This is a genomic window from Bradyrhizobium sp. SSBR45G (assembly GCF_030159255.1).
Classification (GTDB): domain Bacteria; phylum Pseudomonadota; class Alphaproteobacteria; order Rhizobiales; family Xanthobacteraceae; genus Bradyrhizobium.
The window spans coordinates 1-56,208 of the sequence record NZ_BSCT01000019.1; the positions used below are offsets into that span (position 1 = coordinate 1).

Consider the following 56,208-nt stretch of genomic DNA (forward strand, 5'->3'; position numbering starts at 1 on the left):
CATGAAACGCGGCGCAAACCTCTTAGCCCGAGGCGAAGTGTGAATCCGGTAGCCCGCAAGGGGGAGGGGAGCTCACTGCCGTCGTGATGGGCAGCTCGGCTCCCACTTCGGATGGCTGAGTTCATTGCGCCCGAGAAGAGGTGAGACTGTCGAACGCATTGGATGATTGGAGAGCAATGCGTTCCCACCGCACCCTCGGCCTCGACGGCTTTTCGCGCGGCTGGGTCGCGGTGGCGATCGAGGGCGATGCGCGTAGCATCAGTTTCCCGGCCGACATCTCCACTGCGCTCGCGGCGCCCTTCGCCCGCGCCGCCATCGACATCCCCATCGGCATGACCGACGACGGGGACCGCGCCTGCGACCAGCTCGCGCGCGACCAACTCGCACCGCACCGCTCCCGCGTCTTCACCGGCGCGCGGCGCTGGCTGTGGGAGGACTACACCGATCCCGACGAAGCGAACAAAGAAGCCTCGCGGCGTGGGCAATCTCGCGCCTCGCGCCAGCTCTGGCACCTCGGCCGCAAGATCATGGAGGTCGACGCCTTCGTGCGTGCCCATCGTGACGGCGACATCCGCGAGGCCCATCCCGAGCTGGTGTTCTTGCGTCTCAACGGCGCGCCGCTGCCGTCGAAGAAGACGGAGGAGGGGGCTGCACTGCGCCGCAAGCTGTTAGTTGCCGCGGGCTTCGCCGTCATCGACGACTGGCTGACCCGTGCCCGGATCGGCACCGGCGCCAAGCCCGACGACGTGCTCGATGCCTGCGCGGTGGCGCTCGCCGCCCGCGACTGCGCCGGGAGTGTCCCTGAGGGTAAGCCGCCGCGCGATGCGCACGGCGTGGCAATGCAGATCTGGTTTTGAGCGGTGGGCGCGACTGCTGCCTCACTCTCCGCCGTCATTCCGGGGCGACGCGCGCAGCGCGGCGAGCCCGGAATCCATCGGGCCGCGTGATCTGCCGCGACATGGATTCCGGGCTCGTGCTGCGCACGCCCCGGAATGACGGAGGACAGATCCGGCGCATCGGTCAGACGGAGGATCGGGGCGGACGTCGATCGGACCGTATTCCGAAAAAAATAAATCACTTGCCATTTTTCGGAAATAGTGATTTCCTCTCGCCATCCCGCCTCATGCAGAGGGGCGTAGCGCGCGATCGTCACGACACGCGAGGCGGGGAGGCGATGGCCGCGAGAGATCGCAGCATGCTCTCACGAGTGTGCGGACGAACGGTCTGTTGCGGACGTGAAATCGCGTGGTCCTGGCGCCCCGATGCTGGCGCCAAGCTTTCGGGTGACGATGATCCCGAGGGCGACGGTGGCTAACGAGCCGGACACTGGGGAGATCGCGTATAAGCGTGAAGACCATCGCGCAGGGAAGGCCGGGCGTTTTCCGGCTGCACCTGTGGTACCTGCCGCCTGCATTTTTCTCAGCAGGCGGGCCGCAGGCGCCAGTCGGCGCCTGGCCTTCCCTGCGCCCTCTGCATTTGAAGAGGGGCATGTCGATGCATCACTCGGGCGTTGACCGCCGCGAGACTGTGAACGCGTGTCCATGCTGTTTGAGATGTGAAGCGGATAAAGCGCGATGCGCGCAACAAGCTCGCTGTCGTCCCGGGCAAGCCGCGAGCGCGCGACAGCGCGATCGTGGCGCCGACCCGGGATCCATACGCCGCGGCGGTCGTGATGCGGAAGGTGGCAACGACGTGTCTGCCTCAAACCGCTCCCTGGGAGTATGGGTCCCTGCGTTCGCAGGGACGACAGCGGTGTGTGGAGAGGCAGCGAGGCCGCGCAGGGTGGGCAAAGCGGCCGCCCCGCAGGGCGGTCGGGTGCCCACCGTCGGTCGGCGCACTGCGCAGCGAATGGTGGGCACGGCGCGCGAGAGAGGTCGCCATGATCCGGCGGCGGGGCGCGCCTTTGCCCACCCTACAAGGTCAGCCCCGGGCGCCTGTGAACGGGAAGCTGCCCATGAAGCCGATGCCCATTTCGCCGGCGATGGTGTCGCCGGAGACCTTGCCCTTGAAGTCCAGCGTCAGCGGCATCGGGTTGGTGATGGAGACCTTCCAGGAGACCTCGTCGCCATTGACGGCGCCGTCGAAGATCTCGGCGGAATCGCCTTCCGCGGCCTGGGTGCCGGTCAGCGTGGCGCCGGAGCTCTTCAGGCTCAGGCTGGCGCTGCGCTCGCCCATCGGCGTGTTCAAGGTCAGATTCCAGTTGCCGTCCACTGCCATCGATCGTTCTCCTGGCGTTGCCATCCCGGGCCCCGAAGCACACTTCGAAGAAGCCTCGGGGCGCCCCTATAGCGCATCTCTGCTGATAAGCCCAATCCGGCGATCGGTTGCGTCAGGCCCGGGCCGCGCGCATGCGGCTTGCGATGACCAGACGGAAGGCGATGAACTGCAGGGCAAAGGCCGCGACCTTGGCGCCGGCGGCGAGAGCCATGTAGATCGCCCAGAGCTTGATGTCGCCGGTCATCGCCACCGCGATGGTGCCGAGGCCGAGCGCGAACATCAGGGCCGCCCAGGCGTAGCCGGCCACGGTGACGTATTCGGGGATGGTCTCCGACACGATGGCCGGCACGTAGCGCAGCATCCAGCCGCGCTTGAGCATGATGGCGCCGATCGCGAAATGGCCGATCGCGGGCTTGGCGAACATGAAGCGGGGGTCGTTGGTCAGCAACGTCACGCTGCCGAGCACGATGACCAGGGCAATGCTGGCATAGGCCATGAAGCCGAGGGTCTGGCCCTTGATGCGGGCCCAGATCACCTGCACCACGGCCACGGCGATCGCGGTGGCGGTGGCCAGCACGACGTCATCGGTGGCGATGTACAGGATGAAGAAAACGGCGGCAGACAGGAAGTCGGCAGTCAGTTTGGTAAACACGTCCTTCACGCACATCTCCCTGGGGCCCACCCCGTCACGAATCCTGGCCGGACATTGCGGCTGCAGTCTGTGCGGCGATGTCTTTTGTCTTACGATACTCAGGATACCAGCGCGTGAAATAAAGTGCACTGTTGCGGGCGGCAAAGGCAATGGCGAGGCCGGTCCAATAGGGCAGGCCGGGAACATAGAGCGTCATCAGGTTGCCGACCATCATCAGCAGCGTCGAGGCGGCCCAGGCACCCGTGATCACGTAATTTGCGCGCAAAAAGCCGGGCATCGCCGCCGTTTCCGGCGGAACGACCTCGAGCGCATATTGCAGGGTGAACGGGTTGCGCAGTAGCATCGAGCCGAGCGACAGCGCGAAAATGCCGCAGTCCACCGCGAGCCGCACCGCAGAGGCGCTCATCGCGGGATCGATGAGCTGGAGGTAGGCCGCTACGCCGGCGAACACGATCGCCGAGCCGAGGCCGAGGATCTTGATCGATCGCCCCTGGATGACATCCAGCGCAACCACCGCCAGGCACAGCGCGGCAGCCACGGTCAGACTGAGCGTGGCGGAGATCACCACCATCAGCGCAGCGTAGACGCCATAGGGCGCGAGGATGAGGAAGATTGTCATCGGCGGCTCCTCCCGAGCCAATCTTTACACTGCCAAGATCAGTACGGGGTGGATCAGGCCGGGTCAAGCTGAATCTTGACAGTGTCAAAATATCGTGAGGAGGCGCATTTAAGGTCGTTTTGTCAATGAGTTGTGTTTTCGGCGCCCACCCAATTGCCGTGGAAGCCGTCGGGCACGCGGTGGCCGAGATGGACCAGCGCGACCGGCCCGCTGCCGATGTCGGTCGCGTTGAAGACCGCGAGGTCGGAGGTGTTGGTCGACGCGCGCCAGACCACGGTCAGCAGCCAGCCGTCGCCCTCAGCGGCCTCCGGGCTGCGCGGCACGAACACCGGCTCGGACAGGCTGTCGCCGTCCGGCAGCAGCCAGGTCGCGCGGCGCCTGCCGGCGCCGTCGACATGGGCGAGGCCGGAGAGCGCGCCGAACAGCGGGCCGTCCGGATTGGCACAGGCGTACCAGCCATGCTGGCTCGCAAGCCCGGCAAGGCGGTCGTCGATGCGGGGGAATTCGCCGGTGAGGTCGTCGAGATAGGTTTGCGAGAAGCGGTCGGTATTCCCCGCGAGATCGAAGCTCCAGCGGCACAGCCGCGCGCGCGACTTCGCCGGATCGGTCGGGCGGCCGTCGGGATACGGAAACAGCGGCGCTTCCTCGAACTGCATGACGTCGGCGATGATGCGGCCGCCGTCGTCCCAGGCGTTCATGATGTGGAAGACGTAGCAGGCGTCACCGCGAAACCAGACGATGTCCTTGATGTCGCCGCTCCGCTTCATCACACCGACATAGGCGCCCTTGTCCGGCTCCCACGCATAAGGCGGCTGGCCGGACATCGCGCGCTGCATGCTGCCGGTGAGCGGCAGGATTGGAAACAGGACGTGGTTCGCGGTGACGATGAAGTCATGCACCATGCTGGCATAGGGCGCCTCGAAGCGGTTGAGGCGCGTCAGTTTGCCGGCGGCATCGATGGTGCCGTAGGACAGCGCCGGCGTCAGCGGCCCTGCCGCGTTGTAGCCGAAGAACAGCAATTCGCCGGTGACCGGATCGGTCTTCGGATGCGCCGTGAAGGCGCCGCGCAGGCGGCCGCCGAAATCCTGATAGCCTGTTGTCTCCAGTGTGCCCGGCTCGATCTCGGTCGGCAGATGCGCCTCCTCGAGCGCGAGCAGGCGGCCGGCATGGGCGATGATGTTGGTGTTGGCGACGCCGCCATCGGTGATGTCGGCGGGCGCGTCCGCCAGCTTGCGGCCGAAGCCGCCGAACAGCGCGCGTCCGGCGCGGCGCTCGGCCTCGAATTTCGGCGTGCGGATCCAGCGGTTGCGATAGGACGCGCGGCCGTTCTCGAGATGAAACGCGTGCAGCATGCCGTCGCCGACGAACCAGTGCGCGCCGGGCGATTCGAACTGCGGGTTGGGGCCGTTGCGATAGAGCGTGCCGTTCAATTCGCGCGGCAGCTCGCCGGTGATCGTGAGGAACGGCGCGTCGCATTCGAATGGGATCGGCGCGAGGTTGCTGCGCTCCCTGCGGTTTCCCCGGGCGGTCGTCGGCGAGGCGTCGCTCATGGCCGTTCCTCCATTTTATCTTTACGATGTAAAGATAAAGCTAGCGGGCCGGCATGGCGTGGTCAAGTCGAATCTTTACGCTGTCAAAATTGCTTGTATAAGGGGGCTCATGACCAGCAAGATGGAACAGGTTCGGGCGCGGCCGCGACGCATCGCAACATCAGCGGCCCGGCTTCGGGTGCGGCGTGCAGCCAGCGCCGCAGGCGAGGCGGCGACGCCCTATCATCACGGCGCGCTGCGCGATGCGCTGCTGGACGCGGCCGAGCGCGTGCTCGAGCGCGATGGGCTCGCCGGGCTCACCTTGCGGGCGGTGGCGCGCGAGGCGGGCGTGTCGCATGCGGCGCCGACGCATCATTTCAAGGATCTGACCGGCCTGGTCAGCGAGCTCGCCGCGATCGGCTTCACGCGCTTCAACGCGGCGATGAAGGCGGCGGGCGATTCGCCGGGCACGCCGGTCGAGCGCGCGATGGCGCGCGCGCGCGCCTATGTCGCCTATGCGCAGGCCAATCCCGGCATGTACGGCCTCATGTTCCGGACCGAGCGGCTCGACTATTCACGGCCGTCGCTGCACGAGGCGGCCGAGGCTTCGTTCGCCGGATTGGCGGGCTCGGTGGCCGCCCGCAGCGAGGGCCAGGTCGGCAACGAGGAGCTGTCGATCGATCAGGCCGCGACGATTGCGCGGGCGTGGTCGCTGGTGCACGGCTACACGATGCTGCTGCTCGATGGCCGCCTCGCCGACATCCTGCGCCGCGCGCCTGCTGGCACCAACGCCGAATCACTGCTGGAGGCGATGCTGAAGGCCACCGTGCCGAAGCTGCCGCCGGGGGCGTAGGTCGGCCGCGGGAAACAAATCCGCGACGCGATGCGTTGATCGCTCATGGCACGGACACCGCGAGCTCCCTGGAAAAAGGCCAATCCGCGCAAGCGCGCCGGCAAGGCCTCCACCCATCTCTCACCTGCCGAGAAGGCCAAAGCAAAGGCCCGCGCGCGGCGGGCGGGACGGCGCTACCCCAATCTGGTCGACAACATGCGCGTTGCCGCCGACAAGGCGGCAAAGACCAAGACCAGCGGCCGCAGGCGGGCGGCGAAATCCACGATCCCGCGCAAGCAGAAGCGGGTGAGCGCGCGCAAATCCAAGGCGAAGACGAAGTCCACGCGGAATTCTTCAAGCTAGTTGGGCGGCAGCGCCAGATCGATGGCCCGGCCGCGCATGCCGACGATCTTGATCTTGTCCTTGCCGCAGGCGAAGCCCCGCGCGGTCTCGTCAGCGGCCTGCCGCGCCAGCTCGTTCGCGTTTGTGTTCGCCGCGGCATCGACATAGGCGACGTGGCACACCGGCCCCGGCGGCAGCCGCGTCACCACCAGCATCGGCTTGTCCTTCGGCCCGTTCTTGCCCTGATCGTCATTGTCCGCAATCTGCCAGCGCTGGATGATCGCGAATGGCTTGCCGTCGGCCGTGCGCCATTCGACGGTGTTGCCGGCCGCGTTGAACGGGCCGAACCAGGACTGTGCAGCCGGCTCCTTGGCGGCCGCGCGGACGTTGCGGCCGACCGAGACGGTTTGACGAAGATCGCCCTCGTTGACGAGGACGATCAGGCCATCCTTGCCGGGGCAGGTCTGAGTCGAGCTGTCGCGCTCCTGTCGGCCGCCGATCGTGCGGCAGTCCTTTGCGGCCGCCGACGTATAGGCGCTCGCGATCGTCTCGGTCGCGGCAGGGTCGACCAGCGTGACGCACAGAACGAGCACAGCGCCGATTCGCGCCAGCACGGACGACATGGAGCGCGTGATGAAGAAATCGGCCGCAATCATCGGGGATCCGTCGGTTCGACGCGCGCAAGCTGGGGAAGGATCGCCGCAAAGGCCGGAAACACCTGACAGCGCCGTGAAATTATCCTAGAACGGCAGCCTCGCGACGTCCACTTATCAGCTCTCGGTCATGCCTGCCATTCCCTCGACCAAACCCTATCGCATCGGCCGCTCCAAGACGGGGCTCGGCCTGTTCGCTACCAAGCCGATCAAGAAGGGGACCAAGATCGTCCGCTATTTCGGTCCGCTGCTGGATTCGAAGAAGGCGGAGGACGACGCGATCGAGAACAAATATCTGTTCGAGCTCGACAAGCGCTGGACCATCGACGGCTCGGTCCGCGAGAACGTCGCCCGCTACATCAATCATTCCTGCAAGCCGAACGCCGAATCCGACGTCAAGCCGCGCAAGAAGAAGATCATCATCCGGGCCATCAAGGACATCGAGCCCGGCGAGGAGATCAACTACGACTACGGCACCGACTACTTCAAAGCCTATCTGAAGCCGATCGGCTGCAAGTGCGAGGCCTGCGAGAGGAAGCGGGCCAAGAAGAAGGCCGAGGCGCGCGCCGAGCGGACAAAAGTGAAGGCAAAGGACGAGCGCAAGGCCAAGAAGACGACCGAGAAGCCCGTCAAGGCCAACGCCAAGCAGCGCGCGAAGGCCAAGATGGACGCAGAGTCCACCGCGCGCGGCAAGGCCAAGAGCCGACGGCCGGTCTCAACCGTCGGCAAGCGCGTCAAGTCCAAGTCTGCAGCCAAGTCGGCTGCAGCCAAGCGGCCGACCAGCCGCGCGAAGGCGGCCTGATCGGCCAGCCCTGCTCAGGCCGTCACCGGTGCCGCGCTCCGGCGCAGGCCGATGTACTGCAACTCGGCGAACACGCCCGTGCCGACCGCCTGCACCGCGACGAAGATTTCGCCCAGCACGTTCGGCGCGACGAGACCCGAGAACAGCAGCGCGATGCTGCCGACCGTCCACGCCGCGTTGCCGGCGACGACCAGCAGGATCAGCGGCCTTGGCGCCATCGGCCGCAACCCCAGCCAGCCGACGAAGCTCGCGTAGACGATCAGGAACAGGCCGGTCTCACGCAGCAGCGCGTCGGGCAGTTGCAGCAGCCCCGCCAATGGCGAAGCGCCGAAGCTGAGCGCGAGGCCGGCGATGCCGCTGAACACGGCATCGGCGATCAAGGCATGGCGGAGCAGAGGGGATGAGGTGATCATGTCGGGTCTCCTTCGGTTGGGGTGAGAGGCAGTTCAACGGAACCAGGCGAGGAGCTGACGGCGCAGGCGCGCCGGGCACAGCGAGCGGGCGGCCCGGGTCTCGATCGCAGTGACCTGCGCGAAGACGAGGCGGCCCGTGACGTGCAGCAGCGGCTCCGGCATGTTGAGCGAACGCGCCAGCAGCGACGTCGCGAGGCCGGCCAGCCAGCGGCTGACGACGGTGAATGGAACGCTCTCGGGACTGTGCTGCCTGCCCATGGTCATCTCCTGTGCTGACGAGGATGATCGGCAACGCGAGGCAATTCGATTACCTCTGACGTCATGGAGGCGCTGACGTCCGCGTGATAGGTGTTCGATCATGATGACCCAGCTCGCTTCGGCGCGTGCCGACCGCGCCAAACCCGTTCATGTCGGCGAGCATCTGCGGCAGTGGCGGCAGCGCCGGCATCTGTCCCAGCTCGATCTGGCGCTCGATGCCGAGATCTCGGCACGGCATCTGAGCTTCGTCGAAACCGGCCGGGCGGCGCCGTCGCGCGACATGGTCCTCAAGCTGGCGGAGCGGTTGGACGTGCCCCTGCGTGAACGCAACGTGCTGCTGGTGGCCGCGGGCTACGCGCCGGCGTTCCAGCAGCGTCCGCTGGATGATCCGGCGCTGAAGCCCGCCCGCGAGGCGATGTCCCTCGTGCTCAGGGCGCACGAGCCGAACCCGGCGCTCGTGGTCGACCGGCACTGGAATCTGGTCGCCGCGAACCGCATGATCGCACCGCTGCTGGCGGGCATTCCGGAGCGACTGCTCGCTCCGCCGCTGAACGTGCTGCGGGTGGCGTTCCATCCCGAGGGGCTCGCTGCGCGCACGGTGAACCTCGCCGAATGGTGCGGGCATCTCTTGGAGCGGCTGCACCGGCAATGCGAGGCGACCGCCGATGCCGAGTTGCTCAAGCTCTATGAGGAGCTGAAATCCTATCCGATCCCGGCGCGGTCGGCGCCGCTCGCGGCCGACAGCGTCGCGATCCCGCTGCGGCTGCGGGTCGGCGCTGACGTGCTGAGCTTCTTCTCGACTACGATGGTGTTCGGCACGCCGGTCGACATCACGCTGTCGGAGCTGGCGCTGGAAACCTTCTTCCCGGCCGATGATCTCACCGCCACAAGGCTGAAGGAGATGGTGACCTCGCTGTGACGCCGGCTTGTCTTCGGCTTGTCTTGGCTGGCGGCCGGCTTATCTTGGGCGGGTCAAAAGCGAACCTGGAGCGAGGCGCATGGGCACCTTGAAGCCGCTGATCATCGACGTCGTCTCCGACGTCGTCTGTCCCTGGTGCTACATCGGCAAGAAGCGCATCGAGGACGCGCTGCAGCTGGTGCCGGACGTGCCGGTCGAGGTGAACTTCCGGCCGTTCTTCCTCAATCCCTGGGTGCCGCGCGAGGGCATCAGCCGCGAGCAGTATCTGACGACCAAGTTCGGCTCGGTCGAGGCCTATAAGGGCATCGCCGGCCGCGTCGTCGCGGCCGCCGAGCAGGAGGGGCTGAGCTACCGGCCCGACAAGGTCGCCCGCCAGCCCAACACGATCGATTGCCATCGCCTGATCCATTGGGCCGGCCAGATCGGCAAGGCCGCCGCGATGAAGCAGCGGCTGATGGAGCTGTACTTCCGCGACGGCGGCGATCTCACCGATACCGAGGTCCTGGTGCAGGCCGCGGCCGATTGCGGGCTCGATGCCCAGGTGGTGCGCAAGATGCTCGCGACCGACGAGGACGTGGCGCGGGTGTCGGCGCAGGCGGAGGAGGCGGCCGAGAAGGGCATCTCGGGCGTGCCGACCTACGTTTTCGCGCAGAAATACGCGGTCTCGGGCGCGCAGGATCCGCAGATGCTGGCGCGCGCCATTCGTCAGGTCTCGGCGGAGGTCAACGCCGAGGCTGCGGAGTAGCTGCCCGGCGCTTTCGCAGATCGCGCAGCGCATGGAGCGCGCGGCGCGCGAGCCCCAGGCCCTCGCGACGGGCGATCAGCGCGCCGTGAATGACCTCGACGGCTGCATCCCACGCGTAGAGCGGGATCAGCACATCGCCGATTCCGAGGCGGCCGCGCCAGATCGGATTGATCATCGGATGGTCGGGACCGGCGGTGGAATCGGCAGAGCGGATCGTCGGGTCGCTGCAGAGGTGGCGCGTCAGATCGAGCGTCAATTGCACGCCGGGTGAATATTTCGCGAACCGCTCATCGACGCCGAGCTTGAAGAAGAACGCGCGGTCCTGATGGCGCAGCACGACGCCGGCGGCGACGGAGGTCTCTCCGGCAAACAGGCTGATGATCTCGCAGGCCCCGTCATGCGCAAGCGCCGGCGCCGCGCGCCGGATGAACGCCGCGTCGCCATCGTGCTGCACCAGTGCGGTGCCGCGGCGTCCCTTCCAGCCGCTGGCCTCCAGCGTCAGAAAGGTTTCGAGCGCAGCGGTGACCTCGCCGGGCGAGCGCGCGACCTCGAAACGGACCGCGCCATGCTCGGCCAGCCGCTGGCGCTGTCGGCGCAGCTCCTTCAGCTTTTTCGCCCCGAGCGCGTCGTGGAGCACCGTCTCGCCCTCGCCGGTGGCATCGAGGCAGGCCCGCTCATAGGATTGCAGGAGTCGCGGCTGCAGCCCTTCGCGTCGGAGCGCAGCCTCGAACGCCTGCATCACGGGGCCGGCGACCGACATGTCGCGCAGGAGCATGGCGCGCGCACCGCTTCGTCGGGCCGCGCCGAGCAGGCGCGTCACGGCCTGTTCCGGGTCGGCGCGATCGAGCAGCGGGGTGCACAGCGTACCGTAGGGATGGCCGCTGGCGAGCGCGGGCAGCGGCAGTCGGTAGGCGCGCCACAGCGAGGTGACGGGCATCAGGCCGATCAGGCGCGACGGCTGATCATCGTTGCAGGCGCACAGCGCCGAACTACCGGTGTGATCGCGCGCTGAGGCATTCACCGCGCGTTCCCAGCCCGGCAGATAATAGCCGTTCGGCTCCAGCGCGCGTCCCGCCAGGTCCTGCCAGGTTTGTGGCGCGACGTCCTCAAGCGGAACGCATCGCTGCGCGAGCGCGCTGCGGACGGCGTGTCGCGCTTCCGCGGCGGATGAAGCGTGCGCAATCGTATGATCGATGATTTCGGCCACGTCCCGACGGTCCCCTTGCTGTGCCGCTGGCGGCGCAGAACGGGACGAATGGTACGGCAAAGCTGACAAGATAGGCCTTGCCGGTCAGCTCAACTTTGCCGGTCGGCCTCAACGGCCTGTTCACCACGATCGAAAATCGGGGATCAGCGGATCAGCGCGACGTCGCGGAAGGCGCCGATCAGCGGCTTTTCGAGCTTGCCCTCCATGCCCTGGAGAATCTCGTAGGCCTTCTCGCGCGCCATCACCGGCTTGTAGCTGCGATATTCGATCAGCGCCGAAAAGATGTCGGAGATGGTGAGGATGCGCGTCAGATCCGGAATGTTGTTGGCCATCAGCCCGTCAGGATAGCCGCTGCCGTCGAGGAACTCATGATGGTGGCGGACCGCATTGAGCACCTCCGCCGTGATCGCCGCGTTGTCCTTCAGGGCCTCGTATCCGGCTGCGGGGTGGGTTTCGACCAGCGAGCGTTCCTTGACGTCGAGCCGGCCCGGCTTGTCGAGGATGGTGAGCGGGATCTTCGCCTTGCCGATGTCATGGAACATGGCGGCCATATACAGCCGTTCGAGATCCGAGCTGTGGACGCCAAGGCTGAGGCCGAAATCGACCGTGATGCCCGTGACCAGAAGACAATGCTGGTAGGTGCCTTCGTGGTGGCGGCGAACCGTCGCCAGCCAGTCGGACAGGCCGTTCTCGGCGACGCAGTCGGCAATGCGTTTGCCGGCGCGTCGCGTTTCATCGATGTCGATCTCCGCACCGTTCAGCACCGCTGCGAACATCGAGGCGATGCAGGCGGCACCCGCGAATGCCGCCTGGCGGTCTTCGATGGCAACGCTCTTCGCTGCCGATGCGGGCCGGGCGTCGAGGAGCTTTCCCAGCAGTTGATTGCGGCTCGGCGTGCTCGACAGCACGCTCGTGGCGCCGAGCGCGTAGGCCTGCACCGTCGACAGGCGCGATTTGTGATTGGTGAGGAAGATGCGGCGGGGAATGCGCGCGAGCTGATCGGATATCTCTTTCAACGCGGTGATGTTGTCGACGTCGCGCAGGTCTGCGGCCACGACGATGGCGTCGATGTTGCCACCCTTGATGTCGGCGTCGCCGATCATTTCAGATGTGAGCGAGCAGCGCTCGGCGAGGAGACCGCGAAGCAGAGCAAGCTTGGCTGCATCATCGCCGACGAGATGAACGTTCATGAAAAACCAGATCCGGTGGTCGTTCCGACTTCGCGTGGGCTCAGAGTGTTGCGCGAGAATCGTTAAATTTGAGCCATTTGCGGGTATGCCGCTCGAGGGGTTGCGTTAGCATGTAGCTAACGCTTTGCGGTAGCATGGTCTTGAAATGGTCAGCCCTGGTATCGGCGGCGGCACCGGTCATCTTTTAGTTGAGCTATTTTGTCGGCATGACCGGACTGTAGCTTTGCGACAGGCAGTCGTCGCCCGCAGCCGCGCGCCTTCGATCGATGATCTCGCTTTGCTTGATCGTGAGCCGATAGGTCTGGCGCTGCAGCGGAGCGCCGGCGGCCGAGATGATCTGCGCGCGGACGCAGGCCGTCCAGGCGTCACCCTGATCCGTGCGACGGGGAGATGAGACCTCGAGATCGCGCGGCTGGGTGGTCGCGACGAAGATCATCTCGAGATTCTTGCGCACCAGGAGCGCAACGTCCGGCGGAGCTTCGGGCTGCGGCGGCTCGGGCGGCTTGACCCGCATGAATGCGGGCAGGCGCGAATTGCTGTCGGCCGCACAGCCTGCAAGCAGCAGCGCCGCGAGCAGACCAACTCGTGACACAATTCGCCGCATGTCCACCAGCCGTCCCCAAATGCGGCGCGGAAGCTAGGTCGCGATCACGGCATTGCTGCGGGATTCTCGTGCAGCAACGATGTCCGACCCTGGGTCAGCGTTTGCACCCGCGACCATCCGCCTGCGCGGGGAGTGCGGCATTTGCTCTCCGCAATGAACCCGCCAACCCGCGAGCCCGACCAACAGTCACATCAGAAGCAGAGTGGAGCTCCCATGTTTCGCCACGCCTTCAGGGCCGCCTTGCTGGTCGGCGGCTTGCTCGCGGGTCTGACGCCCGCTTTGGCCGAAAGCAGCAGGTTGGCGCTGGTGATTGGCCAGTCGGCCTACCGCTCGGTGACGCCGCTGCCGAATCCCGCCAACGACGCCAAAGCGATGGCGAAAATGTTGGAGGAGGCGGGCTTCGACGTCACGACGGCGGCTGATCTGTCGCAGCGAGATCTCAACCGGGAGGTTGGAGATTTTGCGGGCAAGGTTGCGGCGCGCGGGCCCGATACGGTGGCGCTGGTGTTCTATGCCGGCCACGGTCTGCAGATCGACGGCGAGAACTACCTGGTCCCGGTCGATGTCGATCCGCGCCGCGAGGCGGACATTCCGCTGCAGGCGGTGCGGCTCAACGATCTTCTCAATACGCTCAACGCGGTGCCGAGCCGGATGCGCATCCTGCTGCTCGACGCCTGCCGCAACAATCCGTTCCCCGCGATCACCGCGAGTGCTGGGCGCGGCCTTGCGCTGATCGACAGCAAAAGCGGAGCGCCGGGCACGTTCCTGTCCTACTCGACATCTCCAGGTGCCGAGGCCGAGGACGGCAATGGTGCCAACAGTCCCTACACCACGGCGCTGCTGCAGGCCGCGCGCGAGCCGGGGCTGCCGATCGAGGAGGCGTTCAAGCGCGTCCGCGTCGCCGTCAACAAGGCAACCGAGGGCCGCCAGACGCCGTGGGATTCCTCGTCGTTGACCGAGGATTTCCGTTTCATTGGTACGACGGACCCCAGCGCGGCCAATGCCGGCCCGCGGCCCGTGGTCGCCAAGCGCAGCGTCGACGAATGGAAGCGCAGCCTGCAGGGCAAGCCGATCGAGGCGGCCAATGAGATCATCGTCGGCGACGGCAGCGTCGAGGCTTATGAGGCCTTTGTCACGCTCTACACGGCGCCGCCCTATGGCCCGCAGGCCAGACAATGGCTGGATCTGCACAATCGGATGGCCGCCTGGAACGAGGCGGTCCTGATCAACACGGTTGCCTCCTATCAGGGTTTTCTCGACCGCTATCCGGACAGCGACCTCACGCCGACAGCCCGCAAGCTGATCGAGCGTCTGCGGAACCGCCCGGTCGTCACACCGGTCGTGGCGGCGGCGAATGCGGCGATCCCGGCTGCAGCTGCCGCGCCCCCGCCGGTCGCGCCGATCAACACCGCCCTCGGGCCGACCTGTCCCTGCTCGCAGACGCCGCCGGCCCGCAAGGCCGAGACGCCCAAGCGGGTCGAGGAGAAGCCGGTGCGCAAGCGCGCCGAGGATCCGCCGAAGCGCGCCGGCCGCCCGACGCGCCGCGATCCCGGCGATGATGATGTGGTGGTCTACGCGCCGGCACCTCCGTCCCGCGACTATTATGGTCCCCCGGTGCGGGTGGCGCCGCCGGTCAGCATCGGAATCGGCATCGGCGGTGGGTATGGCGGTGGTGGCTACGGACGCGGCCCGTCAAATTATCCGACGCGGCGAGGCTACTGAGCCGGTCGGGATCTGAATCTGAATCCGTCATCGCGGCCGTCCCGAAAGGGGCGGCCGCAGGGCATTCGGCCTGCCCAATATTCGTCCAATGGGTACGGTCCAATGGAGGAACTGTGTATCATCGTTCCTGGGTGTGCTGGAGTGAAACGATGCGGACGTTGATTGCGGCGGTTTTGATTGGCCTGATGGCATGGCCGGCATCTGCCCAGATGGGGGGCGGACGACGATCACCGTCGGCCGAGAAGGGCAGCCAGCCGGCCAAGCCGCAGGTTGATGAAAAAGCCTACAAGGCGGCGCTCGACCGGATTCCCGAGTCCAAGGAAAAATACGATCCCTGGAGTGGCGCACGGCCGACCGCGCCGGAGAAAAAGCCGAAATAACCCTCCTTATCCGATGTGCGGCGTCCGATGTTGATCGCGCCGCCAGGTCCGCCCGCTCGACGCCATTCGTCCCGCAGGGCCAGCCGTCCGTCCCAAGACCTCTGGACCGATACCTCCCTCCCTGTCGATGGAATGACCCGTGCGCGCTGCGTTCTGCGGCTGTCGCAGCACGGGGGATGTCCATGGTGTTCCGAATCGTTGCCGCCACGCTGGCCGCCATCTCGCTGCTGCTCGCGCCGGCGAGGGGCTGGCAGCACTGGGGCGGCGACGCCGGCGGAACGCGGTTCTCGCCTCTCGCGCAGATCACGCCGGACAATGTCGATCGTCTGGTGCGGGCCTGGCACTATCACACGGGTGACAGCGACAGCCGAATCGCCGCCGTGGCGGGCCGCACCAAGTTCGAAGCGACGCCGCTGCTGGTCGAGGACAGGCTCGTCTTCTGCACGCCGTTCAACGAGGTGATTGCGCTCGATCCCGGGACCGGCGAGCAGACATGGCGTTTCGATCCCAAGGTCGGCAACGGCCAGCGCCCGGCCAACCGCTATGCCTGCCGTGGCGTCGCCTATTGGGTCGACGCCGCCGCGCCGGCCGAGGTGGCGTGCCGCAGCCGGCTGTTCATGGGCACGGTCGATGCAAGGCTGATCGCGCTCGATGCGCGGACGGGACGGCCCTGCGCCGGCTTCGGCACTGATGGCGAGGTCCGCATCGACGTTGCCAAGGAGCTGTTGTGGCCGGGCGAGTTCCAGATCACCTCGGCGCCGGTCGTGAGCAGGGGAGTCGTGGTGGTCGGCTCGTCGATCGGCGACAATCAGCGCGTCGATGCGCCGGCGGGCACGGTCCGCGGCTTCGATGCGCGCAGCGGCGAATTGCGCTGGAGCTTCGATCCGCTGATCCATGACGGCATCGATGCCGGCCACGCCAATGTCTGGGCGCCGATGTCGGTCGACGAGGACCGTGGCCTGGTGTTTCTCCCGACCTCGTCGCCGAGTCCGGATTTCTTCGGCGGCGCCCGTCCCGGCGATAATCGCCATTCCGATTCCGTCGTCGCGTTGCGGATCGAGACCGGCGCGCTCGCCTGGTCGTTCCAGACCACGCATCATGACGTCTGGGACTATGACCTGCCGGCGCAGCCGACCTTGGCGCGGCTTCAGACCCCGCAGGGCGCACGCGACGTCGTGCTGCAGCCGACCAAGCAGGGCTTCGTGTTCGTGCTCGACCGCGACACCGGCGTGCCGGTCTGGCCAGTCGAGGAACGCGCGGTGCCCCAGGGCGGCGCCGACGGCGAGAAGCTGTCGCCGACGCAGCCCTTTCCGAGCCATGTGCCGCCGCTGCTGGAGCAGCGCTTCACGCCGGAGGACATCTTCCGGGCCGTGCCGCGCATCGTCGATTCCACCTGCGACGACCAGCTCGCGGGCCTGCGCAATGACGGCCTCTACACGCCGCCGACGACGCAAGGAACGCTGCTGTTTCCCATGACCGGTGGCGGCGTGAACTGGGGCGGGGCGGCGTTCGATCCGGTGCACCAGATCCTCTACGCCAATGTCAGCCGCGCCATTCACATCGTCAGGCTGATCCCGCGCGCCGAGGCCGACCGGATGACGCCGCCGCGCGGCGTCGATTTCGGCTTGCAGCGCGGCGCACCGTTCGCGGTGACGCGGGCCGTCGCAATGTCCTGGCTCGGCCTGCTGTGCAACCGGCCGCCCTGGGGCGAGATGGTCGCGGTCGACCTCAAGGCCGGCCGGATCCTGTGGCGATCGACGGTCGGCACCACCGAGGATCGCGCGCCGCTCGGGCTCGCCTTCAAATGGGGCACGCCGCTCGTCAACGGCCTCGCCGTCACGGCCGGCAGGCTCGTCTTCACCGGCGCCATGGACGCCTATCTGCGCGCCTTCGATGCCGGCACGGGACAGGAGCTGTGGCAGGGCCGGCTGCCGGCGCCGGGCGTCGCCAATCCGATGACCTATGACTGGAAGGGCGAGCAGTTCGTGGTGATCGCGGCCGGCGGACATTCCGAGGCCGGCACCTCGCTCGGGGACAGCGTGGTGGCGTTCCGGCTGGCGCGGACAGGTGAGGCGCCATCGTGGTGGTCAAGAACGATCGATCGTCCGGGCGGGCGGTTTGCCGGCGGCGCGCTGATGGCGGCGGCCGTCGTGGTGGCGCTGCTGGCGCTCGCCGGCTGGCGATGGCGACGAAGGCGCGCATGAGTCGCCTGGTCGTCAGTCGAAGGCGACGCCGATCCGCTTGTCGTGGCTCCATACCGCGTGGCAGCGCCGCGTGAACTTGTCGGCCGGGATCACCAGCGTGAAGGCTTCGGGCAGACCGACCGGGCTGACCACCTCGACCCGCGCCCCGGTCTCCGACAGGTTGCGAACCATGCAATCGACCGCGCCGCCGCCGTCGAACGCCAGCCTGCCTTGCTTGAGCACCCGGTGCCGGGGTGCGATGCGCTTGTCCGTCGTCTCGCTCATGGCCTGTAACCCGATGCCGCCTGGCGTCACCTTTCGCGTCAAAAGCGCGTAAAATAAATCAGGCCCGCCTTTCAATGCGATGAATCGGGCCTGCCAAGGTCCGCTCATCATCTTCACGTTTCGTTAAATATCCGCAGTATTGCGGAGCGGACGCCGCGCCGGTCAGAGCATCGCGAAGGCGCTCGACACCATCGCCACCGGCTTGCCGTCGCCGGCGCTCGTCAACGTCACCCGGCCGAAGCTCATGGTCCGTCCCATCCGGACCACGCGCGCCTCCGCCAGCACGTCGGCCGAGGCCACCGCGCGCATGAAATGCGTGGTCTGGTCGACGGTGGTCATCGGCCGGTAACCGCCGCTCGCCGTCACCATCGCGATCACCATCGCGGTATCGGCGAAGGCCATCAGCGCCTGGCCGCAGACGACGCCATTGTCGCGGCACAGCCGCGACGCGAACGGCATGCGCAGGAGGGCACCGGGCTCGCCTTGGGCAGAGGGCGCGATGTCCTCGACGACCAGGGCGAGATCCTTGATCCAGGGCGCGAACACATCATCCAGGATGCGCCGCGCCTGATCGATGGTGAAATCCGGGGTGTCGTTCGGCACGGGCGAGGGTCCTCCCACATCTTTGTCATTGGCTCGCGCCGCCGGGCGGAGCGGCTGGGCGTATGGGCCGCAGGCGGGCGGCTTGAAAAGGCCGGAGTTGCAAGCCTACGATGAATGCCGGCCGGCCGCCATGTTGCCTGGGACGCGTCCCGGGCATCTTCCGCAGGCCCGCCTGCAAACTTGGTTACGGACTTGGCGCGTGACCATGCAATGGTATAAGGCGGCCGATGACCGGGAGTAACCAATGAACAAGCTGATCGTGGCGATGACGGTCGCCTTGCTGGCCGGCTGGGCCGTTCCGGCGATGGCGCAGATGCCGAACATCAATCTTCTCGCGGATGGCCCCTCCAAGACCCCTGAGGAGAAGGAGGCCGAGGCCGCGCGTGAGAAGGCCTACAAGGAAACCATCCGCAAGATCCCGGACGCCAAGACGAGCGCCGATCCCTGGGGCAATGTCCGCACCGTGGAGCAGCCGAAGGCGACGCCTCCTGTGAAGACGACGGCGGCGAAGAAGCCGAAGTCCGGCGCCAGCACCAACTGATCGGGCCCAGTCGGTCCGGCCTCCCCATGCCCGGCTGACCGACTCGGATTCTGCGCGGCCTCGTCTATATTGACGGGGTGACAACGCGGTGGAGTTCGTCGATGGGGTTGCGCCCGCGGGACATTGCCAGCCGGATGGCGGCCCGGCGCAGCAAGGCCGAAGGCCGGTTGCGTGACGGCATTGTGCGAGATGGCTATGTGCGCGACACCTTCACGCTGCCGCGCGAGGAAGCGCGCGCCAAGGCGCGGGACTATCTGACGCGCTATCCAAAGGCCGGCTACATGAGTTCAGTGGAAAGCTGGCGCGAGCTTCCCGATGGCGCGATCGAATTCACGATGCGGCGATTGCCGAGCGCCGACTGAACCTGCCGGTTGCTCAATCGCGCTCGCCGAGCAGCTTGCGGGTGTCGCGGTTGATGAAGTGAAGCCGGGTGCAGGCCTTGCACACCACGGTTTCATACGCGCATGTGGGATCGCCCGGCCTTGGCTCTTCCAGCCAATGCTGCACGTTCATTCCGGTTCGTGGACATTTGAAGATCAGATTACCCATACAAGTTTAAGTGTCGGCCAGGATGGGAACTGGCTACTTGATCTGGATCAAACGCGCCTGCCAAAATGACAGGCACTCGCAACCCCGCCATGCAGGCCTGGATTGAAGGTCTGGCTTGGTTGCAATTTCGAATTGCGGAATCGCAGCTCGCGTCACGCCTGGTCGAGCGACTCGGCGACGATCCGGATGCGAAAGACCGGCTGCCGCGTTTCGTCGAGCAACTCCATCTGCCATTCGGAGTTCTCGGCGAGTTTGCGCGAGATGCTGCTGGCCATGTCGGCGCACACCGTGGTCATCTCTTTCCACGCTGCATTGCGATCGGCGCATTCTGTCCCATACTCGGACGCGCCTGAGAAGTGGCCGTTACGGATACGAAAGAAATAGAGCGGCATTGCGAAACCGGTGAGCCCTGACCGCCCCAGGCCGCTGGGTTTGATGAACGCAACGCAAATGGAGGCGCAAACGCCTCTTGGATCAATTCCGGTAAAATACGGTCGGTCGCCTCGCCGGCCCGACACGGCTGTTAGTTGTTGCGATCGACGCGAACACGCGAGCTTTGCAGCAACATGGCGACATATGCGCGGCAAACGCGTGAGCCTCGGACCGGCGCGATCCGAGGCTCGGCGTCAGTGTCGTAGCTTCCCCGCAAGGCAGTTCGGCAGTGACAGCGTCATACTACGTCACACTTGCGGGCACGCCTTGCGTCACATCAAGGTTGTATCAACAAATCAGCTCTGGTGGTTCATCGCTGCCTCCGCGCCGACGGACTGCACCGATCGCGGATCGAAGATCCGCTCTGGCACGACCGGGTGGCGATAGACGACCGTGGTCGAGCCATCGGTCGTCTCGAGCCATCCGTGGACGCGACATGCGCGCGGGGGATATCAGCGCGCAACGACCCAGACATCACGAGCCCAGAACCTCAAAAGCCTTGAACGTCGAAAGCCCTGGACCTCAGTCCAGGGCTTTCTTTCGGCGCGGATGGTTTCAGGGCCGTGCGCCTACGGGTGACGGAGCCTGCGGATGGCGCCTGCAGAAGGCATGGCTCAATCGCTTTGCAAATCGCTCGGCCATATAAGCCGGTTGAGATGGGCCGGTTGAGATAGGGCCGGTCAAAATGCACCGGTCGAGATCTGCCAATCATCATCGGAAACGAACAAACAAATTCGGGGCTGATCAAGAATTCGCTGCAGTATTCGATGACTCCTGTGCAGTACCACAACTAAAAGTTTATCGCAATGGTGGAGGTTCGGCAAGATTGACGACGCCTTGCGTGAAGGCGCGCTGTGCTGCGGGGCAGCGACGATCCTGATCAATCGCCTCGTGGGTGGCATCGCATGGACGACCGAACACCATCCCGACCATCTCGTCATGGCTCCCCGCTTTGTCTGTCGACCATCATAGCACGCATGCCGCGCGCTCGCGTAGCCCGTCGTGGCAGCTGGCCGGAACCTGACGCGTCGATGCTTCCGTTGGTTCTCGCGGCGATTGGCAGGCGGCGCAGTGGCAGCGTGGAGGCGAACTGATAGCGACACGGCTACACGTGGAACTTGTAGTAGCACCTTGTATGTCACCGGACCGCTGGAACGACGGCGAATTCGCTGTCGCTGCATGAAAACCGAGCGGCTGCTCAGCCGATGAGCCGAACAAAAGCAGAAGACCTGCGGGAACTTCGTTCCTGTCAGGAGAACCACGGAGGTGCGATCTGCGCACGCGCGCAGAAGTCTGGTTGTTTCAAGGAAAAGTTTTGACGAGCACGATCGGTCCGACGATGGCCGCATTGAGATCAGCGAGATGCTCGCTCGGAATCCAGTACTCGAGATGATCGCGCCCGCCGGCCTCGCGCACCTCGTAGCGATCGATGAAATCTCGCAGCACGTCGAAACGCAGCACATGGCCGCTGCCGCTCGCGGGCACGTTCCAGTCGCGCGCGATCTTCACCGCATAGTCCTCGGTCAGCACTGGATAGAAGATCGGCTGCTCCGGCAGCCGCGGCGGGAACGCGCGCATGCCCGACGCCGCGATCAAGGCGAGTTCCTTGGGGCCCACGGGGCGCCACAGCGTAACAATGCGATCGGTGTTGGACATCGGCTTGACGCTCGGAGATGGCTGGCTTCGTCTCGAAGATTCGAGGAAGCAAAATCGGCGAAGCCTTGCAAGCTCCTGGCGTCACTACAATCTAAGATTGAACCTGGGCTGCCATCGTAGAGGGGCGCGATATTGGATGCCACGGATGCCTCGCCGCGATCGGCAGCTGGCCGCTTCGCCGGCCTTCAGCTTGGTTCGACCGCCAGCCGATTGTGAGCCAGCTCACTTGCCCACAGCCCCGCGCGCATCACGGGGGGTGATTGCGGGGTCGTCGCCCTTCGCCGCCTTGCGCCGACCGCCTGCTGATCCTCGACCGGCGCGCCGACGCTGCGACAACGCCTGGAAAGCAGCGAAAGAACATATTGCGAACAAAGAACAGATCAGGTACATTCACCTCAAGATTGCTGGCCGACCCCTCGTTAACCATTTGTCCATCCCGCGAATCCCCGCCATAAGGAGCGCCAATGTCTGCCACCGCCCTGCGTATCGTCGAAGGTTCCTCAATGGATAAAAGTAAGGCGCTCTCTGCGGCGCTGTCCCAGATCGAACGTCAGTTCGGCAAGGGCTCGGTGATGAAGCTGGGCAAGAACGACCGCTCGATGGATGTCGAGACGGTCTCGACCGGGTCGCTGGGGCTCGACATCGCGCTCGGCATCGGCGGCCTGCCGAAAGGGCGGGTGGTCGAGATCTACGGGCCGGAATCGTCGGGCAAGACCACCCTGGCGTTGCATACGGTGGCAGAGGCGCAGAAGAAGGGCGGCATCTGTGCGTTCATCGATGCCGAGCACGCGCTCGATCCGGTCTATGCGCGCAAGCTGGGCGTCAACATCGACGAGCTCCTGATCTCGCAGCCCGATACAGGCGAGCAGGCGCTCGAGATCTGCGACACGCTGGTGCGTTCGGGCGCGGTCGACGTGCTGGTCGTCGACTCCGTCGCGGCGCTGGTGCCGAAGGCGGAGCTCGAGGGCGAGATGGGCGAGTCGCTGCCCGGCCTGCAGGCGCGGCTCATGAGCCAGGCGCTGCGCAAGCTGACCGCCTCGATCAACAAGTCCCACACCATGGTGATCTTCATCAACCAGATCCGCATGAAGATCGGTGTGATGTATGGCTCGCCGGAGACCACCACGGGCGGCAATGCGCTCAAGTTCTACGCCTCGATCCGCCTCGACATCCGCCGCATCGGCGCGATCAAGGAGCGTGACGAGGTGATCGGCAACACCACCCGCGTCAAGGTCGTGAAGAACAAGCTGGCGCCGCCGTTCAAGCAGGTCGAGTTCGACATCATGTACGGCGAGGGCGTGTCCAAGATGGGCGAGATCCTCGATCTCGGCGTCAAGGCCGGCATCGTCGAGAAGTCCGGCGCCTGGTTCTCCTATGACAGTCAGCGGCTCGGGCAGGGGCGTGAGAACTCGAAGTCGTTCCTCAAGGCCAACCCCGACATGACCGCGAAGATCGAAGCCGCGATCCGCCAGAACTCCGGCTTGATCGCCGAGCAGATCCTGGCCGGCAACGCCGAGCGCGACGCCGACGGCGAGGAGCCGGCGGAGGAGTAAGGCTGATCGGGTAAGACAACGCAACGGGCGCCGGTCAGTCGACCTCGGCGCCCGTTTTTGTTCGTACCCTGCTTTTGTTCGTACTCTGCGCTGTGCTGTGGCGCCGCATGCTTGCGGTCGTCACAGCCGGGCGCGATGCGTTCCGACTGCGAGCTTCAGGTTGGTCTGACCGTCGCCAATCACTCCGCCGCCTGGGCGTAGTCGCCGATCGGCGGGCAGGAGCAGACCAGGTTGCGGTCGCCATAGACGTTGTCGACGCGGCCCACGGGACACCAATATTTATCGGTGCGCGAGGTGCCCTGGGGGAAGCAGCCCTCGCTCCGGCGATAGGCGCGGGTCCAGTCGTCGTCGGCGATATCGTGCACGGTGTGCGGCGCGTGGCGCAGCGGCGAGGCTTCGATCTTGAAGCGGCCCTGTTCGACCTCGGCGATCTCCTTGCGGATCGCGATCATGGCGTCGCAGAAGCGGTCGAGCTCGGCCTTCGATTCCGACTCGGTCGGCTCGATCATCAGGGTGCCGGCGACCGGGAAGCTCATCGTCGGCGCATGGAAGCCGTAGTCGATCAGGCGCTTGGCGATGTCGTCGACCGTGACGCCGCTCGTCTGCTTCAGCGGCCTGGGATCGATGATGCATTCATGCGCGACGCGGCCGCGCTCGTTTCGGTAGAGCACCGGGAAATGCGGATCCAGCCGCGCCGCGACGTAGTTGGCGTTGAGGATCGCGATCTCGGTCGCCCGCGTCAGGCCATCGCCGCCCATCAAGAGCATGTAGATATAGGAGATGGTCAGGATCGAGGCCGAGCCGTAGGGCGCCGCCGAGACCGGGCCGACAGGGTGCGCCGCCGTTCCGTCCGTTGCGGGGTGACCCGGCAGGAACGGCGCCAGATGCGCCTTGACGCCGATCGGGCCCATGCCGGGGCCGCCGCCGCCATGCGGGATGCAGAACGTCTTGTGCAGGTTGAAATGGCTGACATCGGCGCCGTAATCGCCGGGCCGGGACAGGCCGACCTGCGCATTGAGGTTGGCGCCGTCGAGATAGACTTGGCCGCCATGCCCATGGACGATGTCGCAGATGTCGCGGATGTGCTCCTCGAACACGCCATGCGTCGACGGGTAGGTGATCATGATCGCCGCGAGCCTGGCGCTGTGCGCCTCCGCCTTGGCTTGGAGATCGGCGAGGTCGACATTGCCGCCGGCATCGCAGCCGACCACGACCACTTCCATGCCGACCATGTGCGCGGAGGCCGGGTTGGTGCCGTGGGCGGAGGAGGGGATCAGGCAGATGGTGCGATGGCTGTCGCCGCGCGCCGCATGATAGCCGCGGATCGCAAGGAGGCCGGCATATTCGCCCTGCGCGCCCGAGTTCGGCTGCAGCGACACCGCGTCATAGCCGGAGATCCGGCACAGCCAGTCCTGGAGGTCGGCAAACATCGTGTGATAGCCGGCCGCCTGGGCGCGCGGCGCGAACGGGTGCAGGCTGGAAAATTCCGGCCAGGTCAGCGGGATCATCTCGGTGGTCGCGTTCAGCTTCATCGTGCAGGAGCCGAGCGGAATCATCGCGCGGTCGAGCGCGAGGTCGCGATCGGCGAGCTTGCGCAAATAGCGCAGCATCTCGGTCTCCGAGCGATGCGCATGGAACACCGGATGCGCGAGGTACGGCCGCTGCCGTTTCAGCTCGGGCGGGACGGCCTCGCTCGCTCCAGCCTCGATGGCCGCGTAAGCGAATTCGCCGCCGAAGGCGCGCCAGACCGCCTCGACGACATCGGCCGTCGTGGTCTCGTCGAGCGCGATCCGCAAGCGGCTGCCGTCGCGGCCGAGATTGATCCGCTCGGATTCCGCCCGCGCGACGATCGAATCGCATTTGATGCCGGCTTCGACGGTGACCGTGTCGAAGAACGTCTCGTCCGCCGGCGCAAAGCCGAGCTTGCGCAGGCCTGCCGCCAGCACCGCGGTCCGGCGATGCACCGTGCGGGCGATCGATTTGAGCCCGTCCGGGCCATGATAGACCGCATACATCGCGGCAATCACCGCCAGCAGCACCTGCGCGGTGCAGATGTTCGAGGTCGCCTTCTCGCGCCGGATGTGCTGCTCGCGGGTCTGCAGCGCCAGGCGATAGGCGGGCGCCCCGCGCGAATCGACGGAGAGGCCGACGATGCGGCCGGGCAGCGAGCGCTTCAGCGCGTCGCGCACCGCCATATAGGCGGCATGCGGTCCGCCATAGCCCATCGGGACGCCGAAGCGCTGCGCCGAGCCGATGGCGATGTCGGCGCCGAGCTCGCCCGGCGAGGCGATCAACGTCAGTGCCAGCAGGTCGGCGGCGAGGATCGCCAGCGCGCCCTTGTCGTGCAGTTTGGCGATCGCGGCGCGCGGATCGCGCAACGCGCCGGTCGTGTCGGGATATTGCAGCAGGCCACCGAACACTTCGGCGCCCTCGAGATCCTTTGCCGGATCGCCGACGATCAGCTGCCAGCCCAGCGGCTCGGCGCGGGTGCGCAGCACCGCCAGCGTCTGCGGATGCACGTTCCTGTCGACGAAGAACGCCTTGGTCTTGGCGCGGGCCGAGCGCTCGGCCAGCGCCATCGCCTCGGCCGCCGCGGTCGCCTCGTCGAGCAGCGAGGCGTTGGCGACATCGAGCCCGGTGAGGTCGCAGATCATGGTCTGGAAGTTGAACAGCGCCTCCAGCCGGCCCTGGCTGATCTCGGGCTGGTAGGGCGTATAGGCCGTGTACCAGGCCGGGTTCTCCAGGATGTTGCGCTGAATCACCGCCGGCATGAGCGTGCCGGAATAGCCCTGGCCGATCAGCGAGGTGAAGACCTGGTTCTGCGCCGCCAGCGCCCGCATGTGCGACAGCGCCTCGGTCTCGCTCAGCGCGGGACCGATCTCCAGCGGCACGGCCTGGCGGATCGTGCCGGGCAGCGTCTGCGCCATCAGCTCCGCGACGCTCCTGGCGCCGACGGTCTCCAGCATCGCCGCGACATCGCGCGGCGAGGGACCGATATGGCGGCGGGCGAAACTGGTGGCGGCATCATCGAGCGGCTTGAGCGGCGTGGTCATGAGGGCCTCGCTGGAAGATCCAAAGTTGGTGTCATCGTCCGTCCCCGGGTCTCGCCTGCGGCGAGCCCGAGGACAGGCTGCAGCGGACGATCCAGTACGCCGAGGCGTCGCTGTTCGACCGCTGCCGCTGGTGAGTACTGGATGCCCCGCCTGCGCGGGGCATGACGGCGGGTGTGGTGGCCCGCGGGAGCATCACGCGGTGTGCGCCTTGTAGGCAGCCTCATCCATCAGGCCGCCGAGCTCGCTTCTGTCGGCGATCTTGAGCTTGAAGAACCAGGCCTTGCCGCCGGCGTCGGTGTTGACCAGAGCGGGCTCATCGACGATCGCCTGGTTGACCTCGACCACCTCGCCGGTGATCGGCGCGTAGACGTCGGAGGCGGCCTTGACCGATTCGACCACGGCAGCGGCTTCCGTCTTCTTCAGCGCGCGGCCGACCTGCGGCAGCTCCACGAACACGACGTCGCCGAGCTGGGCCTGGGCAAAATCAGTGATGCCGATGGTGGCGACATCGCCCTCGATGCTGAGCCATTCATGGTCGGAGGTGTAGAGCGTGGTCATGGACGTCCTTCAGCGCTTTGCAGGGGTCAACGTTTGTAGGTGTTGGGAACGAACGGCATGGCGGCGACGCGCAGCGGCAGGCGCTGCCCGCGCACATCGGCGAACAGCTGCGTGTCAACAGCGGCGAGGGCGGTCGGCACATAGCCCATGGCAACCGGCGCGTTCAGCGTCGGCCCGAAGCCGCCGGAGGTGACCTTGCCGACCGGCTCGCTGGCGTCGGCCGTCGCGAACAGCGTGGCTCCCTCGCGCACTGGCGCACGGCCCTCCGGCCTGAGCCCGACGCGGCGGCGGGCTGCGCCGCTGTCGAATTGCGCGAGGATCTTGTCGGCCCCTGGAAAACCGCCGGCGCGCGCGCCGCCCGTGCGGCGGACCTTCTGCACCGACCATTCCAGCGCCGCCTCGACCGGCGTCGTGCCCGTGTCGATGTCGTGGCCGTAGAGGCAGAGCCCGGCCTCCAGCCGCAGGCTGTCGCGGGCCCCGAGCCCGATCGGCAGCACGTCCTTGTCGGACAGAAGGGCCTCGGCGAGCTGCTCGGCCTTGTCGGCCGGAACGGAGATTTCGTAGCCGTCCTCGCCGGTATAGCCGGAGCGCGAGACGTAGCAGGCGAGCCCGTCGACCATGCGCGGCCCCGCATCCATGAACCGCAGGCTGTCGGCGTCTGCACAGAATTTCGTCAGCACGGCCGCCGCGCGTGGCCCCTGCAGCGCCAGCAGCGCCCGGTCGGCCAGCGGCTGCACCTCGCAGACGTCGGACAGGCCCTCGCGCAGCAGCTGGATGTCGGCCTCCTTGCAGGCAGCGTTGACGACCAGCACCAGGTGCTCGCCGAAATTCGCCACCATCAGGTCGTCGAGGATGCCGCCCTCGGCGCTGGTGAATTGGGCATAGCGCTGGCGGCCCGGCGGGATGCCGATGATGTCCTGCGGCACCAGCCGCTCCAGCGCGGCTGCGGCGTCGGCCACCTTGCCGGATTTCGGCACCAGCGCGACCTGACCCATGTGGGAGACGTCGAACAGGCCGGCCGCAGCGCGGGTATGGAGATGCTCCTTGAGCACGCCGGGCGCGTATTGCACCGGCATCTCATAGCCGGCGAACGGCACCATCTTGCCGCCGAGGCTCACATGCAGGGCATGGAGCGGCGTTCGTTTTAGGGAGGAAGACGTTGCAGCAGCCGGTTCAGCCATCGATCAAGGGTCCTCGCGCGGTTCCTCGGGACCAGTCCCGAAAAACGCCACCGAAGCCCCATCTGTCGCTGTGCCTGAGAGTATTATCCCGTCGGCGGACGCATCCCGGTCAAATCCGGGCGGGCGTCTCTTTCCAGATGCATTCGCAGTCGCGAGGGTCCTTTTGCCTGAGAGTTTCCGGGGCGGTTGCTCCTTCGGCGCCGGCCCTTGATGTTCAAGCTGAACCTCAAGAGACGGTCTCTCCCGACGCGACTGTCGTCAGTGCTGGCGACAAAACACCAGCTCACCCGAGCTGTCAACGCACTGTCGGCGGCTTTCAACCAGCTTTAGGAGCCGTGCAGCAACCCCATGATGTTCTGGACGGTTTCTGGACACGCGAAGGCCCCTTGTCTAAAAGCAATGCCGCCGAATTCCCGGACTTCTTCGATTGGATTGCTATGAGCGGCGTCAACGAGATCAGGTCGACCTTCCTCAATTTCTTCGCTGCGAACGGCCACGAGATCGTGCCGTCCTCGCCGCTCGTGCCGCGCAACGACCCGACCTTGATGTTCACGAACGCCGGCATGGTGCAGTTCAAGAACGTCTTCACCGGCGTCGAGAAGCGGCCGTACAACCGCGCCACCACGTCGCAGAAATGCGTCCGTGCCGGCGGCAAGCACAACGATCTCGACAATGTCGGCTACACCGCCCGGCACCACACCTTCTTCGAGATGCTCGGCAACTTCTCGTTCGGCGACTATTTCAAGGAGAACGCCATCGAGCTCGCCTGGAAGCTCGTCACGAAGGAGTTCGGCCTCCCGAAGGACAAGCTGACCGCGACCGTCTATGTCGACGACGACGAAGCGTTCGGGCTCTGGAAGAAGATCGCGGGCCTGCCTGAGTCGCGCATCATCCGGATCGCCGGCTCGGACAATTTCTGGCAGATGGGCGACACCGGCCCGTGTGGCCCGTGCTCGGAGATCTTCTACGACCACGGCGACAAGATCTGGGGCGGCCCTCCGGGCTCGCCGGAGCAGGACGGCGACCGCTTCATCGAGATCTGGAACCTCGTGTTCATGCAGTATGAGCAGCTCGAGGGCGGCGTCCGCAATCCCCTGCCGAAGCCCTCGATCGACACTGGCGCGGGCCTGGAGCGCGTCGCGGCCGTGCTGCAGGGCAAGCACGACAATTACGACATCGACCTGTTCGTCGCGCTGATCCGGGCGATTGCCGACCTCACCAATGCCGATCCGCAGGGGCCGCAGAAGGCGAGCCTGCGCGTCATTGCCGACCATCTGCGCGCCTCGTCGTTCCTGATCTCGGACGGCGTGCTGCCGTCGAACGAGGGCCGCGGCTACGTGCTGCGCCGGATCATGCGCCGCGCGATGCGCCACGCCCAGCTGCTCGGCGCCCGCGAGCCCTTGATGCACAGACTGGTCGGCACGCTCTCGCGTGAGATGGGCCAGGCCTATCCGGAGCTGATCCGCGCCGAGAGCCTGATCAAGGAAACCTTGCGGCTGGAAGAGACGCGCTTCCGCAAGACCTTGGAGCGCGGCCTTGCGATCCTCGACGAGAAGTCGTCCAGCTTGCAGAAGGGCGACATGTTCGACGGCGACGTCGCCTTCACCCTGTACGACACCTATGGCTTCCCGCTCGACCTCACGCAGGACGCGCTGAAGTCGCGCGGCATCAGCGTCGACCAGGCTTCCTTCACCGACGCCATGGACCGCCAGAAAGCCAAGGCGCGCGCCGCCTGGGCCGGTTCCGGCGAGGCCGCGACCGAGACCATCTGGTTCCCGCTGCGCGAGACGCTCGGCGCCACCGAATTCCTCGGCTATGAGACCGAGACCGCCGAAGGCGCCGTCACTGCGCTGGTCAAGGACGGCCAACAGGTCGAAGTCCTCAAGACCGGCGAGAGCGGCGCGATCGTGCTCAACCAGACCCCGTTCTATGGCGAGTCCGGCGGCCAGGTCGGCGACACCGGCGTGATGACCGGCGACGGCGTCCGCATCCGCATCACCGACACCCAGAAGAAGGCCGGCGACCTGTTCGTGCATCTCGGCACGGTGGAGCAGGGCACGCTCAAGCTCGGCACCGCGCTGCAGCTCGACGTCGATCATGTCAGACGCTCGGCGATCCGCGCCAACCACTCGGCCACCCACATCCTGCACGAGGCGCTGCGGCTGGTGCTCGGCGACCACATCGCCCAGCGCGGCTCGCTGGTCTCGCCCGACCGGCTGCGCTTCGACTTCGTCCATCCGAAGCCGATCACCGCGGATGAGCTCGCCCGCGTCGAGGACATCGCCAACGACGTCGTGCTGGAAAATGCCGAGGTCACGACCCGGCTGATGGGGCTGGATGATGCCCGCGAGGCCGGCGCCCGCGCGCTATTCGGCGAGAAATATGGCGACGAGGTCCGCGTCGTCTCGATGGGCAACGTCGCGCGTGACCAGGGCTCCAATACGTTGGGCTGGTCGGTCGAGCTGTGCGGCGGCACCCATGTCAGGCGCACCGGCGACATCGGCCTGATCGCGGTCACCTCCGAGAGCGCCGTCGCATCGGGCGTCCGCCGCATCGAGGCGCTGACGGCGCGCGGGGCGCGCGCGCATGCCAACCACAATCTCTCGCTCGCCAAGGCGGCCGCGGCCGAGCTGCGCACCACCGTCGACGAGGTGCCGGCGCGCATCACCGCCTTGATGGAGGAGCGCAAGAAGCTCGAGCGCGAGCTGTCGGACGCGCGCAAGAAGCTCGCGATGGGCGGCGGCACCGCTGCAGGCGGAGGCGCCTCCGGCATCCGTGAGGTCAACGGCGTCAAGCTGATGGCCCGTGCGGTCGATGGCGTCGAGGTGAAGGATCTCAAGAGCCTCGTCGACGAGGCCAAGAAGCAGCTCGGCTCCGGAATCGTCGCCATCGTCGGCCGGGCCGAGGACGGCAAAGCCGGCGTGGTTGTCGGCGTGACCGCCGATCTCACATCGCGCTTCAACGCGGTCGAGCTGGTGCGCGCTGCGTCGGAGGCGCTGGGCGGCAAGGGCGGCGGTGGCCGTCCCGACATGGCCCAGGCCGGTGGCCCCGATGGCTCCAAGGCGGAGGCTGCGCTGGCCGCGATCGAGAGCGCGATCAGCAAGGCTTCCGGCTGACCGTGCCGGCGCTCGGGCCGGGCGAGCGCGTTCGCGATCCCGATCTGCGGGACCGGCTCTACGAGTTGCTCGAGCACGACCATCTGCCGAACACGCACGGCTCGCGCTTCGTCCAGCTGATCGTGCTCGTCATCACGCTCGATGTGCTGGCGGTGGTGCTGGCCTCGGACCCGGATATTGCCGCGTCCTTCGGATGGCCGCTGCGGCTGATCAAGATCGGTGCGCTGATCGTGTTCGCCGCCGAATATGTCGCGCGGCTGTGGAGCGTGGCCGGCCACATGCTGCGGCGCCAGTCGCCGCGCCAGGACCGCGTCGCTTACGCCCTCTCCGCGCTCGGCGTCATCGACCTGCTGTCGTTCGTCCCGGCGGCGATCGCTCTGGCAATCGGCGATCGCACGCTGGAAGCCGTGTGCATCGTGCTGCCGTTCCTCAAGCTGGTGCGCTATTCGCCGGCGCTGCGCTCGCTGCTGTCGGCGGTCCAGGCCGAGCGCCGCACTTTGATCGGCTGCCTCGTGATCCTGGCCGGCGCGGTGCTGCTGTTCGCCTCGCTGCTCTATGCGGTCGAGCGCGACGTGCAGCCGGACAAGTTCGGCACCATCCCGCATGCGATGTGGTGGGCGATCGTGACGCTCGGCACCGTCGGCTATGGCGACGTCGTGCCGGTGACGCCGCTCGGCCGCGTCATCACGGTCTTCGCGATCATCTGGGGCTTTGCCATGATCGCGTTGCCGGTCGCCATCATCTCCACCGCCTTCGCCGAGGAGATCAAGCGGCGCGATTTCGTCGTCACCTGGGGCATGCTGGCGCGGGTGCCGCTGTTCTCACATCTGACGGCGGCCGAGATCGCCGACATCATGCGGCTCTTGCGCGCGCGCACGATCGAATCCGGCGAGGTGCTGGTGCGGCGCGGCGATGCCGCCTCGTCGATGTATTTCATCACCGCGGGCGAGGTCGAGATCGAGCTGCCGGCGCAATGCGTGAAGCTCGCGGACGGCACCTTTTTCGGCGAGATCGCGCTGCTGCACCGGACCAAGCGCTCCGGCACCGTCACGGCGACGCGCAAGACGCGGCTGCTGGTGCTCGACGCGCAGGATTTTCACGCCCTGATCGCGCGCATGCCGGCACTGGCCGCGCATGTCACGACCACGGCGAAGGCCCGCATGGCCGATTCCGGCGACCTCGCCATCGCCGAGCTGTCCCAGGCCGAGCACGACGACCAGCCGGGCGGGTAGGGGCGGTACGAGGAAATTGGTCGCCCGGATGAGCGAAGCGACATCCGGGTTCAGCGGCTCGCTCACCGGGTAACAGAGGCTGGTCCCGCATATCGCGTCCGCCTGGGCCCTTTGGGCTCAGGCGTCCACTCATGCGGGCTACGGGACAGTGCCCGCCGATACGCGTTACGCCTTTTCCTTCGCGACAGCGGCGTCCTTCAGCCGGCCGATTGCTTCCTTGACGTCCGGATCGAGGCCGGCGCCGCCGGCGTCGTGATGGGCGTAGATCGTCTTGAGCATGCGCGGGTCCCAGAACTTCTTGATGTGCTCGGCGACGCCGCTCACGGCCTGCTCGCCGCCCTGGGAATGAAAGAACTTGCCGATCTGGTTGGCCATGTAGACGAGGCGGTCTTGGGTGCTATGCGACATGAGGATGGTCCGTCTGTGTTGATCGCGCGACCGGATCCGTGCTGGCGACGATCCTGTCGGGATGGGTGAAGATTTCGAAGCCGTCGTTGCGGGCCACCGCAACGAGGGTGATGCCGGCAGCCTCGGCCATGCGAATGGCGAGCGCGGTCGGCGCCGACACCGCGACCAGCACGGGCGCGCCCATGGCGGCGGCCTTCTGTACCAGCTCGACCGAGACGCGGCTCGTCATGATCACGAGGCCCTCGCTGGCCGCGCAGCGCGCCTGTGCCAGGTGGCCGGCGAGCTTGTCGAGTGCGTTGTGGCGGCCGACATCCTCGCGCAAAGCGACGATGCCGCGCGCCGGGGTCCAGAACGCCGCGGCGTGCACCGCGCGGGTCTCGTGGTTGAGCTTCTGCAGCGGCTCGATCGCGGCCAGCGCCGTCATGATCTCGCGCGGCGTGAAGCGCCGGCCTGCGGTGACGCGCGCCACCGGCCGCACCGCTTCCGCGATGGAATCGATGCCGCACAGGCCGCAGCCGGTGGGGCCGGCGAGACTTCGCCGGCGCTCGGACATCCGCGCAGCCAGCTCCGGCGGCAGCCACATCCGCAGCTCAATGCCGTCGGCGAGCTCGACGACATCGAGCGAGATGATCTCGTCGCGGCTCGCGATGATGCCTTCGTTGAGGCTGAAGCCCATGGCGAAGTCGGAGAGATCCTGCGGCGTCGCCATCATGACGGCCTGGGTGCCGCCATTATAGGTCAGCGCGACCGCGGTCTCCTCCGGGACGCGGCGGTGGCCCTCGGAGAGGGCCCCGTCGCGCCAGACCAGACGATCCGCGATGCGCACTGCATCGGCCATGCTACTCCGCCGCCTCCACGATCGGGGCGATGCGGCGCGAGTTGCGGGCCTGCTCGTCATAGGCCTTCTGCCAGTCCGACGGACCGTTGGACTGCGACACCTGCACCGCCGTCACCTTGTACTCCGGACAATTGGTCGCCCAGTCGGAATAGTCCGTGGTGATGACGTTGGCCTGGGTCAGCGGGTGGTGGAACGTGGTGTAGACCACGCCCGGCGCCACACGCTCGGAGATCAGCGCATGCAGCGTGGTCTCCCCGGCGCGGCTGATCAGCCGCACCCAGTCGCCGTCGCGGATGCCGCGCTGCTCGGCGTCGTGCGGATGGATCTCCAGCACGTCCTCGCCATGCCACACCACGTTGTCGGTGCGCCTTGTCTGGGCGCCGACATTGTACTGCGACAGGATGCGGCCCGTCGTGAGCAGCAGCGGGAAGCGCGGGCCGGTGCGCTCGTCGGTCGCGACATATTCGGTGACCACGAACTTGCCCTTGCCGCGGACAAAGCCGTCGACATGCATGATCGGCGAGCCCTCGGGGAACTTCTCGTTGCAGGGCCACTGCACCGAGCCCATCTCGTCGAGCTTCTGATAGGAGACGCCGGTGAAGGTCGGCGTCAGCGCCGCGATCTCGTCCATGATCTCGGACGGATGAGAGTACTTCATCTCGAAGCCCATCGCCTTGGCCAGCCCGATCGTGACCTCCCAGTCGGCGAGGCCGTTGCGCGGGGTCATCACCTTGCGGACGCGCTGGATGCGGCGCTCGGCATTGGTGAAGGTGCCATCCTTCTCCAGGAAGGTCGAGCCCGGCAGGAACACGTGGGCGTAGTTGGCGGTCTCGTTCAGGAACAGGTCCTGCACGATGACGCATTCCATCGACGACAGCGCTTGCACCACGTGCTTGGTGTTGGGATCGGACTGCAGGATGTCCTCGCCCTGGACGTAGAGGCCCATGAAGGTGCCGTCGATCGCCGAGTCGAACATGTTGGGGATGCGCAGGCCCGGCTCAGGGTTGAGCTTGACGTTCCACATCGCCTCGAACTGGTCACGCACCGCGTCGCCCGAAATGTGCCGGTAGCCCGGCAGCTCGTGCGGGAACGAGCCCATGTCGCAGGAGCCCTGCACGTTGTTCTGGCCGCGCAGCGGGTTCACGCCGACGCCGCGGCGGCCGATATTGCCGGTGGCCATCGCGAGATTGGCGATCGCGATAACCGTGGTCGAGCCCTGGCTGTGCTCGGTGACGCCGAGCCCGTAATAGATCGCGCCATTGCCGCCGGTGGCATAGAGCCGGGCCGCGCCGCGGATCGCTTCGGGGTCGACGCCGGAGATCTTGGCGATCGCCTCCGGGCTGTTCCTCTCCTGCGAGACGAACTCGGCCCAGTCCTGGAACTCGCTCCAGTCGCAGCGCTCGCGCACGAAGGCTTCGTCGACGAGGCCTTCGGTGACGATCACATGCGCCAGCGCGGTCATGATCGCGACGTTGGTGCCCGGCAGCAGCGGCAGATGATAGTCCGCCTTGACGTGCGCGGAACTCACGAGGTCGATCTTGCGCGGATCGACGACGATCAGCTTCGCGCCCTGGCGCAGCCGCTTCTTCATGCGCGAGGCGAACACCGGATGCGCATCGGTCGGGTTGGCGCCGATCACCATGATCACGTCGCTGTCCTCGACCGAGTCGAAGTCCTGCGTGCCGGCCGAGGTGCCGAAGGTGGTGGCGAGCCCATAGCCGGTCGGCGAGTGGCAGACGCGGGCGCAGGTGTCGACGTTGTTGTTGCCGAAGCCGCCGCGGATCAGCTTCTGAACGAGGTAGGTCTCCTCGTTGGTGCAGCGGGAGGAGGTGATGCCGCCGATCGAGTCGCGGCCGTATTTGGCCTGGATGCCGCGCATCTTCTGCGCCGCGAACGTGAACGCCTCGTCATAGGAGACTTCGCGCCAGGGCTGGTCGATGGTCTCGCGGATCATCGGCTTGAGGATGCGCTCCTTGTGGGTGGCGTAGCCCCAGGCGAAGCGGCCCTTGACGCAGGAATGGCCGCGATTGGCCTTGCCGTCCTTGTAGGGCACCATGCGCACGACTTCCTCGCCGCGCATCTCCGCCTTGAAGGTGCAGCCGACGCCGCAATAGGCGCAGGTGGTGACTGCCGAATGCTCGGGCTGGCCGATCTCGATCACGCTCTTCTCGGTCAGGGTCGCGGTCGGGCAGGCCTGCACGCAGGCGCCGCAGGACACGCATTCCGAACCCAGGAAGCTCTCGCTCATGCCCGGCGACACCCGGCTGTCGAAGCCGCGGCCGGAGATGGTCAGCGCGAAGGTGCCCTGGACTTCCTCGCAGGCGCGGACGCAGCGCGAGCAGACGATGCACTTGGAGGGATCGTAGGTGAAATAGGGGTTGGACTCGTCCTTCGGCAGCCAGGCCGGATTGGCCTCGCCGCAGGCGTCGGCGAACACGTGGTTCTCACCCTGGTTGCCGTAGCGCACGTCGCGCAGGCCGACCGCGCCGGCCATGTCCTGCAGCTCGCAATCGCCATTGGCAGCGCAGGTCAGACAGTCGAGCGGATGGTCGGAGATGTAGAGCTCCATCACGCCCTTGCGGATCTTCTTCAGCCGATCGGTCTGGGTGTGGACCACGAGCCCGGCCGCAACCGGCGTGGTGCACGACGCCGGCGTGCCGTTGCGGCCCTCGATCTCGACGAGGCAGAGCCGGCAGGAGCCGAACGCGTCGACCATGTCGGTCGCGCAGAGTTTCGGAATCTGCGTGCCGGCCTCCATCGCCGCGCGCATGATCGAGGTGCCCTCGGGCACCGAGATGCTCTGACCGTCGATGGTGAGCGTCACCATGGTTTCGGACTTGGAGCGGGGTGTACCGAAATCGGTTTCGTGGATGAGCGACATGGCTGTGTCCTTGTTCCCGAACGTCTATTCCGCAGCCTGGAGGCGCGGCTGCTGAGGTCCGAAGTCTTCGCGGAAGTGCTTGAGCGCTGATAGCACGGGGTAGGGCGTGAAGCCGCCGAGCGCGCACAATGAGCCGAGCTTCATCGTGCCGCAGAGGTCTTCGACCAGGGCGATGTTCTCGGCCACGCGCTCGCCGCGGCGGATCTTGTCGATGGTCTCGGCGCCGCGCGTCGAGCCGATGCGGCAGGGCGTGCACTTGCCGCAGGATTCGATGGCGCAGAACTCCATCGCGAACCGCGCCTGCTTCGACATGTCGACGGTGTCGTCGAACACGACGATGCCGCCATGGCCGATCAGGCCGTCCTTGGCGGCGAACGCCTCGTAGTCGAACGGCGTATCGAACAGCGCGCGCGGGAAGTAGGCCCCGAGCGGGCCGCCGACCTGCACCGCGCGGACAGGGCGGCCGGTGAAGGTGCCGCCGCCGATGTCGTCGACCAGATCGCCCAGCGTGATGCCGAACGCGGTCTCGAACAGGCCGCCGAACTTGACGTTGCCGGCGATCTGGATCGGCATCGTGCCGCGCGAGCGTCCCATGCCGAAATCGGCATAGGCCTTGGCGCCCTCGTCGAGGATGAAGGGAATGGCCGCGAACGACAGCAGATTGTTGACGACGGTCGGCTTGCCGAACAGGCCGTGATGGGCGGGCAGCGGCGGCTTGGCGCGGACCAGGCCGCGCTTGCCCTCGAGGCTCTCCATCAGCGCGGTCTCTTCGCCGCAGACATAGGCGCCCGCGCCGGTGCGCACCTCCAGCTCGAACGTATAGTCCGAGCCGGCGACCTTGTTGCCGAGCAGGCCGGCCGACTTGGCGATCTCGATCGCCTTGGTCATAGTGGCGATCGCGTGCGGATATTCCGAGCGGGTGTAGATGTAGCCCTTGGTGGCGCCCACCGCGAGGCCGCAGATGGTCATGCCTTCGATGAGAACGAAGGGGTCGCCTTCCATCAGCATGCGGTCGGCGAAGGTGCCGCTATCGCCTTCGTCGGCATTGCAGATGACGTATTTGCGGTCGGCTGACGTCTGCGACACCGTCTTCCACTTGATGCCGGTCGGGAAGCCGGCGCCACCGCGGCCGCGCAGGCCGGACGTGGTGACCTCGGCGATCACTGCATCCGGCGTCAGCGTCAGGGCGCGCGTGAGGCCCTTGTAGCCGCCATGGGCGCGGTAGTCGTCGAGCGAGAGCGGATCGACGACGCCGCAGCGGGCGAAGGTGAGGCGGGTCTGCCGCTTCAACCACGGGATCTCCTCGACCAGCCCGAGCGAGAGCTTGTGCGGCTTGTCGGCGATAATAGCATCGAGCAGCGACGGCACGTCGTCTGCCGTCACCGGGCCGAAGCCGAAGCGCCCTTGCGCCGTCGCCAGCTCGACCAGCGGCTCCAGCCAGTACAACCCACGGGAGCCGTTCCGGACGATCTCAATTTCGACACCCCGGGCCAGCGCCGCGCTGTGCAGCGCGTGGGCGACTTCATCGGCGCCGACGGCGAGCGCGCCGGCATCACACGGGACAAAAAGACGCACGCTCATCGCTGGGCCTCCGAGACGAGAGCATCGATACGGGCTTCATCTAGACGGCCGACCAGACGGCCGTCGAGCATCGCCGAGGGCGCCGTCGCGCACAGGCCGAGGCAGTAGATCGGCTCGAGCGTCACGCGCTCGTCGGCTGTGGTGTTGCCGATGGCAATGCCGAGCTTCGCTTCGGCGCGCGCCGCGAGCGCATCGCCGCCGGCAGCCTGACAGGCCTCGGCGCGGCACAGCTTCAGCACGTGACGGCCGGCCTTCTTGGCGCGGAAATCATGGTAGAACGTGAACACGCCGTAAACCTCGGCGCGCGACAGGTTCAACGCGGAGGCGATCATCGGGAGGGCGTCCTCCGGCACGTAGCCGAACGTCTCCTGCAACGCATGAAGGATCGGCAAGGTTGCCCCCTCCATCTTGCTATGTTCGGCGATGATCTCGGCGCCGCGCGCCGCCTCCCAAGTCTCGTACACCGGCGTCATCCTGATCCCGATTCTGCGTTGAAAACGTTTCGCACATCAGAATTGGAATTGCTCAAGATATCAATAAAGCAGTCCCGTGCTGCGATAGCGAAACGCAATCGAGAGATAGCTAGAAGTTGACGAAAAACAGGCCTTCTCGCGACCCCGATGCGGCGCGTTTTACCATGTCGGCGATCGCCGTGCCGTGATAGAGTTTCACTTTGGCGTGGCCGCCGAAAAACGTGCGGAACCAGGCTGTTCAACCGCTGGAAGGCCGACCTCTTGATCGACAAGCTTGAACTGCTGCTGGCGCTGGCCAAGGAGCGCCATTTCGGCCGGGCGGCGGAGACATGCGGCGTCACCCAGCCGACCATGTCGACCAGCATCAAACAGCTCGAGGAGATCCTCGGGGTGATGCTGGTGCAGCGCGGCTCGCGGTTCCAGGGGTTCACGCCGGAGGGCGAGCGCACGCTCGACTGGGCGCGCCGGATCGTCGGCGACTTCCGGGCGATGCGGCAGGAGATCAACGGCCTCAAGGACAAGCTCTCCGGCGAAATACGGCTTGCGGCGGTGCCGACCGTGCTCGGCATGGTTGCGTCGCTGACGACCCCGTTCCGTGCGCGGCATCCGGAGGTGCGGTTCCGCATCATGTCGTGCACGTCGGCCGACGTGCTCGGCCTGCTGGAGAACCTCGAGGTCGATGCCGGGCTGACCTATATCGAGAACGAGCCGATCGGCCGTGTCAGAACCATCCCGCTCTACAACGAAAGCTACCGGCTGCTGACGGCGCCCGACGCGATGTTCGGCGATCGCGAGCAGGTGACCTGGCAGGAGGTCGGGCAGGTGCCGCTGTGCCTCCTGACCCCGGACATGCAGAACCGCCGCATCATCGATCGCGCCTTGCGCGCCGCCGGCAACGAGGTCACGCCGACGCTGACCTCGAACTCGCTGCTCGTGCTCTACACCCATGTGAAGACCGGCCGCTGGGCCAGCGTGATGCCGGCCAAGCTGGCCGAGACCTTGGGTCTCGCCGACAAGGTGCGCTCGATCCCGATCATCGATCCCGTCATCAACTACCAGATCGGCCTCGTCATCCCGCAGCGCGACCCGATGACCCCGCTGATCGCGGCGCTGGTCCAGATTGCGCGCGAGGTCGCGCCCAGTCTGCAGGCGTGAGGCGAGTGTTGCGATCGCCCGGCGCACGCGTGCAGCCCCGCAGGGCGGCTCAGGACCCCGCGAGTGCCAACCTCAGGGACACAGCCGCCGCAACGAGAATTGGGCCGAGCACCAGCCCGTAACGGCCCGCTGAGAGCGCCATGGTGATCCCGAACACAGCACCCGTGAGGAACAGTCCGACCAGCAGGATCACAATCGGCGCAAACAGGACAATGAGAAGGAGGTTGCTGGTCGTGCCGATGGCGCTCCACGCGGCTGCTGACAGCGCAGAAGCGACGGCGGCGGAGATCAGCGTGTCGAAGACGAGCCTCAAGGTGCCTCCGGCCATCGCAGGCATTGGCCACCGCATCCGCTCCTCCAACTCCGACACGGTCGCGCTGCTGTCACCCAGGGCTCCAATGTTGGGGCGAAGGCGCAATTGATCACGCTATCGCGGCAGCGTTAAGAATAGTTGTGGGCTATGCCAGACCCGATCGCCTCGTCAATCCTGATGCGTCACAACCACCGTCATTCCGCATGCGCAGGACAGGGCGGGTCGGCACGTGTATGTCCGACATATGAGGGAGGCAAGACGTGAGGACCGAGGCGATGCCGGCCGAGCAGTTCTGGCGGATCATTGCGCGAACGATTGCGGCTTCCGCCGGCGAAGTCGGAAGCGCTCGAATCGGCCCTGCGCGAGCTGCCCCTGGAGCAGATCACCGGCTTCGAGGTCGCGTTTCGCCGCTATCTGAACGCAGCCTATACGTGGGACCTCTGGGGCGCCGCCTACGTCGTCCATGGCGGCTGTTCAGATGACGGCTTCGAGTATTTCCGGCGCTGGCTCGTGACGCGCGGTCGGGAGGTCTACGAGGCTGCGATGGCCGATCCGGACAGTCTGGCTGACTTCGATGGCGCGGCCGGCCCGAATGGGGCCTGGGAGTTCGAAGCGATCTACTATGTCACGTTGAAGGTTTTTCGGGAGAAGGGCGGACAGGGCGACGTCCGCGATCACTCCGAGCCGGAGGCCGGCCTCGGCGGACCGGAGCCGTCCGGCGATGCCTTCGAAGAGGACGACGAGCATCTCGCCAAGCGCTACCAGAAGCTATGGCAGCGCTTCGGCGACAATCCGCTCGGATGAACCGGCGGGGCGATGCGATGAAGTCGCCGCGGCGCGCAGCGATCCTCGATCACGGCCGGCACGTGGTCCGCAGTTCGAAATGCGCCGCCTGCTCGTCGTAGCGACTGAGCAGGCGCTGCGCGGCCGGCGGCACGACGGCCGTTTCATGCGCCGGCCCGGCGAAGCGAACGATCGCGTCCTGGTCGGCGAACGCCATGATCGTCATGAATTCGACCTCGGTGTCGTCAGGCCGGCGCAGCAGCTCGATGCCGAGAAGTCCCTCGATCTTCCGGTCCATGATGCCCGGAAAGATCGTCGCACGGAGCAGGTCTTCATAGGCATCTGCATTGGCCGGGCTGGTCCAGCCGCGCCAAATACGTTTCAGCATCTGTTCGTCCTCAGCTGTGCACGGTGAAGTCGCTGCAGCTTCGCATCGTCCGTGCGACGCGGACTTGGCGAAAATTGCCATCTGCTGTTTCGTCCGCATCCGTCGGGTCGTTCAGTTCGATGACTTCCGAAAAACAAAAACTTCTTGCCATTTTTCTGAATTCATGATTGTCTCTGCCCATCCCGCCTCATGCAAAGGGGCGTTGCGCGCGATCGTCACGACACGCGAGGCGGGGAGGCGGTGGCCGCGAGAGTTCGCAGCAGGCTCGTCAAGAGCATGCCGACGAACGAACCTCTTGCGGACGTGAAGTCGTAGCGGCCTGACACCCCGAAGCCGGTGTCTCCCGCGCAATGCGCAAGCATTGCCGCGGCATGGTGGCCAACAAGCCGGCGCACCAGGGCGACTGCGTATAAGCGTGAGACCATCGCGCAGGGAAGGCCGGGCGTGTCCGGCTGCACCTGTGGTACCTGCCGCCTGCATTTTTCTCGCAGGCGGGCCGCAGGCGTCAGCCGACGTCTGGCCTTCCCTGCGCCCTTTGCAGTGTCGAGGGGCATGACTGATCGCAGACCTCGGGCGTCATGTGCCGCGAGAGCGCGTCGTCATGTCCGATCTTGTTAGAAGCGCTGACGCCGTTGCTGTTTGAAGTGTGAATCGGATCCTCAGGTGTCGTCCCGGGCAAGCCGCGATGCGCGACAGCGCGTCGTGGCGCCGACCCGGGACCCATACGCCGCGGCGGGTGCGAGGCGCGGGATAGACGACGGGTGTGCCTCACACCGCTCCCTGGGAGTATGGGTCCCGGGTCAAGCCCGGGACGACAGCGGTGGTTGTTGATGCAGTTGTGCTGGGAGCGTGCTCATCGTTCGTGCCAATCAACACGGGCTTGGCCCGGGCGGGCGCCAACATCGGGCTGTGCGATACAGCGCCCTCGCCCCTTGCGGGAGAGGGCATCTCAAGCCTTTCCTCGCACGCGGTTGGGTGAGGGGTATCTCTCGGCGAGCTACGCTCGTGGAAGCATACCCCTCACCCAAGCGAGCTTGCTGCACCGTCCGACATGCCCTCTCCCGCAAGGGGCGAGGGCGCAGTCATTTGCACCGCGCTCTTCTGCGGTTGTTTGAGCGCCGCGGTGATGGCCTTAGTCGTTGATCAGCAGCGAGCGCCGACCTCACGCCGCGACCGAGATGCTCGCCGTGGCCTTGTACGCGTCGCGGGGCAGGGTGACGCGGACGACGGTGCCGCATTCCAGGCGCGAGCGCAGCCGCATCGAGCCGCCATGCAACTGGGCCAGCGAGCGGGCGATGGCGAGGCCAAGGCCGGAGCCGTGATAGGTCTTGGTCATCTGGCTCTCGACCTGCTCGAAGGGACGGCCGAGCCGGGCCAGCGACTGCGCCGGGATGCCGATGCCGGTGTCGGCGATGATCAGCACGACCTTGTCCTCGAACACCCGGCTGCGCATCGTGACGCGGCCGCCTTCGGGGGTGAACTTCACCGCGTTGGACAGCAGGTTGACCATGATCTGCTTGGTGGCGCGGCGGTCGGCGATGACGGGGATGCTGCCCTCGATGTCGGCGTCGAGCACCAGGCTCTTGTCCTGGGCGCGGCCGGAGACGACGCGCAGCGACTCCGCCAGCGTCTTGGCGAGGTCGAGCGGCTCCATGTCGAGCTTCATGCGGCCGGCCTCGATCTTCGACATGTCGAGGATGTCGTTGATCACTTCGAGCAGATACTGACCGGAGGTCAGGATGTCGTGGCAGTATTCCTGGTACTTCTCCGAGCCGAGCGAGCCGAACATGCCGCTGCCCATGATCTCGGAGAAGCCGATGATGGCGTTGAGCGGCGTGCGCAGCTCGTGGCTCATATTGGCGAGGAATTTCGACTTGGTCTGGTTGGCTTCCTCGGCGCGGGTCTTTTCCTGCGAGTACTTCTCGGCGAGGTCGGCGAGCTCGATGGCCTGGCGCTCCAGCGCGGTCTGCGAGCGCTGCAGGTCGATCACGGTGGCGCGCAGGCGCAAATCGTTGTCGACCAGCTTCTGCTCGTGCTCCTTGATGCGGGTGATGTCGGTGCCGACCGAGACGTAGCCGCCGTCCTTGGTGCGGCGCTCGGAGATGTGCAGCCAGCTGCCGTCGTCGAGCTGGGCCTCGAAGGTGCGCCCGCCCTGCGCCTGCTGGCTGTTGTCATGCAGCCGGGTGCGGATCTCCGGCATCTTGCCGACCTCGATGACGGTCTCATAGGAGGTGCCGGGGGTGACGGCCGTGTCCGGCAGCTTGTGCAGCTTCTGGAAGTGCGAGTTGCACAGCACCAGGCGGTTGTTGGCGTCCCACAGCACGAAGGCTTCCGAGATCGTCTCGATCGCGTCGCGCAGCCGCAGGTCGGCCTCGACGGTCTTCTCGACCAGGCTCTTCTGCTCGGTGACGTCGACCGCGATGCCGATCAGGTGCAGGCCGGAATCGGTGGTGCCCTGGCTCAGCTCGCAACGGACCCGCAGCCAGATCCAGTGACCCTCGGTGTGGCGCATGCGGAAGCTCTGGTCGATGTGGCGGAGCTCGCCGGCGACGAGCTGGTCGGCGATGGCGAACAGGTCGATGTCATCCGAGTTCACCAGAGCGTTGACCTCGCCGAAGGTGAGCAGGTCGGTGCGGTTGTCGAGGCCGAGCATCGCGAACATCGAGTTCGACCAGAAGATGCGGCCACGCGACAGGTCCCAGTCCCACAATCCGCAGCGGCCGCGGTTCAGCGCGGTGTCGATGCGGCCGCGGACGGCGTCGTTGATGAGGTCGCCTTCGCGGGCGCGGGTCGACTGCCAGTGGAAGGCGAAGCCGAGGATCAGCACGACGAATCCTGTCGTCGCCGACAGCGTGATCGACAGTGCGGCGTCCGAGCCCCAGATCGGCTCGATCTTCTCCTGGATCACGACGACGCGGCCGGGCAGAGCCTTGATCAGTTGCGAGACGGCGAAGGCGGGACGGCCGTTCGGCAAGGTGATCTCGGTGACGGCGCCCTGCAGGCCCGGCGTGGCGAGCAGCTGCGCGGTCGAGATCAGGTCGAGGATGCGGTCGTTCTCGCCGAGACCGGCGTCGACCGGGACCCGGGCGAGGATGCGGTGGTCGGCCCCGGTGATGATCACGTGGCGGCCGGGTGCGACGCCCCAGGCCGGGATCAGATCCGGCAGCAGGCTCTGCAGGTGCTCGATGTTGGCGACCCGGTCGGGACGCATCGCCAGATGACCGATGCGGTCGGCGAGCAGATCCGAGATCGCCGCGAGGTCGCGCTTGGTCGCGCCGCGCTTCTGCCGGCTGTGGTCGAGCACCTGGACGAAGGCGCCGAGACAGATCGTGACCAGGAAGGCGATGATCAAAGTGGGGACAGCACGACGCAATACCGGCTCAGCAGTCAGCAGCCTTTGATAGGCCGGTTTCGCGATCGATTGCGCCAACCCTTTGATGGAATCAGAAGATTGGACGCACGCGTTCGCGGCATGCGCACGCGCCATGCTGTAGACCCCCGAAACTTTCTTTGGATACCCGAATTTCGAAAGAGCCCCAGCCGCTTCCGAATCAAGTTGATTTGAATCCAGATTTCTCAGGCTGTCGAGAGTCAACGATTTGGCAAAAGCTAATAAATCTTATCCAATGCGGATTTGTCATGGCGAAAAGCCGGCCGGAGGAGTCCGAAGCGAGAACGGAGCGTGACTTTACGGCTTCAGCCGTGCGGCGGCTCGGCGTGACTGATGACGCGCTTCACCGTCGGGAAGGCGCGCCGCACGCCGCGCTCAATGTGGTCGACGTTGTCGTGCACCTTGAGCACGCTCATCGACGGCGCGGCGCGGCAGTGGAAGTTGACGATCTCGCCGGCCTCGGTGTTGCGGACGCGGATGTTGTGCACGTCGTACATGTCGGTCTCGGCGGCGAAGCGCTGCAGCGCCTCGGCGATCTCGGCGACGCGTTGCGCCGACGCGTCGATGCCGAACGGCAGCTCGGGTTCGAGAGGCTCGATATGGGTGTCGACCTCGACGTCGGCGCCGAACTCGTCACGGATCGAGCGCTCCAGCTCGTGCGCGATCGCATGCGCGGCGACCAGGCTCATGTCGCCGTCGACCTCGAGATCGATCGCGACAATGAGCCGGCCGCCGATGTCGTGGACGGTGACGTGGTGAATGGCGAGGCCGGAATTGCGCGCGATCACCATGATGCGCTCGCGCACGCTCTCATTGCTCAGCGCCACTGGCACCGTGGTGAAAGTGACGTCGGCCTCCGACAGGCTCTTGCCGACCGCGGCCTGCGCCTGGCGCTTGATCTCGTCGACGCGGTCGATCGGATAGGTGCGCGGCACCTGCACGGTGGCGTCGACGAAATGCGTGGCGCCGACGAGCCGCACGCGCAGGCGCTCAACGTCGACGACGCCGGCGACCGAACGGATCGCGGCGTCCGCCTTCTCGGCCGCGCCTTCCGGCGCACGGTCGAGCAGTGTTTCTACGGTGGAGCGCGCGAGCCGAAGGCCGAGCACCGAGATCATCACGGCGACGGCGACGGCGGCGGCGGAATCGCCCCACCAGAAGCCGAGCGCGGAGAGGACGAGGCCGGCGATGACGGCGATCGAGCCAAGCACGTCGGAGGCGAAATGCAGCGCGTCGGCGGCGAGCGCCTGGCTGTGGGTCTCGTGCGCGGCACGGTGCAGCGCGCGGGCGCGCCAGAAGTTCACGGCGATGTCGATCGCCAGCACCACGAACGGGATCGCCGAAAGCGATGGCGGCGCCGCTGCCTCGCGCAGGCGGCTGACGGATTCGACCAGCACGCCGCCGGCCAGCACATAGAGCAGGGCGATGACGCCGAGCGCCGACAGGCTCTCCAGCTTGCCGTGGCCGTAATGATGCTCGTCGTCGGCCGGCCGGTCCGATACCCGAACCACCATCCAGGTGATGACGGTGGCGACGACGTCCACCGCGCTGTGCAGCGCCTCGGAGACGAGTGCGAGACTGCCGATCAGGATGCCGACGATAAACTTCGCCGCGGCCATGCTGGCGCTCGCCGCGATCGAGATCGCGGCGACGCGGGCTTTTCCGGAGTCGGGATGGGAGACGGCATCGCTCATAGGCGCGGATGTAGCAGCCGAGGCCGCGCCATGAAAGCCGGGATCGCGCGGCCCATGTGCATGGATCGCGCACTGTTTCGATTGCTTCTAAATGTCAGGAGATTGCGATCACACGGTCACCACGATCTTGCCGAGATGCTTGTTCGCCTCCATGTGCGCGAACGCCGCGCCGATGTCGTCGAAGCCGAACACGCGGTCGATCGGAAGGCGCAAGCTGCGCTGCTCGACGGCGCCCCAGATGTCCGTCTTGACCTCGTCGAAGATCGCGCGGATCTCCTCGATCGAACGGGTGCGGAAGGTGACGCCGACATAGGTGATGCGGCGCGCCGCGTGGAGGTCGAAGTTGAAATCGGCATGGGTGCCGCCGAGCCGGCCGACATTGACGATGCGGCCGAGCACCTTGGTCGCGGCAAGGTTCTGATTGGCGACCGAGCCCGAGACCTGGTCGATGATCAGGTCGACGCCCCGGCCATGCGTCGCCTGCAGCACCTGATCGACCCAGGCGGGATCGCTCGAATCGATCGCGAGATCGGCGCCGAACTCCTTGAGCCGATTGCGGCGCATCGCATCGGTGGAAGAGCCGATGACGAGCGAGGCGCCCTTGAGCTTGGCGATCTGCATCGCCATCAGGCCGACGCCGGAGCTCGCGCCCTGCACGAGCACGGCCTGGCCGGGCTGCAGCGCGCCGTTGGTGACGACGGCGTTGTGCATCGTCGAGAGCGCGATCGGCAGCGTGGCCGCCTCGTCGAAATTCATGTTCGACGGTGCGTGGAACAGCCGGCCATGATCGGCGAGGGTGTATTCGGCAAAGGCGGCGGCGCCGGAGCCCATCACTCTGTCGCCGACCTTCACGCCCTTGGCGTCAGGCCCAAGCTCGGCAACCTCGCCGGCCCATTCCATGCCGAGCACAGTGCCGACGCCGCCGGCGGCGCCATGCACATGGCCCTTGGTCATGCCGAGATCGGCCCGGTTGAGACCGCAGGCGCGCACGCGCACCAGCACCTGGGTGCCCTTCGGCGCGGGCTTGGCAATCTCGGTGATCGCGGCGCCCTGGGCGCCATAGACATAAGCTTTCATCGCAAGGAATCCTGTCCGGCCGGAGGCAGCGGCGAGCGGACCGTGCCGCTCGCGCCTGCGCACCGCCTACAGGCGGCGCGCTGTTCCGACAAGACTTCAAAAGCGATGGAAGCCGTTCGGCTGACGCGGCGTGTCGCGTCAGGCGGCGACGGGCGCTTCCGCCTCGTCGAAGGCGGTCGAGATGTCGCGCATGCTGATGACGCCGGCCAGCGCGAAGTCGACGATGACCGGCAGATGGCGGATGTGGTGCACGTTCATCAGGTGCCGCACATGCTCCAGCGTGTCCTCGGTGCTGCAGGAGATCAGCCGCTGCGGCGAGATCAGCTGCGAGACCTTCAGATTGACGCCGGCGGCGCCATGCTCGGCGATGGCGCGCACGACATCGCGCTCGGTGAACATGCCGGCCGCGGTGTTGCCTTCCGTGCGGACGACGTCCTTGACGACGAGGGCGCTGACATCGCTGGCGCGCATCAGCTGCGCCGCCACGCCAACGGTCTCGTTCATTCGCACCGTGATCACGCGCGCTGTCTTGTTGCGCAGGATGTCTCCGACTTTCATGGCACCCTCCCGTTGGTTTTCATTTACGGCCCAAGTCTGGTATACGTTATGCCAGAAGTCAATCGGTCTGAGCGGTTTTTGTGCGTCCCAGCCCCTGATTTCGCGTCAGTCATCCTGTCCTTCCCGGCGCTTTCGGTCGGGACTGCTGCAGATGGGCCTTCGGGAGAGCCTGGCCCAAAACAAAAGAGGCGCACCGGGGTGCGCCTCGTGAAGTTGCGGGAAGAAAGTGGGACGTTACGCCGTGCGGGCATCCTGCGCCGCCGGCTCGGTGACCGCGGCCTCCTTGCCGAGGATGAAGGCGCGGCGCAGCGGCTTGATCACGAACAGCGCCAGCAGCGCCGCCGTCGCGTTGAGGCCGACACCGATCACGAACACGGCCTGCCAGCCATACTTGGCGGAGACGAGGCTCGCGAGCGGGACCAGCAGCGAGGCGGTGCCCTTCGCGGTGTAGAGCATGCCGTTGTTGGTCGCGGCATATTTGCTGCCGAACGTGTCGCCGGAGGTCGCCGGGAACAGGCTGTAGATCTCGCCGAAGACGCCGAAATAGACGGCGGTCGCGAGCACGAACACGATCGGGTTGTGGCCATAGTTCGCCAAGGTCAGCAACATCACGGCGGCCGTGCCGAAGGCGATGAACATGGTGTGCTCGCGGCCGATCGTATCGGAGATCCAGCCGAACAGCGGACGGCCGAAGCCGTCGAAGATGCGGTCGAGCGAGATCGCGAACGTCAGGGCTGCCATCTGGAAGCCGGCGAGGCTCACGGGCTCGTTGGCAATGCCGAAGTCCTTGGCGATCGGTGCGATCTGCGCGGCGGTCATCAGGCCACCGGAGGCGACCATCACGAACACCAGGTACATGATCCAGAAGATCGGCGCGCGCAGCACCTGCGGCGGGGTGTAGTCGATCTTGCTCTGCGGCAGGTTGAGCTGCTTCTTTCGCGCAGGGGCAGCCTTGGTCGGCGGCCGCAGGAAGATCGCGAGCACGAACACGATCAGGCCCTGGCCGATACCGAAGGTCAGGAAGGCGCTCTGATAGCCGCTCGAGGCGATCATGCTGGCGATCGGCACCACGGTCAGCGCAGCGCCAGCACCGAAGCCGGCGGCGGTCGCTCCGGCGGCGAGGCCGCGGCGATCGGGAAACCACTTCAGCGCGTTGCCGACGCAGGTGCCGTAGACGGCGCCGGCGCCGATGCCGCCGATCACCGCACCAGCATAGAGCAGGGTGAGCGAGTCGGCATAGGAGTTGAGCACCCAGGCCAGCGAGATCATGACGCCGCCGAACATGATGACGACGCGCGGACCGTATTTGTCGACGAACCAGGCTTCGACCGGCACGAGCCAAGTCTCGGTCACGACGAAGATCGTGAAGGCCAGCTGGATGGCCGTGCGGCCCCAGTGAAATTTCGCGTCGATCGGGTCGACGAACAGCGTCCAGCCATATTGCAGGTTCGCGATCATCGCCATGCAGACGATGCCCATTGCAAGCTGGATCCAGCGGAAGCCGCTGGACTGTGTCTCGACGGGCGGTGTTGCCTCTGTGCTGGAAACCATGTGTCCTCCCAAGACGGCACTTTTTCCCAGCCTGCTCATGCTGGCGGTGCAGCCGTCGTCTGTATGTCTTGGTATACTGGTATAATATATTCCAGTCGGCAATATGGCATGCGACGGTGGCCGCGCGATGTTGCCATGCAGCGAAACGCGAGTAAGGGAACAAGCAAAAGAAAACGCTCGGCAAAATGCCGAGCGTCGCGGTTTTGGAATCGTTCTATTTTATTTTTATTGCACTGCGGAAAGGCGCCTTCAGAGCGTGGATTTCTCGACCACAACCTTTCGCCAGGGCTTGAGTACCGCAATCGACAGGATCGAGGCCAGGATGTTGGCGCCGGCTGCGATCATGAAGACCTGGTCCCAATTGCCGGACGACTGCTGCATGTAGTTCGCGATCGGCACCAGCAGCGCAGCCGTCCCCTTGGCCGTGTACAGCAGGCCGGCATTGGTGGTCGCGAACTTGGTGCCGAACGTGTCGGTGCAGGTCGAGGGGAACAGCGAGTAGATCTCGCCCCAGGCAAAGAACACGAAGCCGGAGAGGATCACGAACCACACCGGATCGTGGCCGAGCATGTACAGCGCCCAGATGCCGATGCCTTCCATGCCGAAGGCGATGAACATCGTGTTCTCACGGCCGATGTTGTCGGAGATCCAGCCGAAGAACGGACGCGTCAGGCCGTTCAGCACGCGGTCGATGGTGGCGGCGAAGGTCACGGCGGTCATGGTCATGCCGATCAGCGTCACCGGGATGTTGTCGACCTTCCAGTCGCCGGCGATCGGCTTGAGGTTGGCGGTGACCATCAGGCCGCCGGCGCCGACGATCACGAACATGAAGTACATCAGCCAGAAGATCGGCTGGCGGACCACTTCGGTCGGATTGTAGTTGCGGCGGCTCTGCACGAGGTTTGCGTTCTGTGTCGCGGCCGGAACCTGGCCTTCCTTCGGAGCGAACAGGAAAAAGGCGAGGATGACGATGATGATGCCCTGGCCGAGACCGAAATACAGGAAGGTGGTCTGGAAGCCGGAGTCGCGGATCATGGCCTGGATCGGCGCGACGGTCAGCGCCGAGCCGGCGCCGAAGCCGGCCGCCGTGATGCCGGCAGCGAGGCCGCGCTTGTCGGGGAACCACTTAAGCGCGTTGCCGACGCAGGTGCCGTAGACGCCGCCGGCGCCGATGCCCGCGATGATCATGCCGAGATAGTAGCCGTTGAGCGAGGTGGCGTAGGCGTTGATCATCCAGCCGATCGCGCAGAGCACGCCGCCGACGAGGACGACGATGCGCGGGCCGTACTTGTCGACGAACCAGCCCTCGACCGGCACGAGCCAGGTCTCGAACAGCACGAACAGCGTGAACGCCCACTGGATCGACGCGCGATCCCAACCGAATGTCTTGGCGATATCGGGGACGAAGAAGGTCCAGCCATATTGGTAGTTGGCGATCATCACCATCGCCAGAACGCCGACCGCGAGCTGCGTCCAGCGATAGGCGTCGCTTACTCTTGCAGTTGCGGGGGCTCCCGCGTGAGCCAAGTCCGTCATGTTTCCTCCAGGCTGTCTATTTTTGAGCTAACAGCTATGCGCGAGAGTTTGGTATATGATATGCCAATAGACAAGCGATTTCGTCTGCAGCCGCTGATCAGCCATCGCAAAAAGCCCCGATAAAGCAAGGTAAATCGATGCAGCGACAATACGACGCAGCTGTGTCTGTTTGTAGTTGAACTATCGGAGTAGGGCTCAAACGGCGGATGTCCGCAGCCGGCCATATCCTTCCTGGATCGCCGACCAGAACAGCGCAATCAGTCCGAGCACCATGATGGTGCTGACCAGACCATTCGAGAAGAACACCGCGAGCGATCCCTGGGATCCCAGCAGCGATTGACGGAAGGCTTCCTCAGCCTTGTCCCCGAGCACGATGGCGAGCACCAGCGGGGCGAGCGGATAGCCGCATTTCTTGAACAGGTAGCCAAGCACACCGAACACCAGCATCAGCACGACGTCGAACGTGCTGCTATGCACCGAATAGGCGCCGATCGCACAGAGCACGAGGATGAGCGGTGCAATGATGCTGAAGGGAATGCGCAGGATCGCCGCGAAGATCGGGACGCAGGTCAGCACGACGAGCAGTCCGGCGAGGTTGCCGAGATACATCGAGGCGATCAGGCCCCAGACGAACTCCTTCTGCTCGACGAACAGCATCGGCCCGGGTTGCAGCCCCCAGATCAGCAGGCCGCCGAGCAGCACCGCCGCCGTGGGCGAGCCGGGCACGCCGAGCGACAGCATCGGCAGCAATGCTGCTGTGCCCGCGGCATGGGCCGCCGTTTCCGGCGCGACCACGCCCTCGATTTCGCCGTTGCCAAAATTCTTGCCGCGCTTGGAGACGCGCTTGGCGATGCCGTAGCTCATGAACGACGCCGGCGTGGCACCCGCCGGCGTGATGCCCATCCAGCAGCCGATCAGGCAGGAGCGCAGCGACGTCAGCCAATACGCCGGCATCTCCTTCCAGGTCTGCAGCACCACCCGCAGATTGATCTGCGCGTTGCCGCCGCGGAAGCTCAGGCCTTCCTCCATCGTCAGCAGGATCTCGCCGATGCCGAACAGGCCGATCACGGCGATCAGGAAGTCGAAGCCGTTGAGCAGTTCGGTGATGCCGAAGGTGAGCCGAAGCTGGCCGGTGATCGAATCGAGCCCGACCGCGGCCAAAGCGAAGCCGATCATCATCGCCGCGATCGTCTTGAACGGCGGCTCCTTGCTCAGGCCGACGAAGCTGCAGAAAGCGAGAAAGTAGACGGCGAATTTCTCCGCCGGGCCGAACTTAAGCGCGAAGCTCGCGACCAGCGGCGCGACCAGCGTGATCATCACAACCGCGAACAAGGCGCCGACGAAGGAGGAGGTGAAGGCCGCGGTCAGCGCCTCGCCGGCCTTGCCCTGCTGCGCCATCGGGTAGCCGTCAAAGGTGGTCGCGACCGACCATGGTTCGCCGGGAATGTTGAACAGGATCGATGTAATGGCACCGCCGAACAGCGCGCCCCAATAGATGCAGGACAGCATGATGATCGCCGAGGTCGGCGGCATGCTGAAGGTCAGCGGCAGCAGGATCGCAACGCCATTGGCGCCGCCCAGTCCCGGCAGCACGCCGATGATCACCCCGAGCACGATTCCGAGGATCATCACCATGATGTTGAAGGGTTGAAGCGCGACGGCGAAGCCGTGAAACAGATTGGCGAGTTCTTCCATGCCAGCTTGGTCCTGCGCCCTTGAGCGACTGAATCGTCTTGTTAGAGCCCGAGCCATTCCTCGACCGGTCCCTTGGGGAGAGGGACCATGAACCAGCGCTCGAAGATCAGATAGGTCACCACCGGCATCCCGATCGCGACAGCTGCAACCGTGAGCCAGCCATACTTGCCGAGCCACCGCATGAACCAGGCGATGAAGATCATCGAGGCGAGGTACAGGCCAGTGAAGGGCAGGGCGCCGACATAGATCGCCGTCGGCACCACCACGCTCATGACCTGGCGAAGCTCACTCCACGCAGCGAAGACGCCGCCATCATCCTCCCGCAGCGTATTGCGAAAATTCATCGCGCTCGCTGCGACGATGAAGAGGCCGACATAGAACGGGAAGAACCCCGCGCGGGGTCCTTCGGCGCCCCAATTGATTCCGGCCTTCACGCTGCCGAAGATCACGACGATCCCGAACAGCGCGATGGCGAGCGTCACGCCGACCTCGACCGCCTTGTGGCTGGGGCCGGCCGATCCACCTGTATTGCTCATGCGAGGCGCTCAGTTCGACGCCAGGAAACCGGCTTCCTTCATCAGGAGCTCGTGGCGCTTCTCTTCGGTCTCGACCCATTTCGCATAGTCTGCACCGGTCATGAAGGACGTGTTGAAGGCGCCGGTCTTCATGAAGTCCTGCCACTCGGGAGTCTCCCGAACCTTCTTGAACAGCTCGACGTAATAGTCGATCTGGTCCTTGGTGGCGCGCGGCGACATGAAGATGCCGCGCAGCATCAGGTATTCGATATCGAGACCCTGCGACTTGCAGGTCGGAATGTCCTTCCAGGCCTTGCCATCGGTGATCTGCTCGTCATAGCTCATCGGCTTGTCGTCGAAGACGCATAGCGGCCGGACCTTGCCGCCGCGCCATTGCGCAACCGCCTCGATCGGGTTGTTGACGGTGGAATCGACGTGGTTGCCGACCAGCTGGACGGCGACTTCACCGCCGCCCTTGTAGGGGATGTAGGTGAACTTCGCGCCGGTCGCCTTCTCCATGGCCACCGTGATGATCTGGTCTTCCTGCTTCGAGCCGGTGCCGCCCATCTTGAGCGTGCCTGAAGCCTGCTTCACTGCGTCGAGATAGTCCTTGGCGCTGGTGTAGGGTTTCTCGGCGTTGACCCAGAGCACGAACTCATCGAGCGCCAGCATGGCCACCGGGGTGAGGTCCTTCCAGCTGAAGGGGATGCCCGTCGCGAGCGGCGTCGTGAACAGGTTCGACAGGGTGATGATGATCTTGTGAGGATTGCCTGCCGAAGACTTGACGTCGAGGAAGCCTTCGCCGCCGGCGCCACCGGACTTGTTGATGACGACCAGCGGCTGCTTCATCAGATTGTGCTTGGTGACGATGCCCTGGATCGTCCGGGCCATCTGGTCGGCACCGCCGCCGGTCCCGGCCGGAACGATGAACTCGACCGGCCGGACCGGCTCCCAAGCCGCAACAGCCGGGATGCTGCCGATGGCCAAGGCCACGCCAGCCGCGAAGGCCACGCGCAAAGAACGCTTCATCGACGCTTCCCTCCCCTGAATTTCCGGAACCTTCACGGCTTCTTCCGGCCGTCATGTCCAATCGAGCCACTTACGCGGTCTTGATCCCGGTCACCGTCATTGTTCGATCGTCACGCGTTTCGGCGATGGTTTCGCAGTCAGACGTGAGCCCGAGCAAATCGACCGATTTGATTTTGGTATGAGAAGCTGACTGACCGCAATTGAGGAGATCGGCTGAGATCCCCGCGGGGCGCATTTGTCGCAGCTGGCGGTTAGTCACGAAAAAGCAAAAAGCCCCGGGATCCGGGGCTTTTGAATGGGCCGTGCTGTAGCAGTGGGCGCGGACGGCGCCCTGGGGCCTCAGAGGCCGAAATAGGGCAGGTCGCCGTTGCGGTTGGCGGCGCGGGCGCTGGTCATCAGCACGCGGTCGAGGGCGGCCAGGAAGCGGCCGAACAGGGACACGGAGTTGACGAGGGGGAGGGCGACGGTCTTGGCCATGATTTGTCTCCTTCAGTGAGGCGGTACGACGTTCTGACTGAGGAGAATTTACGTATACCAGATGCCACATACAATGGATCATATTGCATAGCGGTATGAGGATTTTGCGCTGCAGCGCGAATGTCACAATTTAGATTTCCAATCGAAATCGTCATTTTTATATGGAAAGAGCCGCCCAATGGACGGGCCCCGGCGTCGAGACGGTAATGGGGGGAGGGGGACGGGTTGCTCCGCCGCCTCCTTGCGGGCTGGCGCAGGATCTCGCCGAGCACAGGCGCGCGGATGATGTCGGCGCCGGGCGCCGCGCTGTCACCGATACGGCCGGCATCCGAAGCCCTTCACAGGGGCGGACATGACGAGGCTGTGCGATCAGGCGATCAAGTCGTCACTGACCCAATGGGGCGCCGCTGGAGGGCTCCCAGCGTGGCGTATGTTCCAAGGACGCAACTCAAACCTCTGGAACCAGATCAATCGAAACTAGGAAGCCTGCGAGGCTAGCTCACGGAGTATCGATGAGATGCTGTCATAGCCATACGGCTTAGCCAGAAATATGCTTCCCTCCGGTAAGTCGCCTTCTTTGAACGCATGATGTCCTGACGTCGCGATGATCTTGATCGGCGGCCAGCGACCCCGCACAAAGTGCGCGAGCTTGAGCCCATCCATCGATCCGGCCATCTGGATGTCGGTGAAGACGACATGAATATCCGGGCGCGCTTCGAGTATCGCAATCGCCTCGTCCGCGTTGCCGGCTTCAACAACGTCGAATCCTGCGTCCGCGATCAGTTCCGCGGCGTTCGCTCGGAGCAGCAATTCGTCCTCCACGACAAGGACAACGAGTCGCCGATCTGTGGAAATGGTCATTATCGATGCACCTGCCGTGGAACCAAGCGGTGATGAGGGGCATCGTTCCACGCGGATCTGTATAATATTGCTCACTTCCAGGAAGGGCGCACCTCCTTCATCGCCTGGCTGAGACCGGCCTGCCTCGTCTCTTGCGGCCGGCCCGCGATAAATGCCTGTTCCTCGATCGGTCGAGGGAGGTTTCGCCGCCCGTCGCATGGGTCCGTCACGCCGTGGGCCATTTTCGGAAATCGGCACCGCGTCCGCGACCGCGGTCCTTCCTGCATGGCGGGCCCACGCGTGCCATCGGCAATTGCTGGCAACCGAGTCGATGTCACCAAGGGTTGTGCTATCGGAACATTTTCTTGTTTTGGTTGTTGTCCATATGATCTCCGTAAGTAGAGCGGTCGAGACGACCTGGGGCAGCAAACCAAAATGAACAAATCATTCGCAGCCCTCGGAACTTTCGCGCTTCTGGCAGCGCTGGCAATGGCCTTGCCTGGGTTCGCACCCAAGCTCGAAGCGAGCGAAGTCGCCGCGTTAGCCAAGGGAGATCGGCTGGCAGTCAGATCGACGTCCGTCAATTGCCTGGCGCAGACATGGCCGCACTTCACCACATCCTGTCTGCAAAACACCAGCTCAAGCCAGCAGATCGCGGAAGCTCGCGTGGTGACGGCCGGCCGCTAAGCCGAAAACGACCATCGTCCAGCAGGCGATGCTTCGTCGTGCCCATGATGCAATCCCTCGGTCAGCAGCTACATTGCCAGGTGCAGCTTTGCTGTGAACCCGCCGGTTTCATCTACGCGGTGGATGTGCCGCTCAGCTCAATCATTGCGAAAGCGTGAGCCATTCCGCCGATCCGGTTCCCAAGTCTGCAACAGACCCGAGAACTGAGCGCAAACAATCCTACGGGATATCGGATTGATCAAATGACCATGATGAAAATGCGAGTGCTGGCAATGACCATCACTCTCGCAACCGTTGGAGCCGCTGGCGCCA

54 protein-coding genes and 1 riboswitch (1 of these 55 only partly in view) are annotated in these 56,208 nt (G+C 65.7%); of the genes, 18 read left to right on the plus strand and 36 right to left on the minus strand.

Going from position 1 to position 56,208, the window contains the following annotated elements; all coding sequences use genetic code 11:
* The first annotated feature begins 176 nt into the window (after window positions 1-176).
* Window positions 177-857, plus strand: coding sequence for a DUF429 domain-containing protein (locus QQL87_RS20955; protein WP_284420663.1), 681 nt, complete (start codon window positions 177-179; stop codon window positions 855-857).
* Window positions 858-1,920: 1,063 nt separating this feature from the next.
* Here QQL87_RS20955 and QQL87_RS20960 read toward each other — a convergent pair.
* From QQL87_RS20960 to QQL87_RS20975, 4 genes are all read right to left on the minus strand, one after another.
* A complete protein-coding gene (locus QQL87_RS20960) occupies window positions 1,921-2,217 on the minus strand; it encodes a hypothetical protein (protein WP_284420661.1) in 297 nt (98 codons plus the stop codon).
* Window positions 2,218-2,329: 112 nt separating this feature from the next.
* Window positions 2,330-2,878 (minus strand): septation protein IspZ, encoded by a 549-nt coding sequence (locus QQL87_RS20965; RefSeq protein WP_284420659.1) that lies wholly within the window; start codon window positions 2,876-2,878, stop codon window positions 2,330-2,332.
* A gap of 25 nt (window positions 2,879-2,903) precedes the next feature.
* The gene (locus QQL87_RS20970; protein ID WP_284420657.1) at window positions 2,904-3,488 is read right to left on the minus strand and encodes a hypothetical protein; all 585 of its coding nucleotides are present in this window, start codon (window positions 3,486-3,488) and stop codon (window positions 2,904-2,906) included.
* A 122-nt stretch (window positions 3,489-3,610) separates the two neighbouring features.
* A complete protein-coding gene (locus QQL87_RS20975) occupies window positions 3,611-5,038 on the minus strand; it encodes a carotenoid oxygenase family protein (RefSeq protein WP_284420656.1) in 1,428 nt (475 codons plus the stop codon).
* Between the two features lie 109 nt (window positions 5,039-5,147).
* Between QQL87_RS20975 and QQL87_RS20980 the strand changes: the two genes are divergently transcribed.
* A complete protein-coding gene (locus QQL87_RS20980) occupies window positions 5,148-5,870 on the plus strand; it encodes a TetR/AcrR family transcriptional regulator (RefSeq protein ID WP_284420655.1) in 723 nt (240 codons plus the stop codon).
* A 45-nt stretch (window positions 5,871-5,915) separates the two neighbouring features.
* On the plus strand, window positions 5,916-6,212 hold the full coding sequence (locus QQL87_RS20985; protein WP_284420654.1) for a hypothetical protein: 297 nt from the start codon (window positions 5,916-5,918) through the stop codon (window positions 6,210-6,212).
* Here the strand turns inward: QQL87_RS20985 and QQL87_RS20990 are convergent.
* On the minus strand, window positions 6,209-6,847 hold the full coding sequence (locus tag QQL87_RS20990; protein WP_284420652.1) for a hypothetical protein: 639 nt from the start codon (window positions 6,845-6,847) through the stop codon (window positions 6,209-6,211). The two genes, QQL87_RS20985 and QQL87_RS20990, sit on opposite strands and share 4 nt — an antisense overlap.
* Before the next feature lie 127 nt (window positions 6,848-6,974).
* On the opposite strand from QQL87_RS20990, the gene QQL87_RS20995 reads away from it, so the two are divergent.
* A complete protein-coding gene (locus tag QQL87_RS20995; RefSeq protein ID WP_284420651.1) occupies window positions 6,975-7,646 on the plus strand; it encodes an SET domain-containing protein in 672 nt (223 codons plus the stop codon).
* A 14-nt stretch (window positions 7,647-7,660) separates the two neighbouring features.
* Here QQL87_RS20995 and QQL87_RS21000 read toward each other — a convergent pair whose 3' ends face one another.
* Window positions 7,661-8,059 carry a hypothetical protein gene (locus tag QQL87_RS21000; RefSeq protein WP_284420650.1) on the minus strand — a complete coding sequence of 133 codons (399 nt, stop codon included), beginning with the start codon at window positions 8,057-8,059 and terminating at the stop codon, window positions 7,661-7,663.
* A 33-nt stretch (window positions 8,060-8,092) separates the two neighbouring features.
* Entirely contained in the window at window positions 8,093-8,317 is a 225-nt protein-coding gene (locus QQL87_RS21005) for a hypothetical protein (protein WP_284420649.1), read from the minus strand.
* Window positions 8,318-8,420: 103 nt separating this feature from the next.
* On the opposite strand from QQL87_RS21005, the gene QQL87_RS21010 reads away from it, so the two are divergent.
* Window positions 8,421-9,236 (plus strand): helix-turn-helix domain-containing protein, encoded by an 816-nt coding sequence (locus QQL87_RS21010; protein WP_284420671.1) that lies wholly within the window; start codon window positions 8,421-8,423, stop codon window positions 9,234-9,236.
* A 79-nt stretch (window positions 9,237-9,315) separates the two neighbouring features.
* A complete protein-coding gene (locus tag QQL87_RS21015) occupies window positions 9,316-9,981 on the plus strand; it encodes a DsbA family oxidoreductase (RefSeq protein ID WP_284420648.1) in 666 nt (221 codons plus the stop codon).
* Here QQL87_RS21015 and QQL87_RS21020 read toward each other — a convergent pair.
* From QQL87_RS21020 to QQL87_RS21030, 3 genes are all read right to left on the minus strand, one after another.
* Window positions 9,959-11,179 (minus strand): GNAT family N-acetyltransferase, encoded by a 1,221-nt coding sequence (locus QQL87_RS21020; RefSeq protein ID WP_284420670.1) that lies wholly within the window; start codon window positions 11,177-11,179, stop codon window positions 9,959-9,961. The genes QQL87_RS21015 and QQL87_RS21020 overlap by 23 nt on opposite strands.
* Before the next feature lie 152 nt (window positions 11,180-11,331).
* Entirely contained in the window at window positions 11,332-12,378 is a 1,047-nt protein-coding gene (locus QQL87_RS21025) for an HD-GYP domain-containing protein (protein WP_284420647.1), read from the minus strand.
* Window positions 12,379-12,571: 193 nt separating this feature from the next.
* Entirely contained in the window at window positions 12,572-12,982 is a 411-nt protein-coding gene (locus QQL87_RS21030; RefSeq protein ID WP_284420646.1) for a hypothetical protein, read from the minus strand.
* Window positions 12,983-13,195: 213 nt separating this feature from the next.
* Here QQL87_RS21030 and QQL87_RS21035 point away from each other — a divergent pair, with 213 nt between their 5' ends.
* The 3 genes from QQL87_RS21035 to QQL87_RS21045 all read left to right on the plus strand — a co-directional run bounded on the left by QQL87_RS21035 (window position 13,196) and on the right by QQL87_RS21045 (window position 17,288).
* Window positions 13,196-14,704, plus strand: coding sequence for a caspase family protein (locus QQL87_RS21035; protein WP_284420645.1), 1,509 nt, complete (start codon window positions 13,196-13,198; stop codon window positions 14,702-14,704).
* Window positions 14,705-14,853: 149 nt separating this feature from the next.
* Complete coding sequence (locus QQL87_RS21040; protein WP_284420644.1) at window positions 14,854-15,084, plus strand: hypothetical protein; 231 nt, start codon at window positions 14,854-14,856, stop codon at window positions 15,082-15,084.
* A gap of 182 nt (window positions 15,085-15,266) precedes the next feature.
* Window positions 15,267-17,288: a pyrroloquinoline quinone-dependent dehydrogenase gene (locus tag QQL87_RS21045; RefSeq protein ID WP_284420643.1), complete on the plus strand. Its 2,022-nt coding sequence runs from the start codon at window positions 15,267-15,269 to the stop codon at window positions 17,286-17,288.
* A gap of 12 nt (window positions 17,289-17,300) precedes the next feature.
* Here the strand turns inward: QQL87_RS21045 and QQL87_RS21050 are convergent, their stop codons facing one another.
* Window positions 17,301-17,552 (minus strand): PilZ domain-containing protein, encoded by a 252-nt coding sequence (locus QQL87_RS21050; protein WP_284420669.1) that lies wholly within the window; start codon window positions 17,550-17,552, stop codon window positions 17,301-17,303.
* 162 nt (window positions 17,553-17,714) lie between these two features.
* A complete protein-coding gene (locus QQL87_RS21055) occupies window positions 17,715-18,155 on the minus strand; it encodes a PaaI family thioesterase (protein ID WP_284420642.1) in 441 nt (146 codons plus the stop codon).
* A gap of 244 nt (window positions 18,156-18,399) precedes the next feature.
* Between QQL87_RS21055 and QQL87_RS21060 the strand changes: the two genes are divergently transcribed.
* The gene (locus tag QQL87_RS21060) at window positions 18,400-18,696 is read left to right on the plus strand and encodes a hypothetical protein (RefSeq protein WP_284420641.1); all 297 of its coding nucleotides are present in this window, start codon (window positions 18,400-18,402) and stop codon (window positions 18,694-18,696) included.
* A gap of 101 nt (window positions 18,697-18,797) precedes the next feature.
* Entirely contained in the window at window positions 18,798-19,058 is a 261-nt protein-coding gene (locus tag QQL87_RS21065; RefSeq protein WP_284420640.1) for a hypothetical protein, read from the plus strand.
* Between the two features lie 13 nt (window positions 19,059-19,071).
* On the opposite strand, the gene QQL87_RS21070 is transcribed toward QQL87_RS21065, so the two are convergent.
* The 3 genes from QQL87_RS21070 to QQL87_RS21080 all read right to left on the minus strand — a co-directional run bounded on the left by QQL87_RS21070 (window position 19,072) and on the right by QQL87_RS21080 (window position 21,333).
* Entirely contained in the window at window positions 19,072-19,209 is a 138-nt protein-coding gene (locus tag QQL87_RS21070; RefSeq protein ID WP_284420639.1) for a hypothetical protein, read from the minus strand.
* A gap of 188 nt (window positions 19,210-19,397) precedes the next feature.
* Window positions 19,398-19,637 carry a DUF6894 family protein gene (locus QQL87_RS21075; protein WP_015665825.1) on the minus strand — a complete coding sequence of 80 codons (240 nt, stop codon included), beginning with the start codon at window positions 19,635-19,637 and terminating at the stop codon, window positions 19,398-19,400.
* A gap of 1,342 nt (window positions 19,638-20,979) precedes the next feature.
* The gene (locus QQL87_RS21080) at window positions 20,980-21,333 is read right to left on the minus strand and encodes an ADP-ribosylation/crystallin J1 (RefSeq protein WP_284420638.1); all 354 of its coding nucleotides are present in this window, start codon (window positions 21,331-21,333) and stop codon (window positions 20,980-20,982) included.
* A 464-nt stretch (window positions 21,334-21,797) separates the two neighbouring features.
* Here QQL87_RS21080 and recA point away from each other — a divergent pair, with 464 nt between their 5' ends.
* The gene (gene recA, locus QQL87_RS21085; RefSeq protein WP_284420637.1) at window positions 21,798-22,886 is read left to right on the plus strand and encodes a recombinase RecA; all 1,089 of its coding nucleotides are present in this window, start codon (window positions 21,798-21,800) and stop codon (window positions 22,884-22,886) included.
* 179 nt (window positions 22,887-23,065) lie between these two features.
* Here recA and gcvP read toward each other — a convergent pair whose 3' ends face one another.
* The 3 genes from gcvP to gcvT all read right to left on the minus strand — a co-directional run bounded on the left by gcvP (window position 23,066) and on the right by gcvT (window position 27,678).
* Entirely contained in the window at window positions 23,066-25,939 is a 2,874-nt protein-coding gene (gene gcvP / locus QQL87_RS21090) for an aminomethyl-transferring glycine dehydrogenase (protein WP_284420636.1), read from the minus strand.
* Window positions 25,940-26,131: 192 nt separating this feature from the next.
* On the minus strand, window positions 26,132-26,497 hold the full coding sequence (gene gcvH, locus QQL87_RS21095; protein WP_284420635.1) for a glycine cleavage system protein GcvH: 366 nt from the start codon (window positions 26,495-26,497) through the stop codon (window positions 26,132-26,134).
* A gap of 26 nt (window positions 26,498-26,523) precedes the next feature.
* Entirely contained in the window at window positions 26,524-27,678 is a 1,155-nt protein-coding gene (gene gcvT / locus QQL87_RS21100) for a glycine cleavage system aminomethyltransferase GcvT (RefSeq protein ID WP_284420634.1), read from the minus strand.
* Window positions 27,679-27,823: 145 nt separating this feature from the next.
* Window positions 27,824-27,934, minus strand: a riboswitch (glycine riboswitch).
* Window positions 27,935-28,115: 181 nt separating this feature from the next.
* Between gcvT and alaS the strand changes: the two genes are divergently transcribed.
* Window positions 28,116-30,794: an alanine--tRNA ligase gene (gene alaS / locus QQL87_RS21105; RefSeq protein WP_284420668.1), complete on the plus strand. Its 2,679-nt coding sequence runs from the start codon at window positions 28,116-28,118 to the stop codon at window positions 30,792-30,794.
* 2 nt (window positions 30,795-30,796) lie between these two features.
* A complete protein-coding gene (locus tag QQL87_RS21110) occupies window positions 30,797-32,026 on the plus strand; it encodes a cyclic nucleotide-gated ion channel (protein ID WP_284420633.1) in 1,230 nt (409 codons plus the stop codon).
* 165 nt (window positions 32,027-32,191) lie between these two features.
* Here the strand turns inward: QQL87_RS21110 and QQL87_RS21115 are convergent, their stop codons facing one another.
* From QQL87_RS21115 to QQL87_RS21135, 5 genes are read right to left on the minus strand one after another with little or no spacing between them, the layout of a single operon-like run.
* Entirely contained in the window at window positions 32,192-32,434 is a 243-nt protein-coding gene (locus QQL87_RS21115) for a formate dehydrogenase subunit delta (protein ID WP_284420632.1), read from the minus strand.
* Window positions 32,424-33,272 (minus strand): formate dehydrogenase accessory sulfurtransferase FdhD, encoded by an 849-nt coding sequence (gene fdhD / locus QQL87_RS21120; RefSeq protein ID WP_284420631.1) that lies wholly within the window; start codon window positions 33,270-33,272, stop codon window positions 32,424-32,426. The genes QQL87_RS21115 and fdhD overlap by 11 nt, the downstream gene beginning before the upstream one ends.
* A 1-nt stretch (window position 33,273) precedes the next feature.
* On the minus strand, window positions 33,274-36,153 hold the full coding sequence (gene fdhF, locus QQL87_RS21125) for a formate dehydrogenase subunit alpha (RefSeq protein WP_284420630.1): 2,880 nt from the start codon (window positions 36,151-36,153) through the stop codon (window positions 33,274-33,276).
* 24 nt (window positions 36,154-36,177) lie between these two features.
* Window positions 36,178-37,734: a formate dehydrogenase beta subunit gene (locus QQL87_RS21130; protein WP_284420629.1), complete on the minus strand. Its 1,557-nt coding sequence runs from the start codon at window positions 37,732-37,734 to the stop codon at window positions 36,178-36,180.
* On the minus strand, window positions 37,731-38,207 hold the full coding sequence (locus QQL87_RS21135) for a formate dehydrogenase subunit gamma (protein ID WP_284420628.1): 477 nt from the start codon (window positions 38,205-38,207) through the stop codon (window positions 37,731-37,733). The genes QQL87_RS21130 and QQL87_RS21135 overlap by 4 nt, the downstream gene beginning before the upstream one ends.
* Before the next feature lie 261 nt (window positions 38,208-38,468).
* Here QQL87_RS21135 and QQL87_RS21140 point away from each other — a divergent pair, with 261 nt between their 5' ends.
* On the plus strand, window positions 38,469-39,362 hold the full coding sequence (locus tag QQL87_RS21140) for a LysR family transcriptional regulator (RefSeq protein ID WP_284420627.1): 894 nt from the start codon (window positions 38,469-38,471) through the stop codon (window positions 39,360-39,362).
* A 49-nt stretch (window positions 39,363-39,411) separates the two neighbouring features.
* On the opposite strand, the gene QQL87_RS21145 is transcribed toward QQL87_RS21140, so the two are convergent.
* Window positions 39,412-39,675 (minus strand): hypothetical protein, encoded by a 264-nt coding sequence (locus QQL87_RS21145; RefSeq protein WP_284420626.1) that lies wholly within the window; start codon window positions 39,673-39,675, stop codon window positions 39,412-39,414.
* A gap of 303 nt (window positions 39,676-39,978) precedes the next feature.
* Between QQL87_RS21145 and QQL87_RS21150 the strand changes: the two genes are divergently transcribed.
* A complete protein-coding gene (locus tag QQL87_RS21150) occupies window positions 39,979-40,479 on the plus strand; it encodes a DUF4240 domain-containing protein (protein WP_284420625.1) in 501 nt (166 codons plus the stop codon).
* Between the two features lie 49 nt (window positions 40,480-40,528).
* Here QQL87_RS21150 and QQL87_RS21155 read toward each other — a convergent pair whose 3' ends face one another.
* From QQL87_RS21155 to QQL87_RS21210, 12 genes are all read right to left on the minus strand, one after another.
* Entirely contained in the window at window positions 40,529-40,846 is a 318-nt protein-coding gene (locus tag QQL87_RS21155; protein ID WP_284420624.1) for an antibiotic biosynthesis monooxygenase, read from the minus strand.
* A 1,162-nt stretch (window positions 40,847-42,008) separates the two neighbouring features.
* Complete coding sequence (locus tag QQL87_RS21160) at window positions 42,009-44,333, minus strand: sensor histidine kinase (protein ID WP_284420623.1); 2,325 nt, start codon at window positions 44,331-44,333, stop codon at window positions 42,009-42,011.
* Between the two features lie 209 nt (window positions 44,334-44,542).
* Window positions 44,543-45,931 carry a cation diffusion facilitator family transporter gene (locus QQL87_RS21165; RefSeq protein WP_284420622.1) on the minus strand — a complete coding sequence of 463 codons (1,389 nt, stop codon included), beginning with the start codon at window positions 45,929-45,931 and terminating at the stop codon, window positions 44,543-44,545.
* 108 nt (window positions 45,932-46,039) lie between these two features.
* Complete coding sequence (locus tag QQL87_RS21170) at window positions 46,040-47,008, minus strand: zinc-binding dehydrogenase (protein WP_284420621.1); 969 nt, start codon at window positions 47,006-47,008, stop codon at window positions 46,040-46,042.
* A 138-nt stretch (window positions 47,009-47,146) separates the two neighbouring features.
* Window positions 47,147-47,566: a CBS domain-containing protein gene (locus QQL87_RS21175; RefSeq protein ID WP_284420620.1), complete on the minus strand. Its 420-nt coding sequence runs from the start codon at window positions 47,564-47,566 to the stop codon at window positions 47,147-47,149.
* 234 nt (window positions 47,567-47,800) lie between these two features.
* Window positions 47,801-49,117: an oxalate/formate MFS antiporter gene (gene oxlT, locus QQL87_RS21180; RefSeq protein WP_284420619.1), complete on the minus strand. Its 1,317-nt coding sequence runs from the start codon at window positions 49,115-49,117 to the stop codon at window positions 47,801-47,803.
* A gap of 249 nt (window positions 49,118-49,366) precedes the next feature.
* On the minus strand, window positions 49,367-50,653 hold the full coding sequence (oxlT, locus tag QQL87_RS21185) for an oxalate/formate MFS antiporter (RefSeq protein WP_284420618.1): 1,287 nt from the start codon (window positions 50,651-50,653) through the stop codon (window positions 49,367-49,369).
* Window positions 50,654-50,848: 195 nt separating this feature from the next.
* A complete protein-coding gene (locus tag QQL87_RS21190) occupies window positions 50,849-52,348 on the minus strand; it encodes a tripartite tricarboxylate transporter permease (RefSeq protein ID WP_284420617.1) in 1,500 nt (499 codons plus the stop codon).
* Between the two features lie 41 nt (window positions 52,349-52,389).
* A complete protein-coding gene (locus QQL87_RS21195) occupies window positions 52,390-52,884 on the minus strand; it encodes a tripartite tricarboxylate transporter TctB family protein (RefSeq protein ID WP_284420616.1) in 495 nt (164 codons plus the stop codon).
* A 9-nt stretch (window positions 52,885-52,893) separates the two neighbouring features.
* Window positions 52,894-53,892 carry a Bug family tripartite tricarboxylate transporter substrate binding protein gene (locus QQL87_RS21200; protein WP_284420615.1) on the minus strand — a complete coding sequence of 333 codons (999 nt, stop codon included), beginning with the start codon at window positions 53,890-53,892 and terminating at the stop codon, window positions 52,894-52,896.
* Window positions 53,893-54,231: 339 nt separating this feature from the next.
* Window positions 54,232-54,369, minus strand: a complete 138-nt coding sequence (locus QQL87_RS21205) for a hypothetical protein (protein WP_284420614.1) — start codon at window positions 54,367-54,369, stop codon at window positions 54,232-54,234.
* A gap of 477 nt (window positions 54,370-54,846) precedes the next feature.
* Window positions 54,847-55,230 (minus strand): response regulator, encoded by a 384-nt coding sequence (locus QQL87_RS21210; protein WP_284420613.1) that lies wholly within the window; start codon window positions 55,228-55,230, stop codon window positions 54,847-54,849.
* A gap of 414 nt (window positions 55,231-55,644) precedes the next feature.
* Between QQL87_RS21210 and QQL87_RS21215 the strand changes: the two genes are divergently transcribed.
* Both QQL87_RS21215 and QQL87_RS21220 read left to right on the plus strand, forming a co-directional pair.
* A complete protein-coding gene (locus QQL87_RS21215) occupies window positions 55,645-55,896 on the plus strand; it encodes a hypothetical protein (RefSeq protein WP_284420612.1) in 252 nt (83 codons plus the stop codon).
* A 248-nt stretch (window positions 55,897-56,144) separates the two neighbouring features.
* Window positions 56,145-56,208, plus strand: partial view of a PRC-barrel domain-containing protein gene (locus QQL87_RS21220; protein ID WP_502871201.1) — the start only. It continues 668 nt past the right edge of the window; 64 of the gene's 732 nt are visible here — the first part of the coding sequence; its start codon is at window positions 56,145-56,147; its stop codon lies off the right edge, out of view.

Coding starts and splice junctions, on each gene's coding strand:
- QQL87_RS20955 (WP_284420663.1), top strand. CDS start 177: ATGCGTTCCCACCGCACCCTCGGCCTCGACGGCTTTTCGCGCGGCTGG.
- QQL87_RS20960 (WP_284420661.1), bottom strand. CDS start 2,217: ATGGCAGTGGACGGCAACTGGAATCTGACCTTGAACACGCCGATGGGC.
- QQL87_RS20970 (WP_284420657.1), bottom strand. CDS start 3,488: ATGACAATCTTCCTCATCCTCGCGCCCTATGGCGTCTACGCTGCGCTG.
- QQL87_RS20975 (WP_284420656.1), bottom strand. CDS start 5,038: ATGAGCGACGCCTCGCCGACGACCGCCCGGGGAAACCGCAGGGAGCGC.
- QQL87_RS20980 (WP_284420655.1), top strand. CDS start 5,148: ATGACCAGCAAGATGGAACAGGTTCGGGCGCGGCCGCGACGCATCGCA.
- QQL87_RS20985 (WP_284420654.1), top strand. CDS start 5,916: ATGGCACGGACACCGCGAGCTCCCTGGAAAAAGGCCAATCCGCGCAAG.
- QQL87_RS20990 (WP_284420652.1), bottom strand. CDS start 6,847: ATGATTGCGGCCGATTTCTTCATCACGCGCTCCATGTCGTCCGTGCTG.
- QQL87_RS20995 (WP_284420651.1), top strand. CDS start 6,975: ATGCCTGCCATTCCCTCGACCAAACCCTATCGCATCGGCCGCTCCAAG.
- QQL87_RS21000 (WP_284420650.1), bottom strand. CDS start 8,059: ATGATCACCTCATCCCCTCTGCTCCGCCATGCCTTGATCGCCGATGCC.
- QQL87_RS21005 (WP_284420649.1), bottom strand. CDS start 8,317: ATGGGCAGGCAGCACAGTCCCGAGAGCGTTCCATTCACCGTCGTCAGC.
- QQL87_RS21010 (WP_284420671.1), top strand. CDS start 8,421: ATGACCCAGCTCGCTTCGGCGCGTGCCGACCGCGCCAAACCCGTTCAT.
- QQL87_RS21015 (WP_284420648.1), top strand. CDS start 9,316: ATGGGCACCTTGAAGCCGCTGATCATCGACGTCGTCTCCGACGTCGTC.
- QQL87_RS21025 (WP_284420647.1), bottom strand. CDS start 12,378: ATGAACGTTCATCTCGTCGGCGATGATGCAGCCAAGCTTGCTCTGCTT.
- QQL87_RS21030 (WP_284420646.1), bottom strand. CDS start 12,982: ATGCGGCGAATTGTGTCACGAGTTGGTCTGCTCGCGGCGCTGCTGCTT.
- QQL87_RS21035 (WP_284420645.1), top strand. CDS start 13,196: ATGTTTCGCCACGCCTTCAGGGCCGCCTTGCTGGTCGGCGGCTTGCTC.
- QQL87_RS21040 (WP_284420644.1), top strand. CDS start 14,854: ATGCGGACGTTGATTGCGGCGGTTTTGATTGGCCTGATGGCATGGCCG.
- QQL87_RS21045 (WP_284420643.1), top strand. CDS start 15,267: ATGGTGTTCCGAATCGTTGCCGCCACGCTGGCCGCCATCTCGCTGCTG.
- QQL87_RS21050 (WP_284420669.1), bottom strand. CDS start 17,552: ATGAGCGAGACGACGGACAAGCGCATCGCACCCCGGCACCGGGTGCTC.
- QQL87_RS21060 (WP_284420641.1), top strand. CDS start 18,400: ATGAACAAGCTGATCGTGGCGATGACGGTCGCCTTGCTGGCCGGCTGG.
- QQL87_RS21065 (WP_284420640.1), top strand. CDS start 18,798: ATGGGGTTGCGCCCGCGGGACATTGCCAGCCGGATGGCGGCCCGGCGC.
- QQL87_RS21070 (WP_284420639.1), bottom strand. CDS start 19,209: ATGAACGTGCAGCATTGGCTGGAAGAGCCAAGGCCGGGCGATCCCACA.
- QQL87_RS21075 (WP_015665825.1), bottom strand. CDS start 19,637: ATGCCGCTCTATTTCTTTCGTATCCGTAACGGCCACTTCTCAGGCGCG.
- QQL87_RS21080 (WP_284420638.1), bottom strand. CDS start 21,333: ATGTCCAACACCGATCGCATTGTTACGCTGTGGCGCCCCGTGGGCCCC.
- recA (WP_284420637.1), top strand. CDS start 21,798: ATGTCTGCCACCGCCCTGCGTATCGTCGAAGGTTCCTCAATGGATAAA.
- gcvP (WP_284420636.1), bottom strand. CDS start 25,939: ATGACCACGCCGCTCAAGCCGCTCGATGATGCCGCCACCAGTTTCGCC.
- gcvH (WP_284420635.1), bottom strand. CDS start 26,497: ATGACCACGCTCTACACCTCCGACCATGAATGGCTCAGCATCGAGGGC.
- gcvT (WP_284420634.1), bottom strand. CDS start 27,678: ATGGCTGAACCGGCTGCTGCAACGTCTTCCTCCCTAAAACGAACGCCG.
- alaS (WP_284420668.1), top strand. CDS start 28,116: ATGAGCGGCGTCAACGAGATCAGGTCGACCTTCCTCAATTTCTTCGCT.
- QQL87_RS21115 (WP_284420632.1), bottom strand. CDS start 32,434: ATGTCGCATAGCACCCAAGACCGCCTCGTCTACATGGCCAACCAGATC.
- fdhD (WP_284420631.1), bottom strand. CDS start 33,272: ATGGCCGATGCAGTGCGCATCGCGGATCGTCTGGTCTGGCGCGACGGG.
- fdhF (WP_284420630.1), bottom strand. CDS start 36,153: ATGTCGCTCATCCACGAAACCGATTTCGGTACACCCCGCTCCAAGTCC.
- QQL87_RS21130 (WP_284420629.1), bottom strand. CDS start 37,734: ATGAGCGTGCGTCTTTTTGTCCCGTGTGATGCCGGCGCGCTCGCCGTC.
- QQL87_RS21135 (WP_284420628.1), bottom strand. CDS start 38,207: ATGACGCCGGTGTACGAGACTTGGGAGGCGGCGCGCGGCGCCGAGATC.
- QQL87_RS21155 (WP_284420624.1), bottom strand. CDS start 40,846: ATGCTGAAACGTATTTGGCGCGGCTGGACCAGCCCGGCCAATGCAGAT.
- QQL87_RS21160 (WP_284420623.1), bottom strand. CDS start 44,333: ATGGCGCGTGCGCATGCCGCGAACGCGTGCGTCCAATCTTCTGATTCC.
- QQL87_RS21165 (WP_284420622.1), bottom strand. CDS start 45,931: ATGAGCGATGCCGTCTCCCATCCCGACTCCGGAAAAGCCCGCGTCGCC.
- QQL87_RS21170 (WP_284420621.1), bottom strand. CDS start 47,008: ATGAAAGCTTATGTCTATGGCGCCCAGGGCGCCGCGATCACCGAGATT.
- QQL87_RS21175 (WP_284420620.1), bottom strand. CDS start 47,566: ATGAAAGTCGGAGACATCCTGCGCAACAAGACAGCGCGCGTGATCACG.
- oxlT (WP_284420619.1), bottom strand. CDS start 49,117: ATGGTTTCCAGCACAGAGGCAACACCGCCCGTCGAGACACAGTCCAGC.
- oxlT (WP_284420618.1), bottom strand. CDS start 50,653: ATGACGGACTTGGCTCACGCGGGAGCCCCCGCAACTGCAAGAGTAAGC.
- QQL87_RS21190 (WP_284420617.1), bottom strand. CDS start 52,348: ATGGAAGAACTCGCCAATCTGTTTCACGGCTTCGCCGTCGCGCTTCAA.
- QQL87_RS21195 (WP_284420616.1), bottom strand. CDS start 52,884: ATGAGCAATACAGGTGGATCGGCCGGCCCCAGCCACAAGGCGGTCGAG.
- QQL87_RS21200 (WP_284420615.1), bottom strand. CDS start 53,892: ATGAAGCGTTCTTTGCGCGTGGCCTTCGCGGCTGGCGTGGCCTTGGCC.
- QQL87_RS21205 (WP_284420614.1), bottom strand. CDS start 54,369: ATGGCCAAGACCGTCGCCCTCCCCCTCGTCAACTCCGTGTCCCTGTTC.
- QQL87_RS21210 (WP_284420613.1), bottom strand. CDS start 55,230: ATGACCATTTCCACAGATCGGCGACTCGTTGTCCTTGTCGTGGAGGAC.
- QQL87_RS21215 (WP_284420612.1), top strand. CDS start 55,645: ATGAACAAATCATTCGCAGCCCTCGGAACTTTCGCGCTTCTGGCAGCG.